The sequence below is a fragment of the Mycobacterium adipatum genome, from assembly GCF_001644575.1.
In the GTDB taxonomy this organism is placed as follows: domain Bacteria; phylum Actinomycetota; class Actinomycetes; order Mycobacteriales; family Mycobacteriaceae; genus Mycobacterium; species Mycobacterium adipatum.
Window position 1 is genome coordinate 2,678,177 of the sequence record NZ_CP015596.1, and the last position, 56,468, is coordinate 2,734,644.

The following is a 56,468-nucleotide window of genomic DNA, read 5'->3' on the forward strand; positions in this document are numbered from 1 at the left end:
CCGACGTGAGCGTCGATGCCCACCACGAGCCGATGGCGGCCTCCGGGCTGTCCTCCGACGAGCTGGCCGCGTTGACCGCGGGATGGGGCACCGACAACTGATGGCCGGACCCCCCAGTCCCACCGTGGCCGGCGCCCAGCCCGCGGACAGACCCACCATCACCGATGTGATGGCACTGAGCCCGCTGCAGCAGGGGCTGTATTCGCTGGCCGGTCTCACCGACCGGGAAGCCGGAGCCGACCCGTATTTCATCGCGATGGCCGCGGATATCGAGGGTGACCTGGACCCCGACCTGCTGAGATCCTGCGCCGAGACGATGCTGGAACGCCACCCGAACGTGCGGGTCAGCTTCTTCCAGGGCAATCTGAGCCGGCCGGTCGCCGTGGTCCCGTCGACGTTCGAGTTGCCCTGGCAGCACGTCGTGGCGAGCGCGGATGAGGCCGCGGCGCTGGAGGCCGAGGCGCGCAGCAGGCCATTCGACCTCGGCAAGGGCCCGGCGATCCGGTTCCTGCTGGTGCAGCTGCCGCAACTCAGCTGGCGGCTGGTGGTGGTCGCGCACCACATCGTCATCGACGGCTGGTCGCTGCCGGTGTTCGTCGGCGAGCTCATCGGGCTGTACCGGGCCGGTGGCGATCTCGCCGCGCTGCCGCCCGCGCCGCGACCCTACCGTGACTACATCGGCTGGCTGGCCGGCCGGGACCCGGAAATCAGCAGGGAGCGCTGGCGCGCCCACCTCGCCGACCTGGACGGCCCGACGCTGCTGACCCCGGCCCTGGGCGGCGAGGCCACGGCAGGCCTGCCCACCCGCACCGAGGTGGAGCTCGACGAGCGGGCCACCGACGCCCTGCTGGAGGCCGCCCGGGCGCGCGGCGTCACCGTCAGCACCCTGTTTCAGATGGCTTGGGCGGCAATACTGTCCGCCTTCACCGATCGCTCCGATGTGGTGTTCGGGGTGACCGTCTCCGGTCGTCCCGACGAGCTGTCCGGGGTTGAGGCCATGGTGGGGCTGTTCATCAACACCGTGCCGCTGCGGATCCGGCTCGACCCCACCGAGCGGGTTGGGTCGCTGTGTCGTGCGCTGCAGCGCGAGGCGGCCGAACTGCGTGACCACGGCTACCTGAGCCACACCGAGTTACGCGCGGCGGGCGGCATCGGCGAGTTGTACGACACGCTGCTGGTGTACGAGAACTTCCCGCCCGGCGGACTCGTCGGCAGCAGCGAGTTCGATCTCGGCTCCGCGGTGATCCGCCCCGCCGCGCTGGAGAGCCTGGCGCATTTCCCGGTCACCATCGCCGCGCACCCGACGCACGGACGTCTCACCGTGCTGGTCGAAACCCTGGACGGCGCGCTGGGATTGCTCGATCCACAAACCCTCGGGCAGCGGGTGCTGGCCGTCGTGGGGCGCCTGCTGGCATGCTGGGGACGCCCGATGCGGGAGGTGACGGTCACCCTCGACGCCGAGCTCACCAGCACCGAGATCGGTGAATCCGGCAGTGCGGTGGAGGGTTTCCACACCGCGGTATCCGCCGTGGCGGCCGAGCGTCCGGACGAGATCGCGCTGAGCTGGGACCCGGCCACCGCGTCCAGGTTCGGTGCGGCAGGCCAACTGAGCTACCGTGAGTTCGACGCCGCCGCCGACCGGGTGGCCGCCGAACTGCAGCGCAGGGGTGTCGGCGCGGAGACCCCGGTGCCGATCCTGTTGCCGCGCAGTCCCGACTACGTGGTCGCCATGCTGGGCGTGCTGAAGGCCGGCGGCATGATCGTGCCGCTGGATCCGGGGATGCCCGCCGAACGGGTGCGCGAGATCCTCGGTCAGACCGGCGCCGAACTCGTCATCGATGACGCTCTGCTGTCCGCCGCGGGCGCCGAAACCGGGCCGGGTTTCCGGCCGGCCCGGATCCGGCCGGAGCAGGGCGCCTACATCATCTTCACCTCGGGAACGACCGGAAAACCCAAGGGTGTCATAGGAACGCACAGCGCGTTGCTGGCTTACGGGCATGCTCACGTGCGTGACGTGCTGAGTCCGGCACAGTCCCGGCTGGGCCGCACGCTGAACATCGCGCACGCCTGGTCGTTCACCTTCGACGCGGCGTGGCAGCCGCTCGTCGCGCTGCTCGGTGGCCACCGTGTACACATCGTCGGTGACGACGTGCAACGCGACGCCGAGGCGCTGGTCGCCACCATCGGGCGCTTCGGTCTGGACATGATCGACACCACACCGTCGATGTTCACCCAACTGCGGGCGGCCGGACTGCTGTCGACGGTGCCGCTGGCGGTTTTGGCGCTCGGCGGGGAGAACATCGATCTCGCGGCCTGGCAGGGGATCCGCGCCGAATGTGAGCGCACCGGTGTGCGGGCCCACAACTGCTACGGACCGACCGAGACCACCGTCGAGGCCGTCGTGGCCGCGATTGCCGACAGTGCCCGGCCCTGCATCGGCCGGGCGACCGGGTCGATGACCGCGCAGGTGCTGGACAGCTGGCTGCGCGCGGTGCCGGTCGGGGTGGCCGGTGAGCTGTACCTGGCGGGCGCCCAGCTGACCCGCGGTTACCTGGGGCGCGCGGGGGAGACCGCGGCCCGCTTCGTCGCCGATCCCGCCACCCCCGGCGCACGGATGTACCGCACCGGTGACATCGTGCGCCGCCTGCCGGACGGGACCCTGCAGTTCCTCGGCCGCAGAGACGACCAGGTCAAGATCCGCGGGTTCCGGGTGGAGCCCGCGGAGGTGGCGGCCGCTCTGCACCGCCATCCCGGTGTCCGGCAGGCGCATGTCGCGGTGCGCCGGCACCGCAGCGGTCCGCGGCTGACGGCCTATGTGGTCACCGATACCAGCACGGTCGAACTGCGCAGGATGCTGACCGGTGTGCTGCCGAAATATCTTGTTCCACATCACATCATCGACGTCGAGGCGATTCCGCTGACCTCGCACGGCAAGGTCGACGATGCCGCCCTGGCCGCGTTCGACACCCACCGCGCGGGCGGCGCAGACCAGTCTGCCGCACCCAGCACCGAGACCGAGATCGTGCTGGCCGAGGTGCTCGGCGAACTGCTGGACACCACCGTGGTCGACGTCGACGCCGACTTCCTCGACCTCGGTCTGGACAGCATCGTGGCGCTGTCGGTGGTGCAGGCGGTGCGCAGGCGCGGGGTGTCCCTGCGGGCCCGGCTGATGCTGGAATGCGCCAGTATCCGCGAACTCGCCGCGGCGATCGACGCCGATGGCGATGCCGAACAGCCCGATGCCGACGACACCGGCCCGATACCGCTGCTGCCCGCCGGGCACTGGCTGCTGGCCCACGGTGATCCGCGAAGGTTGGCCTCCACCGAGGTGATCCGGCTGCCCGGGGGCGCCACCCGCGAACAGCTGGCGGCACTACTGCGCGCGGTGATCGACGGACATGCGGCGCTGCGTAGCCGATTGGACCGTGCGGCAATGACACTGGTCGACCATCCGGTGTGCGATCCGCTCACCGAGGCGCGGGAGTCGGGCGACCTGGCGGCGGCCGTCGCCCGGCACACCGACGCCGCGGTGCAGCGTCTGGACCCCGAACGGGGCGCGATGTTCGCCGCCGTCTGGCTGCACCATGACAGCGGCGCCGAGATCCTGGTGCTGACCGCCCACGTGCTGGCGATGGATCCGGCGTCCTGGCAGATCGTGCTGGGGGAGCTCGAAAGTGGTTGGCACGCCCTGGCCGCGGGACGGGCGCCTGTTGCGGTGCGCGAGCACACCTCACTGCGGCAGTGGGCGCGCCTGCTGAGCGAGCGGGCCCGCACGCTCGACACCTGCGGGTATTGGGAACGTCAACTCGCCGGTGCCGATCCCGATATCGGCACCCGCCGGGTGTGCCCGGACACCGACCGCGCCGCGGATGTGGCGGTGTCGATGTCCTTCGTAGGGCGCACCGTCACCGCGCAGCTGCTGGCCGCGCCGATCCCGGTGCCCGAGGTGTTGGCCGCGGCCACCGCCCGGGCGCTGACCAAGTGGCGCCAAAGGCGCGGGCAGACCACGCCCGCAACGCTTTTGGCGCTAGAAACGCACGGGCGTGCCGACGGCGTGGTCTCGGCCGGGCACACAGGGCGTCGGATCGACACCGGCGACACGGTGGGGCTGCTCAGCGCGATCTACCCGGTGCGTCTGGAATCGTCGGATCTCGCTGCGGTGACCACCACGCTGGCCGCGATGCCGGGGGACGGTATCGACTACGCGCTGCTGCGCTACCTGCGTACCGATACCGCCCAGCGCCTCGGCGCCTACCGCGGCCCGCAGATCCTGCTGAACTACCTGGGCCGGATGCGGCAGGCGCCGGCCGGTTCGGCGTTGACGCTGGAGCGCGACCTGCTGTCCCAGGTCTCCCGGGTACCGGAGCCGGATCTGGCGGTGCGCCATGAGATCACGCTCAATGCGGCGATTGTGGACAAGGACGGCGCACCGGTGCTTGGCACGCAGTGGCGCACACTGCCCGACATTCTGTCCGCCGACGACGTCGCGACATTCCAGGCGCTGTGGCAGGACGCCCTACGAGAGGTGATTTCATGACAAAGGGGTTGAGATGACCAAGACACTCGCCGTCATCGGCGCCGGTGTGAAGGCGATCGCGGTGGCCGCCAAGGCCGCCGAGTTGCGCGCGATGGGCGTGCCGGCCCCCGATGTGGTGGCCATCGAACGCACCGCGGTGGGCGCCAACTGGCAGCCCGCCGGAGGCTGGACCGACGGGCAGCACCGGCTGGGCACGGGGCCGGAGAAGGACATCGGCTTCCCCTACCAGTCGGCGTTGGTGCCGCGGCGCAATGCCGAACTCGATCAGCGGATGATGCGGCACAGCTGGCAGTCCTATCTGATCTCGACCGGGCAGTTCTCCGAGTGGATCGACCGTGGACGTCCCGCCCCGACCCATAAGCGCTGGAGCCAGTACCTGGGGTGGGTGGCCGACAACACCGGGATGACGGTCCGCCATGGGGATGTCGCCGAGATCGGCCTGCAGGACCACGGGGACGGGGTGCGCTGGGAACTGGGCACCCGCGAGGGTGCCGTGCACGCCGACGCCCTGATGGTGACCGGGCCCGGGCAGGCCGAGCGGTCCATCCTGCCGGGCAACCCGCGGGTGCTCTCGATCGCCCAGTTCTGGCACCGTGCGTCCCAGCACGAGCTGATCGCCGCGGACCGGGTGGCCGTCGTCGGCGGTGGCGAGACGGCCGGCACCATGCTGGATGAGCTTTTCCGGCACCGGGTTTCGACCATCACGGTGATCTCACCGCAGGTGACGTTGTTCACCCGCGGCGAGGGATTCTTCGAGAACGCGCTGTACTCCGATCCCATCCACTGGGCCGGTCTCACGCTGGCCGAGAAGCGGGACGCCATGAACCGCACGGATCGTGGGGTGTTCTCGGTGCGCGTACAGGAGGCGTTGCTCGCCGATGACCGGATCCGGCATCTGCGCGGCCGGGTGGCGCACGCGGTGGCCCGCGACGAGCGCATCCGGTTGACCCTGCAGACCGAACGGGGCGGGGAACGGCTGGAGACGGTACACGGTTTCGACCTGGTCATCGACGGATCCGGTGCCAACGCAATGTGGTTCGTGCCGCTGCTGCGCCAGGACGCGCTCGACATGCTGGAGCTGGGCATGGGCAAGGCCCTCGACGCCGACAGCATCCAGGAGTCGATCGGCCATGACCTGTCGGTCAACGATGTCGAGCCCAAGCTGTTCCTGCCGGGCCTGGCCGGCCTCACCCAGGGACCCGGGTTCCCCAACCTGAGCTGCCTGGGCCGCTTGTCCGACCGGGTGCTGGGGTCGGAGTTTTTCACCAAGACCGATGCCGCTGCGAGGAGAGTCGATGAGCAACAACCCGTTCGATGACGAGGACGGCACCTTCTACGTCCTGATGAACGACGAGGAGCAACACAGCCTGTGGCCGACCTTCGCCGAGTTCCCGGCCGGGTGGCGGGTCGTGTTCGGGGAGAGCAGCCGAGCGGACTGCCTGGCCTATGTGGAGGAGAACTGGTCGGACCTGCGGCCCAGAAGCCTGCGCGACGCCATGTCCTAACCCGCCTCTCGCCGAAACAGCATTCCAGACGGCGTGTACTCGAACATTGGCTTCCTGGATGCATTTTCGGGGATGCGGGTGTGCATCTGGCCGTCCCATCCGCGTTCCCGTAACGCGCGGCACACGCGGTTGACGATCTCGGCGTCGTGGGTCTTCCCTGATGACCTGGATGACGTTCCAGTTCATCTCGGCCAGCTGCGGCAACACCCAGTGGTCCTTGACGTACTGCGGACGGCTCGTCTGATGCTGTTCACCGTCGTACTCGATGGCCACCTTGTAGTCCTCCCAGCCCATATCGAGGGTGCGTAGGTGTCGTCCGCACCGGTCGACCACGGCGATCTGCGTCGTCGGCCACGGAAGGCCGGCGTCGATGAACATCAGACGCAGCCGTGTCTCCTGGGGTGAGGCCGCGCCGCCGTCGACCAGCGGCAGGATCGACCTGAGCCGAGCCACCCCGCGTGCCCCGGCATAGCGAGCCGTCAGCGCCATCACCTCGTCGGGATCGAACGGGGCCGCACGCATCAACGCGTCAAGGCGTGCCAGTGCCGGACCTCGGCGTTGATAGCGACCCAGATCGAAGGCCGCTCGTGCCGGGGTGGCTACCGGTAAGCCCATGACGATCGTCGTCTCGTCCACGGCCAGCCGTTCGTTGCGCACCACGATGCCGCACGGCGCCCGGGTGACGGTCGTGCGGATCAGCTCGATCGGGGTGGCCGCGTCGACCCACTCCGCGCCGTGCAGGGCCGACGCGGCGACACCGGTCACCACGCCGTCGCGGTGTGTCCACAGCCACGCCGCGACGGTGGTGTCCCGCAGCGTCAGGATGCGGTTCTTCGGCGCATGGATGTTCGCGAAGACGGGCCGGTGATGATGCTGGAGCTCGTGCCTGGTGACGGTGCCGTCCCGCAGCGCTTCACTGCCGATGATGATGTCGCTCATGGCGTGATCGTGGTCGGGGCCACCGACATCGTCGGTGAGACTGTGCGGGTGAAGGGGAGGTGCGAGTGAAGGTCGTCCGGAATGCTGTTCCGGCGAGGAGGGGGCGCGCGGCCGCGCTGCTGTGGCTGCTGGCCGCGGCCGGGTACCTGCTCGCCGAGGCATTCGCCGCGGCGGCGCTGCCCGGGTACAGCTACCGCACCGACTACATCAGCACCCTCGGTGACCCCAGCGTTTCCCCGCGGGCCCCGTTGATGAACGCGGCCTTCGCCGTCCAGGGCGTGTGCTTCGCGGCCGCCGCGCTACTCGTCGCCGCAGCACGAAAACAGTTGTGGTTCTTGGCCTTCGCCGTCGGCAACGGTATCGGCAACGTGCTGATCGCCGTCGTGCACAGTGGGCAGGGTAACCCCGCGCATATCGTCGGGGCGGTGCTGGCGATCGTCGGCGGGAACGCGGCCGCCCTGGCCGGATCGGGTGCGCCCCTGGCGGCGGCCTACCGGACGGCGTCGATCACACTGGGCGCGCTGGGCCTGGTCTGCCTGCTGGTCACGGCCACCGCGCCGAGTCAGGTGGGCGGCTGGGAACGCGGCAGCGTCTACCCGATCTTCGCCTGGCAGATCCTCACCGCGGTGATGCTGCTGCGCGCCGGGCCGAAACAGCGTTCCTGACGCCGACGTGCGAGTAAGGGCCTTCTGGAATGCTGTTTCGGCGCAAGAGGTGGGGTCAGGCCGGCAGCGCGTCGTCCATCTCGTAGACCCGGGCGTGCAACACCGTCCGGTTGCGCAGGGCCGCGCGCACCGCGTGGTGCACCCCTTCCTCCAGGTAGACGATGCCCTGCCAGCGCACCGCGTGCGGGAACAGATCCCCGTAGAACGTCGAATCCTCGGAGAGCAACCGATCCAGGGCGAGCACGGTGGTGGTGGTGACCAACTCGTCGAGCCGGATCTGGCGGGGCGGAATCTGCGCCCACTGCCGGTAGGTCAGATTGTGCTCGGGATACGGCTTGCCATCGCGGACACCTTTGAAGATCACCGGAGGGCTCCCATGCTGCGAGGTTAACCGCAAACGACGGCCGATGTCGGCGAAGTCCTTGCCGGTGGAACCATCCTCGCGGGGTCCCGGCGGCACGTGATCTGTGTCGCGGTGAATATGCGCTGCTGGTCCCCGTAAAATAGCGGCACAGCAGACGGCAAAGGGGAGGTGAACAATGGGCAGTGCGGATGACCGCCGCTTCGAAGTGCTGCGGGCCATCGTCGCCGACTTCGTCGCCACCAAGGAGCCCATCGGGTCCAAGACCCTCGTCGAACGCCACAACCTGGGCGTTTCGAGCGCCACGGTGCGCAACGACATGGCTGTCCTTGAGGCCGAGGGCTACATCGCCCAACCGCACACGAGCTCGGGGCGGATACCCACCGAGAAGGGTTACCGCGAGTTCGTCGACCGGCTCGACGACGTCAAGCCGATGTCCTCCAGCGAACGCCGGGCCATCCTGAGCTTCCTGGAATCCGGCGTCGACCTCGACGATGTGTTGCGCCGGGCGGTGCGGCTACTGGCCCAGCTGACCCGCCAGGTCGCCATCATCCAGTACCCGACACTGTCCTCGTCGACGGTGCGCCACCTGGAGGTCGTCGCGCTGAACCCGGCCAAACTGCTGCTGGTGGTCATCACCGACAGTGGGCGGGTCGACCAGCGGGTCGTCGAGCTCGGTGACGCCATCGACGACGGGCAGCTCGCGCAGCTGCGGGAACGGCTCGGTTCGGCGTTGGAAGGCAAACCGCTCTCGGCGGCCTCGGTGGCCGTGGCGGACCTGGCCAGCACGCTGGACGGCCACGGCGGTCTCGGTGACGCGGTGGGCCGGGCGGCCACCGTCCTGGTCGAAACCCTCGTCGAGCACACCGAGGAACGGCTGCTGCTCGGCGGCACCGCGAACCTCACCCGCAACACCGCCGACTTCGGTGGGTCGCTGCGCTCGGTGCTGGAGGCGCTCGAGGAACAGGTGGTGGTGCTACGGCTGCTCGCCGCCCAACAGCAGGCCGGTAAGGTCACGGTGCGTATCGGGCACGAGACCGAGGCCGAGCAGATGCTGGGAACGTCGGTGGTGAGCACCACCTACGGCAGCTCGGGCAAGGTGTACGGCGGAATGGGCGTGGTCGGTCCCACCCGGATGGACTATCCGGGAACCATCGCGAACGTCGCCGCAGTTGCTCTCTACATAGGTGAAGTCCTGGGCACCCGATGAGGGAATGCCGCCGACGGCGGCACGAGAGAGGTTTTTAGCGTGGCACGCGATTATTACGGTCTGCTCGGCGTGAGCAAGGGCGCCAGTGATTCGGAGCTCAAGCGCGCCTACCGGAAGCTGGCCCGTGAGCTGCATCCCGATGTCAACCCCGACGAAGCGGCCCAGGCACGCTTCACCGAGATCCAGCTCGCCTATGAGGTGCTCTCCGACCCGGAGAAGCGCCGCATCGTCGACCTCGGCGGCGACCCGATGGAGAACGCGGGCGCGGGCGGCGGCGGGTTCGCCGGCGGATTCGGCGGCTTGGGTGACGTTTTCGAGGCCTTCTTCGGGGGCGGCGCGGGCTCGCGCGGGCCGATCGGCCGGGTGCGCCCGGGCTCGGACTCGCTGCTGCGGATGCGGCTGGACCTGGCCGAGTGTGCCACCGGGGTGACCAAGCAGGTGGCCGTCGACACCGCGGTGCTATGCGATCTGTGCCAGGGCAAGGGCACCCACGGCAACTCGGTGCCCAAGACCTGCGATACCTGCAAGGGCCACGGCGAGGTGCAGTCGGTGCAGCGTTCGTTGCTCGGTCAGGTGATGACGTCGCGCCCGTGTCCGGTCTGCGGCGGGGTCGGCGAGGTCATCCCCGACCCGTGCCACCGCTGCGGCGGTGACGGCCGGGTGCAGGCCCGTCGCGAGATCAGCGTCAAGATTCCGGCCGGTGTCGGCGACGGTATGCGGGTGCGCCTGGCCGCGCAGGGGGAGGTCGGCCCCGGCGGCGGACCGGCCGGCGACCTGTATGTCGAAGTGCACGAGCAACCCCATGACATCTTCGTCCGCGACGGCGACGACCTGCACTGCACGGTGTCGGTGCCGATGTTCGACGCCGCGCTGGGCACCACCGTCACCGTGGACGCCATCATCGACGGCCCCACCGAGCTGGTCATCCCGCCGGGGACCCAGCCGGGTGCGGTGACCACGCTGCGCGGGCACGGTATGCCGCACCTGCGCTCCGGGGTGCGCGGCAATCTGCATGCCCATGTGGAGGTGCTGGTGCCGACCCGCCTGGACGGTACCGATTCGGAGTTGCTGCGCAAGCTCAAGGAGCACCGCCCGCGCGATGTCGCCGAAGTGAAGTCCGCGCACGGCGCCGGGTCGAACAACGGCGGGCTGTTCAGCCGGCTGCGTGAGACGTTCTCGGGGCGCTGATCCCGACCCTGACATGAGAAGCCTCTTCTATGTCGACGCACTGCCCGGTGTCGGCGGGATCGCCGTGGTCGACGGGGACGAAGGGTTCCACGCCTCCAACGTGCGTCGGATCCGGCCCGGTGAGGAACTCGACCTCAGCGACGGCGCCGGCACCGTCGCGCACAGCGTCGTCGAGGAGGCCGTCAAGGGCCGGCTGACCGCGCGGGTGCTGGATCTCACCGAGATCGCGAGGCCGACACCCGCGGTGACCGTTGTGCAGGCGCTGCCCAAGTCCGAACGGTCCGAGCTGGCAATCGAATTGGCCACCGAGGCCGGTGCCGACGGGTTTGTGGCCTGGCAGGCGCAGCGCTGCGTGGCCCGCTGGGAATCGGCGGCCAAGATCGACAAGGGGTTGCGGCGCTGGGGCGCGGTGGCCCGATCGGCGGCGCGGCAGTCCCGGCGTGCCCACGTCCCGCAGGTCGAGGGCCTGATGTCCACCGCGGACCTGCTCGGCCGCGCCCCGGACGCGTTGACCCTGGTGCTGCACGAGTCCGCCACGGTGCCGCTGGCCGATATCGGCCTGGCGGATGCCGCTTCGGTGCTGCTGGTGGTCGGGCCGGAGGGCGGGATCAGCGACGAGGAACTGGCCCAGCTCGCCGGTGCGGGCGCCCGCACCGTGCGGCTCGGGCCGACGGTGCTGCGCACTTCCACGGCCGCGGCGGTGGCGCTCGGCGCGATCGGGGTGTTGACCCGGCGCTGGGACCTGCCGAACTAACCATTGGGTCGCGTCGGTGACCAGCGGTAAACTCGACGACATCATTACCCGAGAGCACAGGAAGCAGGCACGAAACCGCACGTGACGCCCCGCGAGACGACCGCTGGCCCGATCTCTGGACCGGTACGAAGCAGCATCACTGTTCCGCCCGACATCATTGTGGGCCTGCTGGGTTCGGCCGATGAGAATCTGCGCGCCCTGGAAAAGCTGCTCACCGCCGACATCCACGTCCGCGGAAACGCCATCACCTTCAGTGGTGAGCCCGCCGATGTCGCCCTGGCCGAGCGGGTGGTGACCGAGCTGATCGCCGTGATCGCCCAGGGACAACCGCTGAGCCCCGACGCGGTGCGCCGCAGTGTGTCGATGCTGACCGGGGCCGTGGACGCGTCGCCGGCCGAGGTGCTCACCCTGGACATCCTGTCGCGGCGCGGTAAGACCATCCGGCCCAAGACGCTCAACCAGAAGCACTATGTCGACGCCATCGACGCGCACACCATCGTCTTCGGTATCGGCCCGGCGGGCACCGGCAAGACCTACCTCGCGATGGCCAAGGCGGTCGCGGCGCTGCAGGCCAAGGAAGTCAACCGGATCATCCTGACCCGACCCGCGGTGGAAGCCGGTGAGCGCCTTGGCTTCCTGCCCGGCACGCTGACCGAGAAGATCGACCCGTACCTGCGCCCGCTGTATGACGCGCTGCACGACATGATGGACCCGACCGCCATCCCGAACCTGTTGGCCGCCGGGGTGATCGAGGTGGCGCCGCTAGCGTTCATGCGCGGCCGCTCGCTCAACGACGCGTTCATCATCCTGGATGAGGCGCAGAACACCACGCCCGAGCAGATGAAGATGTTCCTGACCCGGCTGGGATTCAACTCCAAGATGGTGGTCACCGGCGACGTCACCCAGGTCGACCTGCCCGGCGGGGCGCGGTCGGGTCTGCGTGCGGCCAGCGACATCCTGGACGGCATCGACGATATCCACTTCGCCGAGCTCACCAGCGCCGACGTGGTGCGTCACCGGCTGGTGTCGGCGATAGTGGACGCCTACTCGCGGCACGAGGCGCAGCCGGAATTGATCAACCGCGCGCAGCGCCGGTCGTCGGGTGGACGTGCGCGCAGATGAGCGACGCTTGCGGAGCGAATGAACAGATGACATGCGGGACCCGAGCCTGCGAGGGAGCCGCATGAGCGACGCTTGCGGAGCGAATGAACAGATGACATGCGGGACCCGAGCCTGCGAGGGAGCCGCATGAGTATCGAGGTCTCGAACGAGTCGGGGATGGATGTCTCCGAACAGGAATTGGTCAGCGTCGCCAAGTTCGTCATCGCGCAGATGGATGTGAACCCGGCGGCCGAGCTGTCCATGGTGTTGCTGGACACCGCGGCGATGGCGGATCTGCACATGCGGTGGATGGACCTGCCCGGGCCGACCGATGTGATGAGCTTCCCGATGGACGAGCTGGAGCCCGGCGGACGACCGGATGCGGCCGAACCCGGTCCGTCCATGCTCGGCGATATCGTGCTGTGCCCGGAGTTCGCCGCCGCTCAGGCCGAGAAGGCGGGGCACTCGCTCGGGCAGGAACTGGCCTTGCTCACCGTGCACGGTGTGCTGCACCTGCTCGGCTACGACCACGCCGAACCCGATGAGGAGAAGGAGATGTTCGCCCTGCAACGTCGCCTGCTCGAGGAATGGGTTGCCGATCAAGTGGAGTCCTACCGCCAGGACCTGCAGAACGAGAAGGATCGCCGACTGCTCGACAAGTCGCGATACTTCGACCAGCAGTGACCGGCCTCGCCCCGCTGCTGGGTGCAGTGCTGCTCATCGGCCTCGGTGGGCTGTTCGCCGCGGTGGACGCCGCGATCAGCACCGCCTCGCTGGCCCGTGTGGAGGAGATGGTCCGCGAGGAGCGGCCCGGCGCGAGCCGACTGGCGGGTGTGCTGCTGGACCGTCCCCGCTACATCAACCTGGTGGTGCTGCTGCGTATCACGTGTGAGGTGAGCGCCACCGTCCTGCTGGTGTCCTATCTGGACGGCTACCTGGGCGTGGCCTGGGGTCTGTTCGCCGCGGCGGCCACCATGGTGGTGGTCAGCTTCGTGGTCATCGGTGTCGGTCCACGAACCGTGGGCCGGCAGAATGCCTACACGATTGCGCTGGCGTCGGCCCTTCCGCTGCACGCGATCTCGGTGCTGCTCACTCCGATCAGCCGGCTGCTGGTGCTGATCGGTAACGCGCTGACGCCGGGTCGCGGTTTCCGTAACGGGCCGTTCGCCTCGGAGATCGAGCTGCGCGAGGTGGTCGATCTGGCCCAGCAGCGCGGTGTGGTGGCCGATGACGAACGCCGCATGATCCAGTCGGTGTTCGAACTCGGTGACACCCCGGCGCGCGAGGTGATGGTGCCGCGCACCGAGATGGTGTGGATCGAGTCCGACAAGACGGCGGCACAGGCGCTCTCGCTGGCGGTGCGCAGCGGGCACTCCCGGCTGCCGGTGATCGGGGAGAACGTCGACGATGTCGTCGGGGTGGTCTATCTCAAGGATCTGGTGGCCCAGACCCGCACCGAATCTCCTGCCGTCGCCGCGCGCCACCAGGCAAACGGGCCCGTCGACACCCGGGTCGGCGAGGTGATGCGCCCCGCGGTGTTCGTGCCGGACTCCAAAACGCTGGACACCCTGCTGCGCGAGATGCAGCGCGACCGCAAGCACATGGCGTTGCTGGTCGACGAATACGGGGCGATCGCCGGTCTGGTCACCATCGAGGACGTGCTCGAGGAGATCGTCGGCGAGATCAACGACGAATACGACGCCGACGAGGTGGCGCCGTGGGAAGAGCTGGGTTCCCACCGGTTCCGGGTATCCACCCGGCTGCCCATCGAGGACCTGACCGAACTGTACGAGGATCTGGAGATCGACGAGGACCTCGAGGTCGATACCGTCGGCGGGCTACTGGCCCACGAGCTCGGTCGGGTGCCCTTGCCGGGCGCGCAGGTCAGTTGGAACGGATTGCGGATGCGGGCCGAGGGCGGTCCGGACCATCGCGGCCGGGTGCGGATCGGCACGGTGCTGATCGCCCCGGAAGCACCACCGGAGGAGGACACGTGAGCGATCTCGACGCCGAGGACGGCAAGCTGGTGGTGCTGGCTCGCGGTGCCATGGCCCGTGCGGAAGCCGCCCAGGGGGCGGCGGTGCGCGATCTGGACGGCCGCACCTATGCCGGGGCGCCCGTGCAGCTTTCGGCGCTGAGCCTGACCGCACTGCAGGCCGCCGTCGCCGCGGCGGTGTCCAGCGGTGCGTCCGGACTGGAGTCGGTGGTGCTGGTCGGTGGGTCGGCCGAGGACCCGGGGGTCGGCGCGGTGACCGAGCTGTCCCCGTCGGCCGCGGTCATCGTCACCGACCGGGCGGGCAACCCGGTATGAGCGGCGAATTCCGTTCCGGCTTCGTCTGTTTCGTCGGCCGCCCGAACACCGGTAAGTCGACGCTGACCAATGCGCTGGTCGGCGAGAAGGTGGCCATCACGTCGAATCGGCCGCAGACCACCCGGCACACCATCCGCGGCATCGTGCACCGCGACGATTTCCAGATCATCCTCGTCGACACCCCGGGCCTGCACCGGCCGCGCACCCTGCTCGGTGAGCGGCTCAACGAACTGGTCAAGGCGACCTATTCCGACGTCGATGTGATCGGGCTGTGCCTGCCGGCCGACGAGGCGATCGGGCCGGGTGACCGGTGGATCTACGACCAGATCCGCGCCGTGGCCCCCAGGACCACGCTGGTGGTCATCGTGACCAAGATCGACAAGGTGCCCAAGGAGAAGGTGGCCGCCCAGTTGTTGGCGGTCAGCGAATTGACCGGCGGCACCGCGGAGATCGTGCCGGTGTCGGCGACCAGGGGTGAGCAGCTCGACGTGCTGATCGACGTCCTGGTGGGCAAGCTTCCGCCGGGCCCGGCGTTCTACCCCGACGGGGAACTCACCGACGAGCCCGAGCAGGTCCTGATGGCCGAGTTCATCCGGGAGGCCGCGCTCGAAGGGGTCCGCGACGAGCTGCCGCACTCGCTGGCCGTCGTCATCGACGAGGTGACCCCCCGGGAGGGTCGCGACGACCTGATCGACGTACACGCCATCCTCTATGTCGAACGGGACAGCCAGAAGGGCATCATCATCGGCAAGGGCGGTGCCCGGTTGCGTGAGGTCGGTACCGCCGCCCGGCTGCAGATCGAGAAGCTGCTGGGCACCAAGGTCTACCTGGATCTGCGGGTCAAGATCGCCAAGAACTGGCAGCGTGACCCGAAACAGTTGGGGCGCTTGGGCTTCTGAGGGTTATGGCGTCCAGCCCGGCACCTGGCCGAAATCGCGGATATCCGACGGGACCGGCGGTGCGCCATCACCCTTGCCGTACACCGCGACCACCACGGTGCGGTCCAGCAGGCTTTCCGACCAGACACCGATGTGCACATTCGAGCAGTCGGCCATGATCGCGTAGTAGTCCGGCCGGTGATACCACTGGTTGATCAGCTCGATGCCGCTGATCGCCAGCGCCGGGTTGATCGCCACTGTCTCGGCGACGGCCCCGGCGTAGCCGGCGTTGCGTGCCCGGTCGGCGACGGTTGTGCCGTCGGACCCGATATCGCCGTTGAGGGCCCGGTTGTTGAGCACGTCGTTGGTGTGCCACTGGGCGGCGAGGCGCAACTTCGGGTTGATCTTGATCTCGGTGTCGCATCCGGCCTTGTGCTGCACGGTGTAGACGTTGGCGACCACGCCGTCGTTCAGGCGCCGGTTGTCAGCGTTCGCGGTGGGTGCGGCCAGCATCGCCCCGGCGGCGAAGGTGGCCACGCCGACTGCCGTCGCGCAACGGCGGGTGTTCGTCATAGGGGGTGACCTTACGTCAGCGCGGCACGGTCCCACCACGGTTCCGGTTGCTTGACCGTCCAGCCGTTCACCGCCTCCAGGGCGGCGGCCAGGGAGATCAGCAGCGGTTCGCTGTCGGCTGGCCCCATCAGCTGCACGCCGATGGGCAGCCCGTCGGAGGTGAATCCGGCCGGGACATTGATCGACGGCCAGCCCAGGAGGTTCCACGGCCAGGTCACCGGGCAGGCACGGATCATCGCCCGGTCGGTGGCCAGCGGGCCGCGGCGGTCGTACTCGTCGACCAGCGGTGGCGGCTGCGCGGTGGTGGGGGCGAGCACCACATCGGCGATATTGAAGATCCAACCGACCCGGCGCTGGGCCTGCGCTTCGGCCGCCCGCGCCTTGCGCAGGGTGTGCTGGGACAGCAGCCAGCCGGTTCGGATGTTGCTCACGGTGCGTTTGTCCAATGTCACGCCCGATCCCAGGCGTTGCTGCCACTCCATGAGGCCCGACGTGGAGCGGGCCAGGAAATTCCACGACATCCGCAGCCCGTAGTCCGGGTCGGCCTTGATGACGGTGTGCCCGAGCTGGCCCAGCTGATCGGCGACGGCCCGCAGCGCGTCGGCGATCTCCGGGTGCAGCTCGGAGCGGAAGAAATTGAACGGAAAGGCGGTGGACATCGCGATGCGCAGCGGGCCGGGAGCGCGCGCCACATGATCGGAGACCTGCACCGGCGCGGGCTTGTGCAGGTCGCCGGGGGCGTTACCGGAGGCGGCATCGAGCACGATGGCGGCGTCGGCGACGGTGCGGGCCAGCACCCCGTTGACGGTGATGCCGTTGAAGGCCTCGGGCAGCGGCCAGGTGGAGATGCGTCCGCGCTGCGGTTTGATCCCGACCAGATTGGTCCAGGCGGCCGGTATTCGAACGCTGCCGGCGCCGTCGGAGCCGATGGCGGCGGTCACCAGGCCGGCCGCCACTGCGGCGGCGCTGCCCCCGGAGGAGCCGCCCGGGCTGTGCTCGCGCGACCACGGATTACGCGTATGGCCGAATCCGGGTCCGCTGGTGAACGGCCACTGACCCAGCTCGCAGGTGTTGGTCTTCCCGACGATCACCGCGCCGGCCGCCCGTAGGCGGCGCACCACCTCTGCGTCCGCACTGGCCACGGGGAGTTCGCCATCGGTGCCGAATCGGGTGGGTACCCCGGCCACGTCCACGTCGTCCTTGACCGCGATGGGGATCCCGAGCAGTGGAAGATGTTGTCCGGCAGCACGTTTGCGATCGGCCTCGGCGGCCTCGGCCAGCGCCGTAGTGGTCAGCACCACCCGGAAGGCGTTCAGGGTGGGCTGGCTGGCCTCGATGGCATCCAGGGACTGGCGTACCAAGTTCTCGGATGTCGTCGAGCCGCTGGCGAGTCGGTACTGCAACTGGGTGAGGGTGGGGAATCTGGGGGTGCGAACCATGCTGGTGGGCGTTCTCGGGGTGGGAACCATACTGATCTCGAGGATATCCGGCGTTGCGGTGCGGTCGTTGTCACCGCGCGGTGACAGACTGTCCCGATGCGGTTGTACCGGGATCGAGCGGTGGTGCTGCGCCAGCACAAGCTCGGCGAGGCCGACCGGATCGTGACCCTGCTCACCCGTGAGCACGGCGTGGTCCGCGCGGTGGCCAAGGGGGTGCGCCGCACCCGCAGCAAGTTCGGGGCGCGACTGGAACCTTTCGCGCACATCGATGTTCAGTTGCATCCCGGGCGCAACCTCGACATCGTCACCCAGGTGCAGTCCATCGACGCGTTCGCCGTCGACATCGTCAGTGACTACGGCCGCTACACCTGCGCCTGCGCGATGCTGGAGACCGCGGAGCGGCTCGCCGGAGAGGAGCATGCCCCGGTGCCGGCGCTGCACGGACTGACGGTGGCGGCGCTGCGGGCGGTCGCCGAAGGCAGCCGCCCTCGTGAGCTCGTGCTGGACGCCTACCTGTTGCGCGCGATGGGGATCGCCGGCTGGGCGCCGGCGCTCACCGCATGTGCCCGGTGTGCGGCGCCCGGCCCGCACCGGGCCTTCCACGTCGCCGCCGGTGGCAGCGTGTGCGTGCACTGCCGGCCGTCGGGTGCGGCGACCCCCGCGCAGGCCGTCATGGACCTGATGACGGCCCTGCACGACGGTGACTGGGAGTTCGCGCAAGCCTCCACCGCATCGCATCGCAGCCAGGCCAGCGGGCTGGTCGCCGCGCATCTGCAGTGGCATCTGGAACGCAAACTGCGGACATTGCCGCTGGTGGAGCGTGGCGATGCGCGCTGGCGGGAAGAGCAGAAGGCATATTTCCGGGTTGATAGCGCGGCCGTTGAACGCGGCGCGGGGACGTTCGGGCAGGATATGCCCCATGGCTACCAAACGGGGCAAGACCACCTACCCGCAGCTGCCCCCGGCGCCTGAGGACTACCCGGTCTTTCCGGACGTCTCGACGTGGCCGGTGGTGTTCCCGGAGCTGCCGCCGCGTACCAACGGCAAGTTCTCCCGGCCGCCGCAGCATCCGTCCAAGGCGGTCGCCCCGCAGATCCCGGCCGACCAGGTCCCCAATCACGTGGCCGTGGTGATGGACGGCAACGGCCGGTGGGCCACCCAGCGGGGGCTGGGCCGCACCGAGGGGCACAAGATGGGCGAGGCGGTGCTCATCGACATCACCTGCGGCGCCATCGAACTGGGCATCAAGCATCTGAGCGTGTACGCGTTTTCCACCGAGAACTGGAAGCGCAGCACCGAAGAGGTGCGCTTCCTGATGGGCTTCAACCGTGAGGTGGTGCGCCGCCGCCGGGAGAACCTGGACGCCATGGGTGTCAACATGCGGTGGGTCGGTTCGCGGCCGCGCATGTGGAGCAGCGTCATCAAGGAGTTCGACATCGCCGAGCAGATGACCGTCGGCAACGACGTCATCACGGTCAACTACTGCGTCAACTACGGGGGGCGCACCGAGATCGTGGAGGCGGCAAGGCAACTGGCCGAGGAGGCGGCCGCGGGCAAGATCAACCCCGGTCGCATCAGCGAGGCGTCCTTCGCCAAGCACCTGCACCGTCCCGACATCCCCGACGTCGACCTGTTCATCCGGACCTCGGGGGAGCAGCGCGCCAGCAACTTCCTGATCTGGCAGGCGGCCTACGCCGAGTACGTCTTCCAGGACAAACTCTGGCCCGACTATGACCGCCGCGACCTGTGGGCGGCGTGCGAGGAGTACGTCAACCGCAACCGCCGCTTCGGGCGGGCCTAGCGTGGATCTCGCGGAACGCCTCGTCGCCGTCGCCGAGGCCCTGTTGCCGGCCACCCGTGAGGACGACGGTGCGCTCACCGTGCACCATGACGGCACCTTCGCCTCGCTGCGCGTGGTGAGCGTCGGTGACGGGCTGGACATGGTCTCGCTCAACCAGATTTTGGCCTGGGATCTGCCGCTCGACGACGAGCTGCGCACGAAGGTGGCCGGGCACACCCGGGGCACGCTGCTGGGGACGGTGTCGCTGGCGGAGAAGCAGGGCAGCGCGGATGTGCTGCTGCGCTACAACTTCCCGGGATCCGGGCTCTCCGACGAAGCTCTGGGCACGCTGATCATGATGGTGTTGTCCACCGGTGCCGACGTGCGGCGCACGCTGACGTGAACGCGGTGATCCGGATCGTCGCGGCGGTCGTCCTCGACGACCGTCATCGCGTGCTGGTGGTCCGCAAACGGGGCACCACGGCGTTCATGCAGCCCGGCGGCAAGATCGAACCGGGGGAGACGCCGATGCAGGCGTTGCACCGCGAGGTCCGAGAAGAGCTCGGCGCCGATATCGTGGCGGACTCGGTCCGCCCGCTCGGGCACCACGATGCCGCGGCGGCCAATGAACCCGGGTACCGGGTCGCGGCGGACCTCTTCCTGGTCAGCCTGGATCGGCCGCCCACACCGGGGGCTGAGATCGAAGAGATGGCCTGGGTGGACCCGTTCGCCCCGGGTGAGATCGAGCTCGCCCCGCTGACCCTGGGCGCGGTGCTGGAGTTCGTCCGGGTCAGCTGACCTTCGCACAGCCGGCGCACACGCCGAAGATCTCGATGGTGTGGCTGACGTCGGTGAATCCGTGCTCGGCCGCCACCTGATCGGCCCACACCTCGGCGGCACCGCCCTCCACCTCGACGGTGGCCCCGCAGATCCGGCACACCAGGTGATGGTGGTGGTGCTGCGAGCACAGCCGGTATACCGATTCACCGGTGTCGGTGCGCAGGGTGTCGACCTGGCCGGCGACCGCCATCGACTGCAGTGTGCGGTACACGGTGGTCAGTCCGATGCCCTCGCCACGCTTGCGCAGTTCGTCGTGCAGTTCCTGGGCGGAGCGGAAGTCGGCGATATCGTCCAGCAGCGCGGCGATCGCCGCGCGTTGCTTGGTGGAGCGCACGGGCGCGCTCATGCGCGATCCTCGGACGCATGGGTGACGGCGGCGACCACGATCTCGGCCAGATGCTGGTCGACGAGGCGGTACATCACCTCGCGGCCGCTGCGCTCCCCGGCCACCACGCCCGCGGACTTGAGGATCCGCAGGTGCTGGCTGACCAGGGGCTGGGGCACGTCCAGTGCGTCGACCAGTTCGTGCACGCAGCGCTGCGATTCGCGCAGTTGCAGGACGATGGCGATGCGCAGGGGCGCCGCCAGCGCGCGCAGCAGATCACCGGTGATGTCCAGGATCTCCCGCGACGGGAGCTCGCAGAACGGCTCGCCGGCGTGCTCGTGCACCTCGGCGGCGCCGTCAGTAGTGGAAACGATTTTCATTATGGACACAGATTACATGCAGGTCTGCGCATGTCAATGGCCCGCCGGGGACTCCGCGGCGCCGGCGTCGCGGTCTCATCGCTAGGCTGTCGACCCGTGGCTCCGTCTTCCTCGATCATTGAGACCGTTGCAAACCTGGCGAAACGCCGTGGCCTCGTCTACCAATCGGGCGAGATCTACGGCGGTACGAAGTCCGCCTGGGATTACGGGCCACTCGGGGTGGAGCTCAAGGAGAACATCAAGAAGCAGTGGTGGCGCTCGGTGGTCACCGGCCGCGACGACGTCGTCGGGCTGGACAGCGCGATCATCCTGCCCCGGCAGGTGTGGGTGGCCTCCGGGCACGTCGCGGTGTTCAACGATCCGCTGGTGGAATGCCTGAACTGTCACAAGCGGCACCGCCAGGACCACCTGCAGGAGGCGTACGCGGCGAAGAAGAATCTCGATGACCCGGATTCGGTGTCGATGACCGAGATCGTCTGCCCCGACTGCGGCACCAAGGGCCAGTGGACCGAACCGCGTGACTTCAACATGATGCTCAAGACCTACCTCGGGCCGATCGAGTCCGAGGAGGGGCTGCACTACCTGCGACCCGAGACCGCACAGGGCATCTTCGTCAACTTCGCCAACGTGGTGACCACGTCCCGCAAGAAGCCGCCGTTCGGTATCGGCCAGATCGGCAAGAGCTTCCGCAACGAGATCACCCCGGGCAACTTCATCTTCCGCACCCGCGAGTTCGAGCAGATGGAGATGGAGTTCTTCGTCGAGCCGTCCACCGCGCCCGAGTGGCACAAGTACTGGATCGACACCCGGCTGCAGTGGTACATCGACCTCGGAATCGACCCGGAGAATCTGCGCCTCTACGAGCATCCGCTGGAGAAGCTGTCGCACTACAGCGCGGGCACCACCGATATCGAATACAAATTCGGCTTCGCCGGCAGCCCGTGGGGTGAGCTGGAGGGTATCGCCAACCGCACCGACCACGACCTGTCCAGCCACGCAAAGGCTTCCGGGGCGGATCTGACCTACTATGACCAGGCTTCGGACACCCGCTACACGCCGTACGTCATCGAGCCGGCGGCCGGCCTGACCCGGTCGCTGATGGCCTTCCTGGTGGACGCCTATACCGAGGACGAGGCCCCCAACGCCAAGGGCGGAGTGGACAAGCGCACCGTGCTCAAGCTCGACCCGCGGCTGTCGCCGGTCAAGGCCGCGGTGCTGCCGCTCTCGCGGCACGCCGACTTGTCGCCCAAGGCAAAGGATCTCGCCGCCGAGCTGCGCCAGAGCTGGAACGTGGAGTTCGACGATGCCGGCGCGATCGGGCGGCGCTACCGTCGCCAGGACGAGATCGGCACACCGTTCTGTGTCACGCTGGACTTCGATTCGCTCGACGACCACGCGGTCACCATTCGCGAGCGCGACAGCATGAGCCAGGAGCGGGTGGCGATCTCGGAGGTCTCGAACTATCTCGCCGTGCGCCTGAAGGGCTGCTAACCCCCGTTCCCGCGAGCGTGCGTGTCTGTTGGTGGACACGCCGCTGCCGGACCCGAGTTCGCGCACGCTCGCCGCGGTCGCGTCATTAACAATCGCCGAACTATCCACAGATTCGTTGGCGGGAGTCGACCGGGCCGCGCTGCCCCACCGACGATCGGCAGTATGTCTGACGACGTCGCCGCCTTGCTCGCACGCCAGGGTGGAGTAGCCGCTACCGCCCAACTCCTGAACGTCTTGAGTCGCAGCCGGCTCGATACCCTGATCAGGGCGGGTGAGCTCATCAAGGTGTGGCCCGGTGTCTACGCCGGTGACGAGCCGGACCGTCTCACCCGTCTTCGCGGATTGGACCTTCGTGCGGGTGGGACCGTCGCCATCTGCCTCGGAACTGCGGCTGCGGCATATGGTTTCGACACCGAAGGCGTGATCGACCTGCACGTGCTCAATCCCGACGGCTGCCAGCTCCGGGCATCTGACGGGTTGATCATCCACCGCCGCGATGGTGCACCACTAGCGATGGTCGACGGTCGCCCGGCCTCGACCGCCGCGTGGACGGCGGTCGAGGTGGCCCGGCTTCTGCGTCGTCCGCGTGCTCTGGCAACTTTGGATGCGGCACTGCGGACGGGGAGTTGTGAGCGCCGGCAGCTCCTTGCGGCGGTGACCGAACAACACGGTCGACGTGGCATTGTCCATGTGCGGGAACTGGTTCCGTATGCAATGGCTGGCGCGGAATCGCCGATGGAGAGCGAAGCGCGGCTGGTGATGCTCGATGGGCAGCTGCCGGCCCCCGAACTCCAGTACGAGATCGTCGACTACTCCGGACGGAGGTGGCGACTCGATTTTGCATGGCCGCTGTGCAAATTGGCCGTCGAGTACGACGGGTTCGACTGGCACAGCGACCCTGTCAGCTTCGCTCGGGACCGGCAGAAGCGCGCCGCCCTGCAGGAGATGGGGTGGACCGTGTTGTCGATCGTGTCCGACGATGTCCGGCGCCGGCCGGCTGATTTCCTGCGCCGCGTGCGTTGTGAGCTCTCGCGCTCCCCGGCCGCGTGAGCGTGCGCGATGTCGGAACCGGACGCGGCGTGTCGGCCAGCAGACACGCACGCTCGCGGGTGAGGCGGCTCTCGTGACATATTCCTTGACGGGAATACGTCATGGCGCTTATGGTGACCAGCATGCAGGCGGCGGTGTTCGTGGCACTGGGGGAGCCGAGTCGCCTGCGGATCGTCGATCTGCTCAGGGCCGGGCCGCTTCCGGTCGGCGCGATCGCCGAGGCGCTCGGAATACGGCAGCCGCAGGTGTCCAAACATCTTCGGGTGCTTGGTGATTCCGGGATCGTGAGCAGTCAGGCCCAGGCCCGGCAGCGGATCTACCAGCTCGAAGCCGCACCCTTCGAGGACATCGGCCAATGGGTCGCGTCCTTCGAGAGGCTGTGGGATGACCGGCTGGATTCCCTTGGTGACTTCCTCAATTCGATCACACACGAGAAGAAAGACGACGGCCCATGATTCTGCAGCTGTTCAAGAAGAAGAAGGAGTTCACCCTCCAGCGCACCTACCGTGCGCCGATCGCCACGGTGTGGGAGGCCTGGACCCAGGCCGACCTGCTGCGGCAATGGTGGGGCCCGAAGAACACCTTCGTCCCGGAGTGCCGCATCGAACCGCATGTCGGCGGCGAGGTCTACGTCGTCATGGAGGCCGGGGAGGGAATGGGTAAGTATGCCGGCACCCGCTGGCCGATGGCGGGCACCTTCACCCGCGTCGATCCGGTCAGCCGGCTGACCTACGACGCGCGCTCGTGGACCGACGGGCAGGAGGCGACGACGACGATCGAGCACACCAACGACATCACGCTGCAGGAGCGCGACGGTCAGACGACGCTCACCCTCGACGTCACCATCAGCAGCATCGGCGACAAGGCCAAGATGGCGGCCTTCGGTATGAAGTTCGGCTACAAGGCGCAGCTGGACAAGCTCGCCGAGCGGCTTGCGGGGCAGAGCGGCTGACTTGCGCGCGGCTAGAACCGGCCGCCGCCACCGCTCATGCCGCCGCCGCTGAACCCGCCGCCGCCGGAACCGCCGAAGGTGGTGGAACTCCAACCGCCACTGCCGATTCCGCCTCCGATACCGCCACGCAGCGCCCCGGACAGGATGTTGCCGATGATGATTCCGCCGAGCACCGCGCCGGCATTGGAGCCGCCACCACCACCGAAACCCCCGTGGTTGCTGTAGCGCTGCTGAGCCGCCGCGACATCGCTGTTGGCGATCGTCTGGGCCTGACCGGCCAGCATGGTGGCGCCGTTGGCGTGCGCGATGGCCGCCGGCAGATCGGTGCCCTGCTTATCCTGTGCCGCCTGCAACTGACGGACGGCCTCGGCGAGCCGGGTGCGGGCCTCGGGACCGATGCTGCCGCGGCGGGTATCGATGAAATCCGACACGCCGCGCACCCGTGCCTGTGCGGTGAACAGCGCCTGTTCGAATGCGCGGCGCATCCGCTCGGCGGCTTCGCGCTCCTCGGCCACCGTGGCCAGTAACCGGTCCAGGTCGGCGTCGGCCTGGGTCAGTGCGGTGAAGGCCCCCAACGGGTCGGTGCCGCTGGTGGCCTGCGCGTCGGTGACCGCGCGCGTCGCGGCATCGCGTGCGGTGGTCAGCGCCGCGGCCTCGACGGTCCCGCCCTGGGCCAGTTGGGCGTTCGCGGCCTTGATGCCGTTCTGGATATCGGTGATCGCATCGGGCAGCGTGGCGATGGCGCGGTTGATGTCGGTGGCGGCACTGTCGACCGCATCGAGCATCGTGCGGGCCTGCCCCAACGCGGACTCGGCGGCGTGGATGGCGTCCACCAGGCCGCTCTGGCGTCCGGCCGGGCGCGCCACCAGGGTGCGGCCGTCGGTGATGTTCTGGTCGGCGAAGGCCAGTCGTTGCTTGGCGGTCTCCACATTGTCGGCGACCGAGTCCAGCGCAGCGGGAGCGTACCGCTGGTGCAGCCCGGTCAGCGTCTGTTCGGCCGGCGCGATGCGGGCGCTGAGATCGACCATCTGCTGGGTCAGCGCATCGAGGCGGCTGGGTGCATTGATCACCAGATCCCGCAGTCCGGCGAACGCCTCGCGCTGGGCGTCGAGTTCGCGATCGGCCTTCGCCGCCGCCACGATCACCCGGGTCAGCAGATCGCGGCGCTGCTGCGCGGTCTCGGGCACCGCGTCATCGAGAATCTGGCGCGCGTTGAACGCCTGCGCCAGCGTCGTCTTTGCAGCCGTGACCGCGGCACGAAACGGTGCGGTGTCCTTGTCGCCGAACTCCTCGACGGCCAGTGCCAATTCGTTCTCGCTGGTGCGCACGGCGTTGTCGACCTCCACCACGATGGAGCGCGACAGCTCGTCGAGGGTGTCCAACGGAACGGCCGCCAGCGCGGTCGGGTCGGCCGGGTCGACCCGCTGCGCCGCGGCGAAATCGGCCTCCCGGCGCTTGCGCTTGCGCCGCCGCGACCACAGCAGCAGACCGGTCACCGCCGCCGCGATGACCGCCAGCATCACCAGCACCCCGAACCAGTTCAGTTCGGTATCCGAGGATCCCGGCGATGCCGACCCCGACGGGCCGTCCAGGCCCTGGGCCGCCGCGATGGCCGCCTCCGCCCACTGCTGATCGCGCAGCAGCGGCTCAACCTCATTGCGGCGCAGGGCATCCACATCGATCCCGCCGGCCGCCGCGGTGGGGGCCAGCAACGCGTAGGCGCGGTCGGTGGTGGCGACCGCCAGCAGCGCGTCATGGTCACCGAAATCGCTGGTCCGCATGGTGGCGCGAGCCCATTCCGCGGCGGGCGACCCCGAGAAGGAGTCCACGAACACGACCCAGAGTCGCACCTTGCGATCGGCGTAGAGCTTGTCGATCGCCTGAGTCACCTCGGCCATGTCCGAGCCGCTGAGCGCATTTGCCTCGTCGACCACGTAACTGGCCAGCCGCAGCGGCGGCGCGGCCGCACCGGTGGGAGCGAACAGGAGGCCGGCGGTCAGCACCGCGAGGGCCACGCTGAGCAGACGGGCGATACGCATGCCGTCAATCTAGTGAACGCCGGCGCCGCGCGACTCGGCATGTTCAAACGGCGTCGTGTCCGAACGTGCGGCACCGCTGCTGGCAGACTGTGCGTCGGTGGCGACGCAACGGGACACATACGACTCCTACGACGACTTCGACCGGCAGCGGCTGGTACCGGAGTCGCCCAAGGGTGCCGGCCTGAGCGGGATCGAGCCGACCGGAACCGATACCGAGCACCGCACCGCCTTCGCCAGGGACCGCGCCCGGGTGCTGCATTCCGCGGCGCTACGCCGACTCGCCGACAAGACCCAGGTGGTCGGTCCCCGACACGGCGACACCCCGCGCACCCGGCTGACGCACTCTCTGGAGGTGGCCCAGATCGGCCGCGGGATGGCCGTCGGGTTGGGCTGCGACCCCGACCTGGTCGATCTGGCCGGGCTGGCCCACGACATCGGTCACCCGCCCTACGGGCACAACGGCGAACGTGCGCTCAACGAGATCGCCGATGCCTTCGGCGGGTTCGAGGGCAATGCGCAGAACTTGCGTATCCTCACCCGGTTGGAGCCCAAAGTCCTTGACCCCGAGGGGCGTTCGGCGGGCCTGAACCTCACCAGGGCGGCGTTGGACGCGGTCACCAAGTACCCGTGGACGCGTGCGGAGAACCCCAGGAAGTTCGGTATCTACGACGACGACATCGTCGCGGCCGGGTGGCTGCGCGACGGAGCGCCCGCCGGGCGGCCCTGCCTGGAGGCCCAGGTGATGGACTGGGCCGACGATGTTGCCTACTCCGTGCACGACGTCGAGGACGGTGTCATCTCCGGGCGTATCGACCTGCGGGTGCTCGCCGACGACGACGCCGCCACCGCACTGGCCGAACTGGGCGCCAAGGCCTTCCCGGCGATCGGCCATGACGAGCTGCTCGACGCGGCGGCCAGGCTGTCCCGGATGCCGATCGTCGAGGCGGTCGGCAAGTACGACGGGACGTTGACGGCGTCGGTGGCTCTGAAGAAACTGACCAGCGAGTTCGTCGGCCGTTTCGCGAACGCGGCCATTTCCCAGACCCGCGCCGCCGCCGGGCCCGGCCCGCTGCGCAGATTCGACACCGACCTGCAGGTACCGGCGCTGGTACGCGCCGAGGTGGCCGTGCTCAAGATGCTGGCCCTGCAGTTCATCATGAGCGACCATCGCCACCTGCAGGTGCAGGCCGATCAGCGCACCCTCATCCGTGAGGTCGCGTTGGCGTTGTGGGCGCAGGCGCCCAACGGTCTGGATCCGCAGTTCGCCCTGGAATTCGCCGAGGCCGCCGACGACGGAGCCCGGCTGCGCGTGGTGATCGACCAGATCGCGTCCTACACCGAGTCCCGGCTGGAGCGAGTGCACGAAGTGCGCTCACCCAGACCCTTGTGACGGGCCTCTAGACTGACCGGATGGCCGGTATCGACACGACGCGGGGTGGCCGGGGCCGCATCCCCGATCGCGATATCGCCGCCATCCGCGAGCGCGTCCGCATCGAAGATGTGGTGGGCGACTACGTCCAGCTGCGCAAGGCCGGGGTGGACTCGCTGAAGGGTCTCTGCCCGTTCCACGACGAGAAGTCCCCGTCCTTCCATGTCCGGCCCAACCATGGCCACTTCCACTGCTTCGGCTGCGGGGAGGGCGGCGATGTCTACGCCTTCCTGCAGAAGATCGAGCACGTCACCTTCGTCGAGGCCGTCGAACTGCTCGCCGACAAGGTCGGCTACACGGTCACCTACACCGGCGGGGCCAACACCAACGTGCAGCGCGACCGCGGCAGCCGTAGCCGGCTGATCGCCGCCAATGCCGCCGCGCAGGAGTTCTACGCCGAGGCGCTGCGCTCCGAGGAGGCCGCCCCGGCCCGCCAATACCTGATCGACCGCAATTTCGACGGCGAGACCGCCGCCCGGTACGGCTGTGGATATGCGCCCTCGGGCTGGGACACCCTGACAAAGCACCTGCTGCGCAAGGGTTTCGAGTTCAAGGAACTGGAAGCCGCGGGTCTGAGCCGGGAAGGCAAGCGCGGCCCGATGGACCGGTTCCACCGCAGGCTGCTGTGGCCCATCCGGGTGTCCTCGGGGGAGACCATCGGGTTCGGCGCCCGCCGCCTCTTCGATGACGACCACATGGAAGCCAAGTACGTCAACACCCCGGAAACGGTGCTGTACAAGAAGTCTCACGTGTTGTTCGGGCTGGACCTGGCCAAGCGTGACATCGCCAAGGGGCACCAGGCCGTCGTGGTCGAGGGCTACACCGATGTCATGGCGATGCACCAGGCCGGGGTGACCACCGCGGTGGCCGCCTGCGGGACCGCGTTCGGCGACGAGCACCTGTCGATGCTGCGCCGACTCATGATGGACGACAACTTCTTTCGCGGTGAGCTCATCTACGTCTTCGACGGTGATGCCGCGGGCCGGGCGGCGGCGGTCAAGGCGCTGGAGGGGGAACAGAACCTCGCCGGGCAGTCGTTCGTCGCGGTGGCCTCTGACGGGATGGATCCCTGCGACCTCCGGCTGCGATCGGGGGACGGCGCGCTGCGCGACCTGGTGGCCCGGCGCGCCCCGCTGTTCGAGTTCGCCATCCGCACGGCGCTGACCGATCACGACCTGGACAGCGCGGAGGGCCGGGTGTCGGCGCTGCGGCGTTGTGTGCCGATGGTGGCGCGGATCAAGGATCCGACGCTGCGCGACGAGTACGCCCGCCAGTTGGCCGGCTGGGTCGGCTGGCAGGACGTCGGCCAGGTGCTTGCGCGGGTGCGTGAGGAGGCCGGGCGCAAGGGGGGCCGCACCAACGGCCGTGGCGCGCCCGCCTCGAACCGGCGCTCCGGGGCCGAGGCGCCGTCCCGTCCGCAGGTCTCGATGGCGCGTCCCGATCCGCGAGACCCGATCCTGCGCCCGCAGCGCGAGGCGCTGAAGTCGGCGCTGCAGTATCCCGGACTGGCCGGGCCGGTGTTCGACAGCCTCTCGGTCGAGAGCTTCACCCATCCCGGCTATGCGGCGGTGCGCAACGCCATCGCCGCCGCCGGCGGGATGTCGGCGGGTCTGTCGGGTGCGCAGTGGATCGACACCGTGCGGGATGCCACCGGATCGCCGGAGGCGGCCAATCTGGTCAACGAACTCGGGGTCGACGCCATCCGCATCGAGGACGACGAGAAGCTGGCCCGCTACATCGGCGGGGTGCTGGCCCGACTGCAGGAAGTGTCGGTGGGTCGGCAGATCGCCGAGGTCAAATCGAAGTTGCAGCGGATGTCGCCGGTGGACAACAGCGACGAGTATCACGCCCTGTTCGGTGACCTGGTGGCGATGGAGACTTATCGGCGCAGCCTGCTGGAACAGGCCAGCGGCGACGACTTGTCTGCATGATCGTGACGTTCGCGTTACAGTGAGTGCGCAGTTAACTGACTTCGAAAGGCACGCCCGTGGCATCGCTGAGCAATCAGAAGCGCAGGTTCGTCGTGGCCGGTGCGTTTGCGGCCGCCCTCGCGGCGCCCGTGCTGGCTCTGTCGGCGGCCCCGACGGTATCGGTTCAGGCCGGCCCCGCCTGCCTGGCCTGGTTCGGTAACAAGGAAGACGGCAACTGCCTGTCCACCTCCAACGGCAACGGCATCGCCGTGGGCACCCCGGGTGCCGGGCTGTGCAACGGCGGTTTCTGCACCTCGCCGATCTTCCCGGGTAACACCTGGAACACCAGCATTCCGTTCGGCTGAGCTAGAACGTCTTCCCGTTCTGGGCGTCCACATCGGCCTGCTCGGGGTGCAGCACCGAGGTCTCGGCGTCGATCGCCGTCAATCGCACCATCGCCGGATCGGGTGATACCCGGTCGGCCACTTTGCGGCGCCCGGCGTCGAGCACGGCCTTGGTCGCCGGGTTCTCGGTGACCGCCTTATAGGTGGCAGAGATCTGCTCGTATCGGCGCCGGCCCGCTTTCGCGCCCAACACGTAGCCGACCCCCAGCACGAACACGAACCGGAACACAGGGCTCCCCTCACGGTGACAGCAGAATGCTTCCATCCTGCCTCACGCACCCGCGAACGTGGCGACGGGGCATCTGACGTGGCGATTCGGGAGCAGCAGGGTCCATGCGCTAGAGTCTGTTCCGCATCATTCCCCTGTAGCTCAATTGGCAGAGCTTCCGACTGTTAATCGGACGGTTGATGGTTCGAGTCCATCCGGGGGAGCATCACGGGCCGGCGCGAAAGCGCCGGCCTGAGTGCTTTCTAGGCGATCCTGCCCGCGGCGGCGGTCGCCGCCGCACCGACCAGACCGTTGTAGGGATAGGTGGCGTGGGCCAGCGAGCCCAGCAGCGAGGCCGGCGAACCATCGCAGATGTTGTCGGCCGGTGCGCACAGATCCAGCGACTTGCCCGCGAAGGCCGGTGCGATGTTGGCGGGCGGCGCGCCGTATTGGGCCAGCAGCGTCGCGCTCGGCTTACCGAACAGCACCAAGCCGGCGACCCGGTTCTGCACGTCGGCGGGCAGGTCCGCCGTGGCGTAGGCGGCGACGGCTGCGCCCTGCGAGTAGCCGCCGACGATGATCTTGGTGTTCGGGCAGTTCGCGGCTGTGGCCCGCACCCGGGCGGCGGCGTCACCGACACCGTCGAACATGGTGGCCGGGAAGACCGCCTTGTTCTCGAAGTCGCCGGTGGCCGGGTAGTTCACCGGGTAGACGCCGATGGACTTACCGGCGGACTGCGCGCGCAGGGCATCGACGAAGGCCTGGCCGGTGGTGCCGAGGCCGGGCGGCTCATCGCTGCCGCGGGCGAACACCACCTCGGCATCGGGGCACGGTTCGGCCTGCGCGGCCGGGGCGAGCCCGATTGCGGGCGCCGACGCGACCAACGCGCCGACCATGATCAACCGGCGCAAATGGTGAAACCCCATGGGTCGGATGCTACTCGCGGCGTTCGCTGCGCACATCCGGACGGGAACGCCGGCCCGGGGGAGCCGGATGCGCTCCGTAAGCTCACAGCCATGCGGCTCACGCGGAATGTCACGGCCCTGGCGGCGCTCACATTCGTGCTCGCCTCGTGCGGGTGGAGCCCACCCAACTCGGCGCCACAGTCCACCTCGGACTGCCCCGCCGAGGACACCCCGAGCGCCGAAACCATCACGACCGCCGTGCAGAAGGTCGGTGAGCGGTGGTCGGTGACCGACAGCGGCAACACCGGTGACTGTCGACTGCACTGGGTGGTGATCGGCACCGGGGACACCGCGCCCGACGCGGCTGTGCAGGTGTTGTTCTTCGACGGTGACAAGCCGCTGGGTCCGCCGACCCCGCGGCCCCGGCCGTACACCACGGTCGTCCCGTTGGGGCAGAAGATCGCCACGGTGCAGTACCAGTGGCTGCAGGGCCAGGACAAGCCGTGCTGCCCGACCGGGATCGCTCAGGTGCGCTTCGAGATCGGCGCGGACGGCGCGCTCACGGCGCTGGATCCGATTCCGACGCCGACCCCGTAGGTCCCACCTTGAGCTCGTAGAGCGCGATGAGGGCGTCCTCGACGTGCCGCAGTGGCTCGGCGGATTTGGTGGCCTGGCACACGACGATTGCGCCTTCGACGGCCGATACGGTCACGCTGGCCAGCTGCGTGGCGTCTTCGCGACCGACATCGGCAGCCTCGAGGTGGGTGGCCAGTCGTTGCTGCCAGTCGATGAAGACCGCACCGGCATTGTCGGCGGCACGGTCGGCCGCGGAGCGGCCGAGCGCGGCGGCCACGATCGGGCACCCGGACAGAAAGTCACTGCCGGTCAGGGTTTCTCGCCACACGGCGACGAAAGCCCGCACCGCGGCGACCGGGCCGAGTGCGGCGGCCAGCTGGTCGATGGCATCGCCGGTGTAGCGGCCGGCGGCCAGGGTCGCGTCGGCGATGAGTTCGCTCTTGCCGCCCGGGAAGTTCAGATAGAGCGACCGACGCGCGGTGCCGCTGACGTCCAGCAGCAGTGACAGGCCGGTGCCGGCGACGCCGTTGCGGCGGATCAGATCGATGGCGCTGCTGACGAGTCGATCGCGGGCCTGCATGCGTGTTTTTCCTACCTGGGGATGATTGCGGTGTATCGATCAGTCTACTAACGTCTGCGCCGGCACGTAGACCGTTTGGTCTAACCGGGGGTCTGAGGGGGCTCGATGCAGCACAGCGATGGTCGGCGGTTCGGGGATTTCAGCAGGTGGTGTGCACGCCATGCCTGGCTGGTCATCGGGTTCTGGGTGGTGCTCGTCGGTGCGCTCAACCTCGCGATCCCGCAACTGGAGCAGACCGTGGCAGAGCGTTCGGCGCCGTTCATGCCCGCCGATATCCCGGCTGCGCAGACGCTCCGGCAGATGTCGCAGGCGTTCGGGGTCCCGGAGTCCTCGGCCATCGGCAGCGTGCTGATCGTTAACGAGCAGGGCATCGGCCCCGCTGAGGAAAAACTCTACGGCGAGCTCGTCGAGGCGTTGCGTGCCGACACCGGCAACGTTGCCTACGCGCTGGACGTGTTCGGCAACGAGCGGATGCGTGATATCGCGCTGAGCCCGGACGGCAAAGCCATCAACGTGCTGGTGGCCGGCGTCGGTGACGTCGGTTCCACCGAGGCGCACAAGAACACCATCGCGATACGCGACACCATTCACTCGCTGTCGACCCCGCCGGGCGTGCAGCTCTACTACACCGGGCCGTCGCCGACGCTGGCAGATCTGTTCAGCTCGATGGACTTCTCGCTGCTGATCATCACCGCGGTCTCGGTGGTGCTCATCATGGTGGTGCTGTTGGTGGTCTACCGATCGGCGGTCACCGCGCTGATCCCGCTGCTCACCATCGGGATCGCGATGGGTGCCGCCCGCCCGGTCATCTCGCTGCTCGGCGCGTCCGGCACGCTGACGGTCTCGAACTTCACCATCGCCCTGATGACCGCGATGCTGCTCGGCGCGGCCACCGACTACGCGATCTTCATCCTCGCCGGCTATCACGAGGGACGCCGAAAGCGGCTGTCCGTCAACGATTCACTCGCCTACGCCGGCGGGCGGGTCTCGAGTATCCTGATCGCCTCGATGCTCACCATCGCTGCCGCCGCGACCGCGATGGGCTTCACCGAACTCGGCATGTTCAAGGCGGCGGGCCCGCCCATCGCGATCGCCATCGTAATCGCGCTGGCGGTGTCGATGACACTGCCCTACGCCCTGCTGGCGGTGCTGGGCGCGCGCGGACTGGCCGAACCGCGCCGGCTCGACGAACGACGTTGGCGGCGCATCGGATCGACCGTGCTGCGGCGTTCGGGCGCGCTGGCGGCGGCGTCGCTGGTGTTGCTGATCGCCGCGGCCACCGTGCTGCTCACCTTCCGGGTCAACTTCGACGAGAACGCCATGCAACTCGACGCCACCGAGAGTTCGGCCGGCTATCAGAAGGCCCATCAGCATTGGGGCGTCAACGAAGTCGCGCCCGAATACCTCATCGTCAGCGCCGATCACGACATGCGGAACACCAATGATCTTGCCGCACTGGACCAGATCGCCGAACGGATCACCAAGCTTCCCGAAGTCGCCTACGTGCGGGCACTGACCCGCCCGGACGGAAAGCAGCTCGAGCAAACGACCGTCGGCTACCAGGCCGGTGTGGTCGCCGATCGGCTCGGATCGGCCCGCGACCGCATCGACGCCGCGCACCCCGATCTACAGCGGCTGGCCTCGGGTACCTCCGCGCTGCGCGACGGTGCTGCCACCGCGGACGCCCAACTTCCCCAATTGATCACCGGGATCAAACAAGTCGCCGCCCTCGCGCATGAAGTGCTGGGCAGCTACGAGTCCGCGAACGCCGCGCTGGCCACCGCGACCGGGGCACCCGCCGACCTTGACGCGGTGCTGGCCGACCTGAACGGCTCGGTCGATCTGCTCGACGTGGCGCTGCAGGTGCTCACCCAGAACACCCAGGTGCTCGACGCGGGCCGCACCATGAGTGCCGCGCTCGGGCCGGCGTTGGACGTCGAGGCGCGGCCGTCCTGCCTGGCCGACCCGATCTGCGCGCGGGCCCGCACCGGAATCGCCGAGCTGGACGAGATCTCGGGTGGGGCGGTCAGCAGGGCACTGCGACAGGTCCAGTTGGCCACCGCGATGCCACGCGAGGCCATCGACCGGCTGCGCGCGGCCGAACCCGCGATCCGGAACACCGTGGCACGCCTGCAGAAGCTGGCTGCCACCGCACCGGGGGACTCACCGGCACAGAGCAGGGCCCGGCTCGACGAACTGGTGCGCGGCGCGGACCAGCTGTCCGACGGTGTCTCCGAGCTGTCGGCCGGTCTGGAACAGGTCAAGGGCGGTGTCGACCAGGTGGTCGGTCTCACCGGAGCGCTCAGCGACGGACTCTCGGAGGCCACCGATTATCTGTCCACGCTGAGCGCGCACACCTCCGCCGGGCCCGGTGCGGGCTTCTACCTGCCACCCCAGGGCCTGTCCGACGCCAATTTTCGGACCGCGGAGCAACTGCTGTTCGCGCCCGACGGGAAGACCGCCCGTCTGCTGGTGATCTGGCAGGTGAACCCGTACAGCGCCGAGGCGCTGGACGCGACCCGGCAACTGCCGGTGGCCGCGCACGAGGCCGCCACCGAGACCTCGCTGTCCGGCGCGCATTTCGCCAGCACCGGCCTGGCCTCGCTGTCGGCCGATATGCGCGATCAGGTGTGGCGCGACTTCGCCGTCTATGGTGCGGTCGCCATCACCGGTGTCCTGCTGGTGCTGATCGTGCTGTTGCGCAGCATCGCCGCCCCGGTGTTCATGGTCGCGGTGGTCACGCTGTCGTTCGCCGCGGCGGCCGGGGTCAGCGTGCTGGTGTGGCAGCACCTGATCGGCATCGACGTCGACTGGTCGGTGTTCCCGGTGTCGTTCATGGCGCTGATCGCCGTGGGTGCCGACTACAGCATGCTGTTCGCGGCCCGCATCAGAGACGAATCCGCCGACGGGATGCGGCGCGGCATCCTGCGCAGCTTTGCCAGCACCGGGAGCGTGATCACCACGGCGGGCGTGGTTTTCGCGCTGACCATGTTCGCTCTGATGAGCGGGCGGGTGATCAACCTGCTGCAGATCGGTTTCACTGTCGGCGTCGGACTGCTCATCGACATCACGCTGGTACGCACCATCCTGGTGCCGGCGGCCATGTCGCTGATCGGCGACCGCATCTGGTGGCCGAGCAAGCCCCGGCGCGGCTGAACCTACGTCGGCTCGATGGTGCCGGCGCTGACGGCGTCCTTCTCCTGATGCTCGTCGGCGTCCGGGATGTGCTCGGGATGCAGCATCTCCGCGTAGCGCAGTTGCTCGGGGATCCCGAAGCCGTCGACCAGCAGTTGCGCATGCGGGCGCAGTTTGCGGCAGCGATCGTTGATCCCGCGGGTGACGGCCTTGGCGCGTTCGGTCGAGATGAACCGATGCTCGATGAACCAGGCCTTGTCCGCTTCGATCACGCTGAGCGCGTACAGGTCGCACACCATCGCGAGGATCTCGCGGGCGTCCTCATCCTCGCAGGCGTCGATGCCGGCGACGAACGCCTCCAGGATCACCCGGTCGATGTGGGCCTGGGCGGTGTGCAGCACATGGTCCTGCACCGCGTTGAACGCCTCGAACGGTGACATCTCCTTGGCCTTGCTCTGCAGCCGGCGCGCCACCGAGGCCAGCATGTACTCCTCGCGGTCCTCGAACATCTTGACCTGAGTGCCGCGGTTGAACAGCGAACCTTCTTCCTCGTTGTCCTCGCGGGTGTCGACGATGGTCTGCATGATCGTCTGCGCGGCAGTGCGTTTCAGTACCCGCTCGCCGGCGAAGTTGGCCGCGAAGCGCACCCACTGGGCCGGGCTCATCCCCTTGATGTCATCGGCGTACGCCGTCAGCAGCTCCTTGGCCACCAACTGGGTCAGCACATGGTTGTCACCCTCGAAGGTGGTGAACACATCGGTGTCGGCCTTCAGTGCGATGAGCCTGTTCTCGGCCAGATAGCCTGCGCCGCCGCACGCTTCGCGCGCCTCCTGGATGGCCCGGGTGGCATGCCAGGTGTTGGCGGCCTTCAGCCCGGCCGCGCGCGACTCCAGCTCGCGCTGTTCTTCGGCGTCCGGATTGTCGGAGGTCTGCAGCTCGTGGCATTTGGCCACCAGTTCGTTCTGGGCGAACTGCAGCGCGTAGGACTTGGCGATCAGCGGGAACAGCCGGCGCTGGTGCACCAGGTAGTCCATGATGAGCACCTCGTCCTCGGATCCCGGTGCCTCGAACTGCCTGCGCTCCAGGGCATACCGGGTCGCGATGTCCAGGGCCACCCGCGCGGCGGCGCCGGCGCTGCCGCCGACGGTGACCCGGCCGCGGATCAGGGTGCCGAGCATGGTGAAGAAGCGACGGCCCTCGTTCTCGATCGGCGAGCTGTAGCTGCCGTCCTCGGCGACGTCGGCGTACTTGTTGAGCAGGTTCTCCCGGGGGACGCGCACCTTGTCGAACTGGATGCGCCCGTTGTCGACACCGGGCAGACCGCCCTTGTAATGGCAGTCCGAGGTGGTGACACCGGGCAGGTCGTTGCCCGCATCGTCGCGGATCGGTACGACGAAGCAGTGCACGCCGTGACCCTCGCCCTTGGTGATGAGCTGAGCGAACACCGCGGCCACCCGTGCCGTTTCCGCGGCACCGCCGATGTAGTCCTTGCGCGAGGACGGGGTGGGGGAGTCGATGACGAACTCGCAGGTCTGCGGGTCGTAGGTGGCGGTGGTTTCCAGCGACTGGACGTCACTGCCGTGACCGGTCTCGGTCATCGCGAAGCAGCCCAACAACTCCAGGTTGATGATCTTCTCGACGTAAGCACGGTGATGCCGTTCGGTACCCAGGTTCTCGATCGCGCCGCCGAACAGGCCCCACTGCACGCCTGCCTTGACCATCAGTGACAGATCGCTCATGGCGAGCATCTCGATCTGGGTGACCGCGGCGCCGACATCACCGTTGCCGCCGTGCTCCTTCTTGAAGCCGTCCTCGGCCGCGCCGCGGGCCGCCATGATCTTGAGCTGCTCGGCCACCTTGGTGCGGGCGATCACCGTGTTGGGTGTGTAGTGCGGCCGGAAGACCTCACCGGCCAGTTCGGCACGTACCTCGTTCTTGACATCGCGCCAGCGGCCGTCGAGCGCGTTGCGGAGATGATCAGCGGTAGTGGTCATAGTTGACGGTAACGTGCCCCCGCAGCGGGAAAGGTAAACCTGAGTGCATCGGCGCGGAATCGGCGGAGTTGAATTTGCGACATGACCGAGCGCTCTGAGCCCGAGACACCTACTGGCCTGCCGCACGTGGTCGATCACCAGCACGCCGATGTGACCGGCGGGTGGCTACGCGCGGCCACCTTCGGTGCGATGGACGGCTTGGTGAGCAATACCGCCCTGATCGCCGGTGTCGCGGCCGGCGCGGGCGCGCACACCGTGGTGTTGGCCGGTGTGGCCGGCCTGCTGGCCGGGGCGTTCTCCATGGCGCTCGGCGAGTTCACCTCGGTGACGACGGCCAATGAGCAGATCGACTCCGAGGTGAAGGTGGAGCGGCGGTCCTTCCGCAACCAGCCCGACGCCGAGCGTGACGAGTTGGTGGCGATGCTCGTCGAGATGGGCATGACCCCGGAGACCGCCGCCACCGCGACGGCGGAGATCCACCGCGACGAGACCCGGGCGCTGAACTTCCACCTCGTCCAGGAACTGGGTGTGGACCCGCGCGAAAAGCCCTCACCGTGGGTGGCGGCGTGGTCGTCGTTCCTGATGTTCACCATCGGTGCGATCGTGCCGCTGATCCCGTACCTGCTGGGTTTCGACTCGCTGTGGGCCGGTCTGGCCTGCGGCGGGCTGGGCCTGCTCATCACCGGAGCGCTGGCGGCCAAATTCACCCGCAAGCACCCGTGGTGGTCGGCATTGCGACTGCTGGCCCTGGGTGGCACCGCGATCGCCGTCACCTACCTTGTCGGAACCGTTGTGGGAGTGGCGGTTACCTGACGGGCCTCAGCTGCCCACGGTGACGGCGGTGGCCTCATCGGTCAGCTCGTCGACCCGGGACTCGGGGGCGTCGATCCCGGCCAGCTGTCCACGGGCGGCGAACAGCAGTGCCGCGCCGGCCAGCACCGCGGCGGCTCCCACCCAGTAGGGCAGGTGCACGTTGACCTGCTCACCGAGCACCCCGGCCAGCCACGGCGCCACCGCGGCGCCACCGAAGCGCAGGAAGCTGTAGGCCGCCGATGCGACGCCCCGCTCCACCGGTGCGGCTTTCATGACCGTCTCGGTGATCAGGGTGTTGTTGATGCCGATGAACAACCCGGCCACCACCACACAGGTCGCCAGTACCGCCTTGGTGTCGGTGCCGATCGCCATCACCGCCAGCGTCGCCGTCAGAGCGAGCAGGTTGATGACCAACGTCGGAACCGTGCCGAAACGATGTTGCAGTCGCGGGGCGACCACCACCGAGGTGAACGCCAAGGCGACACCCCAGCCGAAGAAGATCAGCCCGATCTGGTGGGCGTTCATGTCCAACGGGAACGGGGTGAAGGCCAGCAGCGTGAAGAAGCCGAAGTTGTACAGCAGCGCGGTCACCGAGACGGCCAGCAGGCCGCGGTGGCGCAGCGCGCGGAACGGATCGATGAGGCTGGTCGCCCGTGCCGGCCGCGGGGTGGCGGGCAGCAGGAAGACGGTGACCACGAGCGCGACGGCCATCAGCGCCGAGACCCCGAAGAACGGGCCGCGCCAGGAGATCGAGCCCAGCACGCCGCCGACCAGGGGGCCGACCGCGATGCCCAGCCCGAGCGCGGCCTCATACAGGATGATCGCCTGGGCCACCGAACCTTTCGCGGAGTTCACGATGGTGGCCAGCGCCGTCGCGATGAACAGGGCGTTGCCCAGGCCCCACAGCGCGCGCCAGCCGACGATCTCCATGACGGTTTCCGACATACCGGCCAGTCCGGCGCCGGCGATGATGATGGCCAGGCCGATCAACAGCGTGTTCTTCGGGCCGATCCGGCTGGACACCACCCCGGTGATCAACATGGCCACCCCCATGACCGCCATGTAGCTGGTGAACAGCAGCGACACCTGCGAGGGGGATGCGTTCAGGTTGTCGGCGATCGGTTTGAGGATGGGGTCGACCAGGCCGATGCCCATGAAGGCCACGACGGAGGCAAAGGCAACGGCCCAAACGGCTTTGGGTTGACGCCACATGGCGGGTGAACTCCTAACTACGGTTGGCGATCGTGGCGGGCCATGTCGAGCAGCCCGCGCAGCACGGCGATCGCGTCGGTGAGCGCGGTGCGCTCGGCGTCATCGAGGTGTGCCAGATACGGGTTGATCGCGGCGCTGCGATCGGCGCGCACCCGGCTGAGGATCCGGCGGCCCGCGTCGGTGATGGCGATGAGGACGGCGCGGGCATCACCGGGATCCTCGGCGCGCGTCACCAGTCCGGCGTCCTCGAGCCGGCGTACCTGGGTGGTCATCGTCGGTTGCGAGCAGTGATCGAGGGCGGCCAGATCGGAGATGCGGGTCGGACCCTGATCTTCGATCGTCGAGAGCAGGCGGGCTTGCGCGACCGGTAGCGGAAGCTCGATGCGCTGATTGGCCAGCCGGTTGATCCGGGCCACGACGGCCAGCAGGTCGGCGCCGAGGGCCGCGGTGTTGTCCGGATGATCCACTCGAAAAAGGTTACATAGAGACACTATGTAGATGCAAACCCGGTGGGGTGGGAGTCGTCACAGTGCGGGCCACCGGGGCACTCTGGCGAACTGGCAGAATCGGGTGATGCCTCCTGGTTCGCCAACGCTGCGCCGGGCCGGGTCATTGCAGCCGAACGAACTTGCTCAGGCCGCCGTGATGGCGGCCCTGTGCGCGGCCATCGCGATCATCGCCGTCGTCGTCCCGTTCGCGGCCGGCCTGTCACTGCTGGGGACCGTCCCGATGGGGCTGCTCGCCTACCGGTACCGGTTGCGGGTGGTACTCGCCGCGACCATTGCCGCCGCCCTCATCGCGTTCCTGATCGGCGGCTTCGGCGGACTGATGACCGTGATCAACTGCGCCTATATCGGCGGGCTGACCGGCATCGTGAAACGTCGCGGCCGCGGACTGCCGGTGGTGGTGCTGGTATCGCTGATCGCCGGCGCGGTCTTCGGTGTCGCCGCGGTGCTGGCGCTGCTGATCGCGTCCCGGCTGCGCGAGCTGGTGTTCACCGCCATGACCGCCAACGTCGACGGCTCCGTCGCGATCTGGAGCTATATCCCCGAGCTGCGGCCGGCCGCCGAGAAGTTCCGGGAACTGTTCGGTCTTGCCTTGGAGCACTGGCCGGTCCTCATCTTCTTCTACGGGCTGTTCGCCATCATGGCGGTCAGCCTGGTCGGCTGGTGGGCGTTGTCACGGGTGCTGACCCGGCTGTTCGGGGTGCCCGATGTGCACAAGCTGGAGACCGTCATCACCGACGGCCCGGTCATCCCGGTCCCGTTGCGGCTGCGCGATGTGGTGTTCCGCTATCCCGGTACCACCCGCGATGCGCTCGGCCCGCTGTCGATGGACGTGCAGCCGGGTGAGCATCTCGCCGTCACGGGCGCGAACGGCTCCGGGAAGACGACGTTGATGCTGGTGCTCGCCGGGCGTGAACCCACAGAAGGCACCGTGGAACGCCCCGGCGGCGTCGGCCTTGGCGCGCCCGGTGGTACCGCGGTGATCTTGCAGCACCCCGAGAGTCAGGTGCTGGGCACCCGGGTCGCCGACGATGTGGTGTGGGGGCTGCCCGCCGGCACCCATGTCGACGTGCCCGAGCTGCTCGCCGAGGTCGGCTTGGACGGTCTGGGCGAGCGCGACACCGGCAGTCTGTCCGGCGGTGAGCTCCAGCGGCTGGCGGTGGCCGCCGCGCTGGCCCGCAAGCCGTCGCTGCTGATCGCCGACGAGGTCACCAGCATGGTCGATCAGCAGGGCCGCGAGGGACTGATGGCGGTGCTGGGCGGGCTGACCCGCAAGCGCGACATGTCGCTCGTGCACATCACGCATTACAACGAGGAGGCCGAGGCCGCCGACCGGGTGGTCAATCTGGCCGGCGGGTCGGAGATGGTGCAGGCCGCCGAGGTCCCCACCCCCAGCGGTGAGGTGCGCTCGGAGGTACCGGTGCTGGAGCTGAGCAATGTCAGCCACCGCTATGCCGACGGAACGCCCTGGGCCAAAACCGCTTTGCGCGATATCGATCTGGTCGTGAACGAGGGCGACGGGGTACTGATCCATGGGCTCAACGGATCCGGCAAGTCGACGTTGGCCTGGATTCTGGCCGGTCTGACCATGCCCACCACCGGGACGTGTCTGCTCGACGGCAAACCGGTCAGCGATCAGGTCGGTGCGGTCGCGTTGTCGTTCCAGGCCGCCCGGCTGCAGCTGATGCGCAGCCACGTGCACCGCGAGATCGCCTCGGCGGCCGGGTTTTCCGCCCGTGACCGGGCCCGGGTGGTGGCCGCCCTGGCCACCGTGGGACTGGAACCCGCGCTGGCGGATCGTCGTATCGACCAACTCTCGGGCGGACAGATGCGTCGCGTCGTGCTGGCCGGGCTGCTGGCCCGCTCGCCGCGCGCCGTGGTGCTCGACGAGCCGCTGGCCGGCCTGGACGCGGCCAGCGCCCGCGGCCTGCTGCGCCTGCTGGAGGAGCTGCGCCGCGGTGGGCTGACGATCGTGGTGATCTCCCACGATTTCGCCGGACTGGAAGAACTGTGCCCGCGCACCCTGCATCTGCACGATGGCGCACTGGTGCCGCTCGCATCGGGGGCCACCTCATGAGTAACGCCCAGCGTCGCCCCGTCGTGCTGCTGCGGCCGGTGCCCGGCGACACCGTCATCCACCGGCTGTGGGCCGGAACGAAACTCATCACCGTGCTGGCGCTGGCGGTGCTGCTGATGTTCTACCCGGGATGGCTGCCGATCGCGTTGGTCACCCTGCTGGTCACGGCCGCCGTGGTGCTGGCGAAGATCCCGCGCGGCGCGCTGCCGTCGATCCCGGGATGGCTCTGGCTGATCGTGCTGCTGGGCGGCGTGACCGCCGCGTTCGCCGGCGGCACACCGATCGTCGACCTCGCCGGGATCGAACTCGAACTCGGCGGGCTGCTGAAGTTCCTCCGGATCACCGCGGTGTCGATCGTGCTGCTGGGCCTGGGCGCACTGGTGTCCTGGACCACCAATGTCGCCGAGATCGCGCCCGCGGTCTCGACGTTGGGTCGGCCGCTGCGGATCCTCAAACTGCCGGTCGATGACTGGGCGGTGACGCTGGCGCTCGCCCTGCGCGCCTTCCCGATGCTGATGGACGAGTTCAGCGTGCTGTATGCGGCGCGCCGGCTGCGCCCGCGGCTGCGGGCCCAGACCCGTCGGGAACGCCGTAAACAGTGGATCGCGGAGGTGATCGACCTGCTCGCCGCGGCGGTCACGGTGGCGCTGCGGCGCGCCGACGAGATGGGCGACGCCATCACCGCACGCGGCGGGGCCGGCCAGATCGCTGCCGCCCCGGCGCGCCCTGGTGTCGCCGATTACGTGGTGCTCGCCGTGGTGACCGTGGTCTGCGGTGCCGCCGGGTACCTGGAGGCGGCGTCGTTCCTCGGCACCACCTGACGCACCCCGGGACGCCCGGCCCGATGATTGTCGGGACTCGACAAACGATGCTCGCTCGATTGGCCGTTATCGCAGAGCCGTTGGGCTGCCCGCTCCCGATGATGGTGGGACTACCAGCCAACGAGCGGAGGTCATCACATGGTCGGCGTCGATCGCATCGGCGAGGGGCCGCGCAGTGTCATCGTGGTCGGAGCCGGCATCGTCGGGTTGTGCACGGCGTGGTTCCTGCAGGAGCGCGGGGTCGAGGTCACCGTGGTGGACCGCGACGGGGTGGCCGCCGGTGCGTCCTGGGGTAACGCCGGATGGGTCTCGCCGGCGCTGACCATTCCGCTCAACCAACCCGCCGTCCTGCGGTACGGGCTGCGGTCGCTGTTCAATCCGTCTGCCCCGCTGCATATCCCGCTGCGCGCCGACGTCGGGCTGGCACGCTTTCTGGCCACCTTCGCGCGGCACTGCAGCCACGCATCCGCGCGCCGCGCGGTCCACGCCAACCAGCCGCTGAACGCCGACTGTGTGGAGGCTTTCGACGTCCTGGTCGCCAACGGGGTGGACGCCCCGGTCACCGACTCCGACATCGTCGCGCTGTTCGGGTCCGATGCGCACGCCGACGAACTGCGCGCCGAAATCGAGATCCTCGAACGCGGCGGACTGCCGGTGCAGACCCGTCGACTCCGCGGCACGGCACTGCGCGACGCGGTGCCGCTGGCCGCGCCGGAGGCCACCGTGGCACTGGCCGTGCAACAGCAGCGCTTCGTCGACCCGGGCCGCTTCGTCACCGCACTGGGACAGGCCGTGATCGAGCGCGGTGCCACCATGCGCACCGAGCGCGTTGTGGACGTGAGCACCAACGGCCGCGTCGTCGTGCGCACGGTCCGCGGTGAGGACCTCACCGCGGACGCCGTCGTCCTGGCCACCGGGGCCTGGCTGCCCGACCTCGCCCGGCGCTGGGTGCGGATGCCGATACGCGCCGGCCGGGGATACTCGTTCACCGTCCCGGTCGATCGCCCGATGCCGGGACCGATCTACCTGCCGACCGTGCGGGTGGCCTGCACGCCCTACCAGGGTGCGATGCGGGTGGCGGGCACCATGGAATTCCGTGGCCCCGACGACCCCGTCGTCCCGGCACGGGTGAACTCGATCATCGACTCGGCAGCCCAATTCCTGCACGGCGTGCGCTGGGAGGCGCGCAGCGATGTCTGGGTCGGCCCGCGCCCGGTGAGCGCGGACGGCGTGGCGGTGGTCGGGCAGGTCGACCGCGGACTGTATGTCGCCGGTGGGCACGGCATGTGGGGGCTGGCGCACGGACCGGTCACCGGCCGGTTACTGACCGAACAGATCACCACCGGCAAGCAACCCGAGGCTTTGCGCGCCCTGGATCCGTTGCGCTGAGAACTTCTCTCTCGTCGTCAGGGGCGGTGCGGGGACCCACCCGCCCCTGACGACAATCTCCTGCCATTACGGTGGGTGCCGTGACAAGTCGAAACGTCGACCCCGACTTCCTCGCGCTGCCCCGCCGGGCATTGGCCGACGCCGCCCTCTCGGCGGCCCGCGCGGCCGGAGCCAGCTACGCCGATCTGCGGATCCACCGTCTCACCACCGAAGTCGTGCACCTGCGCGACGGCGAGCTGGAGAATTCCACGCTGGACCGTGAGATCGGCCTGGCGGTGCGCGTCATCGTCGACGGCACCTGGGGGTTCGCCTCGCATGCCGAGCTCGACCCCGCCGTCGCCGCGGAGACCGCGCGCCGGGCGGTGCGGGTCGCGACCACCTTGGCCCCGCTGAACGCCGAGCGCATCGAGTTGGCCGCCGAACCGGTGTACGACGATGTGAGCTGGGTGTCGGATTACCGCATCGACCCGTTCACGGTGCCCGGCCCGGACAAGATCGCCGTGCTGGCCGACTATTCGGAGCGGCTGCTGGCTGCCGACGGGGTGGACCATGTGTCGGCCGGCCTGCAGGCGGTCAAGGAACAGACCTACTACGCCGACACTTTCGGCACCTCCACCACCCAGCAGCGGGTACGGGTGCAGCCGTCGCTGGAGGCCGTCAGCGTGGACCCGGCGGCCGGATCCTTCGAGACCATGCGCACGTTGGCCCCGCCGACGGCGCGCGGCTGGGAGGCCGTCGCCGATGACAGCGTCTGGAACTGGAGCGCCGAGCTCGCCGAGCTGCCGGCGCTGCTGGCCGAGAAGGTGAAGGCACCCAGCGTCACCGCCGGACCCACCGATCTCGTGATCGACCCGTCCAATCTGTGGCTCACCATCCACGAATCCATCGGGCACGCCACCGAATACGACCGGGCCATCGGGTACGAGGCGGCCTACGCCGGCACCTCGTTCGCCACCCCGGACAAGCTGAACAGCATGCGGTACGGATCGCCGGTGATGAACGTGACCGCCGACCGCACCGTGCAATACGGCTTGGCCACCACCGGTTTCGACGACGAAGGGGTGCGCGCGCAGAGCTGGGACCTGGTGCGCGACGGGCTGTTCGTGGGCTACCAGTTGGACCGGGTGTTCGCGCCGCGGCTGGGGGAGTCGCGTTCCAACGGTTGCTCGTATGCCGATTCCGCACACCACGTGCCGATCCAGCGGATGGCGAACGTCTCGCTGCAACCGGGCACCGACGACCTGTCCACCGAGGATCTGATCTCCCGGGTGTCCGACGGGATCTACATCGTCGGGGACAAATCTTGGTCGATTGACATGCAGCGGTACAACTTCCAGTTCACCGGGCAACGGTTCTTCCGGATCCGGGATGGCAGGCTGGACGGTCAGCTGCGCGATGTCGCCTACCAGGCCACCACCACCGACTTCTGGGGGTCGATGGAGGCCGTCGGGGGGCCATCCACCTGGCGGCTCGGCGGCGCCTTCAACTGCGGTAAGGCCCAACCGGGCCAGGTCGCGCCGGTCAGCCATGGATGCCCGTCGGCACTGTTCCGGGGAGTGAATGTGCTCAACACGCAAGCCGAATCGGGGCGCTCATGATCGCCGCGCAGCAGGTCGTCGACCAGGTGCTGGCCGAGGCGGCCCGCCTCGGCGGCGCGGACGAGACCACCGTCATCGTCACCGACCGTGCCGATGCGTCGCTGCGCTGGGCCGGGAACTCGATGACCACCAACGGTGAATCCCGGGGCCGCAGCACCACGGTCATCTCGGTGGTGCGCCGCGGCGAGCAGGCACACGTCGGCTCGGTGAGCTCCACCGAGGTCGACCGGGACGCGCTCGCGGCGCTGGTTGCGGCGTCCCAGCAGGCCGCCGCGTCGGCTCCCGCGGCCAGTGACAATGCGCCCGCGCTGCCCGGCGGGCCGACCCCGGTGGACTGGGACACACCGATCCCGAGCACCGGGGCGGATGTATTCGCCGATGTGGCAACCAGTCTGGTGCGCGGCTTCCGCGGTGAGGATCAGCTCTACGGGTATGCCCGCCACGTCCTGGAGACCACCCTCGTGGCCACCTCGACCGGCCTGCGACGCCGCTTCACCCAACCCACCGGTTCGGTGGAGATCAACGCCAAGCGCCACGGCGCCAGCGCGTGGGCCGGCGTCGGCACACCGGATTTCGTCAACGTGCCCACCGACGCGCTGCTCGAGGAGCTGTCGACCCGGCTGGGCTGGGCGGCGCGCACGGTCGAGCTGCCGGCCGGGCGGTACGAGACCCTGATGCCGCCCTCGACCGTCGCCGACATGCTCATCTACCTGGGGTGGAGCATGGACGGTCGCGGCGCGCAGGAGGGCCGCACCGCGCTGTCGGCGCCCGGCGGGACCCGGGTGGGGGAGAAGCTCACCGATCTTCCCCTGACGCTGTATTCGGATCCGGCTGCGCCCGGGCAGGAATGCACCCCGTTCGTGGTGGCGTCGCGGTCCTCGGAGCAGGCCTCCATCTTCGACAACGGGATGGACATCGGCCGGGTGGACTGGCTGCGCGACGGGGTGATCAACGCATTGGCCTACCCGCGCGCCGCGGCCGCGGAATTCGGTGCGCCGGTGACGGTTCCGGCCGACAACCTGCTGATGACCGGCGGCACGAAATCGTTGGCGGAGATGATCGCGGGCACCGAACGCGGGCTGCTGCTCACCACCCTGTGGTACATCCGCACGGTGGATCCGGCGGTGCTGCTGCTGACCGGGCTGACCCGCGACGGGGTGTACCTGATCGAGGACGGCCAGGTGAGCGCCGCGGTCAACAACTTCCGGTTCAACGAGAGCCCGCTGGATCTGCTGCGCCGCGCCACCGAGGCCGGCGTCAGCGAACCCACCCTGCCGCGAGAATGGGGCGACTGGGCGACCCGGGCGAGCATGCCGTCCTTGCGGATTCCCGACTTTCACATGTCCTCGGTCAGTCAGGCGCAATAATCGCAGGCGTGATGGACCTGCTGACCGGCTTGGTGGCGCTCTCCCCGGACGGGCTCACCTCGGAGAACGCGCTGATGCGCACGGTGTGCGCGCGGGCGGTGAGCCTGGAGCCGCTGCCCTTCGAGCCCGCGGCTTCCGCTGCCGATCCCGTGCTGGCCGAGGTCGCCGAGCAGTTCAGTGTCGACGTCGCCGGGGTGACCGCCGAGCAGCGGGCCGCGTTGGTGTCGGCGTACGGGGCCGAGGTGCTCGGGGTGGCGGCGCTGATGTACGTCGCCGATTTCGTGCCCCGGGTGCGGGCCGGACTGGCCGCGCTGGGGATGACGTTCCCGGACCCGGTGGGTTGGGACCGCACCACGCACCCGGCGGACGCGCTGCTGAACCGCTTCACCTCCACGGTCGGCGCGATGCGCGGGCTGGATCCGCTGACCACCGAGATCATCCGGCTGCGCGGGGCCACCCAGCACAATTGCCGGCTGTGCTCATCGCTGCGGGAGAGCACCGCGCTGCAGGCCGGCGGTTCCGAGGCGCTGTACGACGAGATCGGCGCCTACCAGGTATCCGATCGACTGACCGATGCGCACCGGGCCGCGCTGCGCTACGTCGACGCGTTGATCTGGACGCCGTCTTCGGTTGATGAAGCGGCGGCCGTTGTGCTCGAACATTTCTCGGCCGAGCAGGCGGTGGAGATCACGCTGGATGTGATGCGCAACGGCACCAACAAGATCGCGGTGGCGCTCGGGGGGGATGCGCCGCGGGTGACCGAAGGGGTGGAGCTTTACCTGCTGGGTGCCGACGGGCAGCCCGTCTTCAGCTCGTAGCGGCCTTCTTCTTGAGCACCAGCGCCGGCAGGATCAGGGTGGCGATCGCGGTGACCAGCCACACCACCACCGTCGCCGCGACCCAGGAACCGATACCGCGGATGCTGATCCCGCTGGAGAACAGCGAGGCCAGAAACAGCGCGGCGAAGGTGGAGACCAGGCCGATGCCGCCGAGGAAGGCCGAGGCGTAGCGGCTGGCCATCTTGAGGAAGAACGGCGACAGGATGCCCTGCGCGACGGTGAAAATGACCACCGCGGTGATGAATCCGAGCGGACGCAGCGTCACACCGGATACCAGCCAGGACGCGGCCAGCAACCCGATGGCCGAGGAGGCCAGGAACACCGCGATGCGCAGCAGGAATCTGATCACCCGGTGAGCGTAACCGCGGTGCGGGCCGGGTGTGGGTGCTGTGCGAACATAGGTGCCGCGCGTTGCGCCGGGGCGGTAGCTCAGTTGGTTAGAGCCGGGGACTCATAATCCCTTGGTCGCGGGTTCGAGCCCCGCCCGCCCCACTTCAGATGATCACTCGCGCCCAGGCGTCGTGCACGGCGGACAGCGCATCCTCCGACGAGACCGTGAGGCGGGTTTGGCCGGCGAGCTGGTTCCGCCAGTCGGCCTCTGCCGGAGCTTTCGTGAATTCGCGCAGAGCCGGCGGTTTGTTCGTGGGACCAAGCCGCCGATACAGCTTCTCGGCCTCGGTATCGATTGCGCCGATCTGGTCGAGCGCCCACAGATCCCATAGATCCCGGGAGGCGCGGCGGTCGAACCACGTCGCGGTCTTGGATGCCGCGAAGGCGGGCAGGGTCGGCACCAACAGCTCGGCGGCGGGAGCATCGGCATACCGCTGAACGAGTGACCGCCGCTCTGTCGGCCACACGGTCCGATCCCGGGAGGACAGCAGTTGGATTCTCACCGTCAACCCTTCCGCGGTTCGCAGGATTGCAGCCCGTGTGTCGGGAACGCTGCCGAGTGCCGGGTCGAGGGTGAGTCGCCCGTGAGTGCGGGCAAGTGCACGGGGCAGGGCGGTGTCCAGATCGGCGGCGACGGACCTGCGGACGTCGACGGCGATGAGGTCGATGTCCTCGCTCAGGCGTCCATTCGGGAGGTGGGTGCGGGCGAGTGCGGTTCCACCGATGAAATGGATTCGGTCGCCGAAGTCGCGGCTCAGGAAGGCGAGGAGGTGCGAGATGAGGTGATCCCGTTCGACTTGCTCGGCTGCGACGCCGAATTGCTCAGCAACAGCCACCTTTTCGTCGCTGTTCATCGTCGGGTCCAGGTCTCCGCCCGGCGCAGGGATGCGATGCGCCGCTGTTCGGCCGCCAAGACCTGTAGGCGGTCCTTATCGCTGCGTTCATACAGCGCCGCGACCGCACTCGGGACATCGACCTCGGCACCGCCGAGTTTCGGGCGGTGCGCGAGGTCCAGGATCGTCTGTTCGGGTGTGGTCACCAGTGTCGAGCCGAGTTCGGTGTCGTGGCGTTCGGCATCCAATTCGTGTGTGTTGCGTTTGACGAATTGGACCACCGCAGCGCGGTCGGACAGCGGGATGGGGCGGTGTTGCGCAGGCACTGCGACGGTCGCGGTGGCCAGCGCGCGCGGAATCGCTCCGTAGAGCCGGGCGGCACTGACGCCCATGACGATGATGCTGTCCGGGTCGTAGATCGCCGAGGCGATTCCGGCTGCGGCCGTCTCCAGGCCCGGCATCCATCGGCGGCCGACCATGTCCCGCGGCACGACGACGTAGTAGCCATCGGCCAATCGGTGCAGGAGACCGCGTTCGTGAAGACGGGCCACCTCGGCCGCCGGATGCGCGTAGGTGTGTTTCGCCTGTGCTGGGCGGAAGGTCCCGAGCGGATGCGCAGCAAGGCTGGCGGGAACTGCTGTTAGGTGTGCGCGCCCCATAGTCGCTCCTTCAGTATGCATATCATAGGCTATTAGCCTATGAAATGCATACTCGCGGTGGTCCGCCGTCCCGCGTCGAATCCGGCCGACCCTTGAACGCGAGCCCCCTGACGGTGGTGGCACGCCGATTCAATCTCCGATCCGGACCAGCAAACCCTGTCTTGCGGGAGGCGTTACGCAAGTCTTACGCACGTCCGCCCCGGTGGGTCTGACCTGCGAGGTTGGTTCTAGCCCGTGATCTGAATGCTCCTTATTTATCGAATAGTGTTGTGATACAAGGGATCAATCGTTTCAAACGAATCGGCGCGATAATCTTGAGGTGCTCTAGTTTGTCCAGTTTTCGGCGGGAGTCAAGTTCCCATACTCCCTTGGTCGCGCGTTCGAGCCCCGCCCGCCCCACTTCAGAATGTTCCCCGGCAGCGTCGTACGCAGGTCGCCGACGGTCATGAACGCCGCGGTGGGCGGTCCCTGGCCCTCATCCCCGCGATGGATGACGTCGGGGTGGATAGCCAGGAGCCGATGCCGTTTCCGCCGATTTTGCGACAACCCCGTTCTGGGCGGGGGCCGTGTTATATGTTGCGATTCAGCATCCGCCCTCACCTGGTAGGTGATCATGCTACGAACCGTCCGTGCGGCCGCCGCCCTCGTTTCCGCCGCCGCCCTGGTATCGGGTGTGGGGGCGTACACCGACCCGGTACAGACCGCCGCGCGCGAGGTGCGGCTCACAGCCAACGTCTACGGAATCCAGCCGCTGCTGCTGAGCCGCCGCGATGCGGTCACCCCTGTGCTTGCGGGACGCCCCTGCGGGCAGGGGCAGTGCACCATCATCGAGCACCCTGCCAACCTGAGCGCGGGCTCCATTCCCACCGGGATCGCCAACCTGAATCGGACCTTGCTCGAAGATCAGAGCACGGGCATCACCGTCTTCGGTCTCAGCCAGGGCGGGCAGGTCATCACCGGATGGCTGGACACTCACGGGGCCACCGCCGCACGCCAGGGCGACGTCACCTTCGTGACGGTCGGAAACCCGGAATCTCCAGGCGGGTTCCGCGACTTCTTCGGGTTCACCGACCCGTCCACCCCTGAGGACAGCGGGTATGCGGTCATCACCATCGTCCAGCAATACGACGGCTGGGGGAACTGGCCCACCAGGCTCGGGCTGCTTTCCGCCCTCAACGCAACGATGGGCATGTTCACCATCCATAACGAGTACGACGAGGTGGACGACGCCCCCTACACCGAGGAGGGGATTCTCGAAGCGCTCGCCGCCGACCCCAACGGAGAGGTGAACCGCATCTGGAAGTCCGGCGGCACCTACTACGTGGTGAACCACACCGACCTGATTCCGCTCGCCGTCCCACTGACGTGGATCGGTCTCAACGGCGTCGCGCGGTGGGTCGACGACATCCTGCGTCCGATCATCGACGCGGACTACCGCCTTCCCGCCCACGGCAGCGGAATCACCCTTCCCGCTCCCGCTGCCGAACCGGAAGCGCGCACCCAACGGGTCTCCCTATCCGCCGACGACACCGCTGAGACGGTCGTCGAGCCCCGGCAGGCTGCGCTCTCATCGGGTGAGGTGGATACCGCGTCTCCAACGGGCAGTGCCGAAACCGTCAAGGCGGGCACCCCGTCTCCAGCGGACATCGCCGGCACATCCTTGGACACCGCTACCGAGAAGCACGACGCCAAGAAAGCCGAGCGCGCCGCGGCGAGGGCGGAGAAGCAAGCGGAACGCGCGGCCAAGAAGGCCGAGCGTGCTGCCGCGCGGGCGCAGAAGCAGGCCGAACGCGAGGCCAAGAAGGCCGAGCGTGCTGCCGCGGGAGCGGAGAACCAGGTCGAACGCGAGGCCAAGAGGGCCGACGCTCCGGCAGCGGATACGCCTGACACCGCCGAGTAGCCTGCAGGTGTGTAGCGATCCCGATCTGCTTGACAGTGCCGCACCTGACGCTGGCACCTTTTGTACGCTGCCCGGATTCGACCTTCGGGCTCCCCAGCAGCTCTGATGACATCACCAGCCCCGAACCCGGATCCCAGGAGGTCAAAAGTCCATGACACGAACACGATTCGCCGGGGTGGCTCCATGAGGACCCTCGACGAGATCCGCGCCGCCCTCGAAAAGTCCTTCCACACCACCGAAACCCTCTGCGCGGGCCTCGCCGACGCCAACTGGCGTGCGCAGTCGCTGTGCCCGGATTGGGATGTCCGAGGCGTCGTCAGCCACGTCACCAGCGTCGAGGCCGTTCTGATTGATTGGTTGCCCGAGGATGCCGCCGCGCTGCCACCGCTGGCGAAGATGACTGAGTTCGAAAGCGAGAACGCCGGTCTGGACAACTCGGCGTTCCTCGACCGGGTCCGCGCCATCTACGACCGCCGCCGGCGCAATCTGGCGACCCTGAAGGACGAGGATTTGCAACGGCCGTCCTGGACCCCGGTGGGCCCGAAAACCTACGGGCGATTCATGGAGATCCGAGTCTTCGACTTCTGGGTCCACGAACGCGATATCGCCACCCCACTGGCCATCGAGACCGACGACACCGGCATCGACGCCGAGATCGCACTCGGTGAGGTGGAGGGTTCGCTGGGCTACATCGTCGGCAAGAAGATCGGACTACCCGACGGGAAGAGCATCAGCTTTCACCTCACCGGACCGATCACTCGCGACCTCCACATCGCCGTCGAGGGCAAGGCCACCAGGGTCGAGCACCTGCAGCATCCCGATGTCGAGGTCACCGCCGACTCAACCACATTCATCCAGCTCGCCTGCGGGCGCATCGACCCTCAGCAAGCGATCGACTCCGGTGCGATCAGCTGGAGCGGTGACGCCGAGCTCGGCGAGCGGGCCGCCCGCAACCTCAGGTTCACGATGTGACGAACACACCCGCATCCGTCGACTTCCACTTCGACATCATGTGCCCCTACGCGTATCAGACCTCGCTGTGGATCCGCGAGGTGCGCGCGCAGACCGGGCTCACCGTGAACTGGCGCTTCTTCAGCCTCGAGGAGATCAACCGTCAGGAAGGCAAAAAGCACCCGTGGGAACGGGACTGGTCCTACGGCTGGTCGATGATGCGCATCGGTGCCCTGCTGCGCCGCCACTCCATGGACGACCTGGACGCCTGGTACGGACGCGCCGGGAAGGCGCTGCACATCGACGGACACAAGCCACATGAGAAGACCGTCGCCGAGCACCTCCTCGGCGAACTCGGCTTCGACCCCGGCCTCGTCGACGCGGCGATCGCCGACCCCACCACCCACGACGAGGTGCTCGCCGAACACCGGCGGGTGGTCGATGCCGACGGGTACGGCGTGCCGACGATGTTCTTCCCCGACGGGCAGTGCCTGTTCGGGCCGGTGCTCATCGATCCGCCCACCGGGCAGGCCGCCGTCCGGCTCTGGGAGGCTGTTCTCGCATGGACGGAGTTCCCGCACCTCTACGAGCTTCAGCGGCCCAAGACCCGCGCCGATGAGCAGCTGATCGCCGAGACCTTCCGCCCCTACCTGGAGGCGCGCGACTGGGTGTCGATCAACCGCGGCGAAGTCGTCGGCTTCGGCAGGCCGCAGGCCCCGGATCAGCCTGCCCAGACGTCCTCGACATAGTGGTCGGAGGCGACCAAGCCCTCCAACCATGCCCGGGCCGCGTCCTCGTCGGCGCCGGTACGCGCCCGGTAGATATCGCGGAACGCCGCCCGCACCGCCGGCGCCATCCGGCCGCCGTCACCGCAGATGAACACGTGGGTGTCCTTGGCGGGGTCACCGATCAGCTCCCACACCTCGTCGGCGTCCGCGGCGATGCGGTCCTGCACATAGCGCACACCGTTCTGCGGCGCACGGGAGAACGCCGGTCGCATGGCCACGATGCCCTGGCGTTCGGCATCCTCGAACTGATCGCGGAAGATGTAGTCCACCTCCGGGTCGCGCACCCCGAAGAAGCACAATGCCCGAGAGAACGGCGAGCCGGATTGCTTGGCTGCCAACCGATCTCCGAGGAACCCGCAGAACGGCGCCACCCCGGTGCCGGCGCTGATCAGGATGACGTTCTTCTCCGGTTCGGCCCCGGCGCGGAACGCCTGGCGTGCCTGGTCCACCCGGGCCCGGATGCGGGCGCCGGGGGCGATATCGGCAAGGTGGTTCGACGCGACGCCCTTGAACAATCCGCGACCCGAGCGCGCCGGGGTGTCCAGCACGCTGACGATCAGCGCCACCTCCTTGGGGGACAGCCGCGATGACGAGGCGATCGAATAGTGCCTCGGCGTCATGGGTTCGAGCAGCTCGAGCAGATCGGCGCCGGTCAGCGCGCAGGCCGGGAATTCTTGCAGGCACTCCAGCGGGCTGAGCAGGCACGGCTCGTCGGAGGCGGCGAGTTCCTCGAGGCGCTGCTTTTCCGGTAGGCACGGATTGGCGGCGGCCAGCCGGCGCAGCTGGCTCTGGGTGGCGGGCTTGCGGAGCTCGACGAAATGGGTGAGTAGCTCGCGGACGCTGACCTCGCGATCCAGCGCGATGAGCCGCCGCGAGGTGCGGCGCGGGTTGATCGACAGTCTCAGCTGCGGGTCGATTCCCAGCAGCTCGAGCACCGCGTCGACCACGTCGGGGGGATTGTCGGCGAGCACGGTGAGGTGATCACCGGTGGAGTACTCCACATCGTCCGGAAGCGTCACCCGGACATAGCGTTTGGCCTGCCCGAGGGAATTGTCGGCGCTCACCAGCTCGTCGTTGAGCACGACCGTCATCGGCTCCACCGCAAACCTGGTATCGATGGCCGCGGTGACCGGTCCGGTGATGAGCTTCAGATCGTAGAGCGGCTCGTTGTTGTCGGTCAGCGGCGCAGCATCGGGGTCGCCGAACTGTTCGGACAATGCCGACCACAGCGCCGTCTCGAACTCCTCCAGCGTCCTGGTGAGATCCCCCGAGGTGTCAGCCGCCGCGCGGGGGACCAGCGCCTTACCGCCGAGTTCGGCCAGCCGCTCGTCGAATCGGATCGGCACGGCCTGATAGGTGTCCGCCCAGTTGTGATCCCCGACGCCGAGGACGGCAAAACGCGACGTGTCACCCACCGCCGCGTCATCACTGAACAGCCAGTCCACGAAACCGCGGGCATCATCGGTCGGTTGCCCGTTGTACGACGACGCAACGATCAGAACGGCATCGACGTCCGGCAACCCGCCGGCGGCGTCATCCAGCGGTCCGACCGTTGTGACACAACCGATATCGGCCGCCTCCTCGGCGAGCTGCTTGGCCAGTGCCCGGCAGGTGCCGAGGTTGGATCCGTGCAGCACGGCCAGCGTGGTGCCCGCCTTGACGGGCAGCGTGGCGCCGGTGGCGGCCGGCGCCGACGAAGCCGCCACCGCGTGCCGGCGATCCTCGGGTGTGCGGCGCACGAGGTCGAGATGGAACCCGACGGGCCTGCGGCTGAGACCTTCCCACTGCAGCACGTAGTGCTCGGAGTCCACCAGGCGGTAGCGGTGCACGAGGCGGGCGATCAACATTGCGGCTTCGTGCAGCGCGAACTGGCGGCCGATACACGATCGCTCACCGGTACCGAACGGCTTGAACAATGCGGTGGGGCGTTCGGCGGCCACGTCGGGTGCGAACCGGTCCGGGTCGAACAGCTCGACATTGTCGCCCCACTGCGGTTGGCGGTGTAATGCTCCGGTGAGTATGGTCACCGCCTCGCCGGCCTTGATCGGATACTTACCGCCGATCACGGTGTCCGCCAGCGCCATTCGGTCGAAGTTCAGCACCGGCGGGGTCAGTCGGAGTGTCTCGCTGATCACCTGGCGCAGGTAAGAGAGCTTGCCGATATCGTCGTAGGTCGGTACATAGTCGTCATCGGGGCCGAAGACCGCATCCACTTCGCTCTGCACGCGCCGGAGTACCGCCGGGTGGTGCACCAGGTTGTACACCGTGTTGGGCATGAGCTCCGAAGTCGTGAGCTGCCCGGCAATCAGGAATGTCATGATCTGGTTGCGGATGTTCGATGTTTCGAGCAGCGGCTCACCGTTGCCGTCGTGGCCGAGCATGACGTAAAGCAGGTCGTCACCGCCGCCCGCGGCGCGGTGCCCCGCGATCAGCTCGTCGAAGTAGTGGTGCAGGGTGGCCCGGTCGGCCGCCAATGCGGTTGTCTCGCCGTTGGTTATCGATTCGACGATCGCGGCGGTGAAGCAGGCCGGTATGGGCGCCAACCCGTCGTGGTCGAACGATTCGAACCGCGCGCCGAACCCGGCAAGAGCGACGGTGTCCATCGCTAACTTCTGCAGGTCGTGGGAGACGTTCACCGGTGCCCGGCTCACGGCGGCGTCCCAGCGCTCGACGAGCTGATTGTTGATGTCGAGCATCGCGTCGTGGTAGTTCCGCAGCCCGGCATAGCTGAAGCCCGGCAGCAGCACGTCGTGCGCCTTCTGCCAGTTCGGCTCGCCGTAATAGGCGGTGAACAGGCCGTCACCGGCCAGCGGCCGCACCCGGGCCAACGTCGGGGTCAGGTTCTTCGCGAACCGGGTTTCGTCGC

52 protein-coding genes, 2 tRNA genes and 1 pseudogene (2 of these 55 running past the window's edge) are annotated in these 56,468 nt (G+C 68.5%); 38 read left to right on the forward strand and 17 right to left on the reverse strand.

Translation table 11 applies throughout. The annotated features are described in order from the left end of the window. The 4 genes in view from A7U43_RS12685 to A7U43_RS12700 are tightly spaced (at most 13 nt apart) and all read left to right on the forward strand, a layout consistent with a single transcriptional unit that may run on beyond the window. Nucleotides 1-101 carry the final stretch of a non-ribosomal peptide synthetase gene (locus A7U43_RS12685; protein WP_067995520.1) on the forward strand. Its footprint begins 5,317 nt before the window's first position, so the window shows 101 of its 5,418 coding nt (coding positions 5,318-5,418); the start codon falls outside the window, past its left edge; the stop codon is at nt 99-101. Continuing rightward, complete coding sequence (locus A7U43_RS12690; protein ID WP_067995521.1) at nt 101-4,537, forward strand: non-ribosomal peptide synthetase; 4,437 nt, start codon at nt 101-103, stop codon at nt 4,535-4,537. Before A7U43_RS12685 ends, A7U43_RS12690 begins: the two co-directional genes overlap by 1 nt. A gap of 13 nt (nt 4,538-4,550) precedes the next feature. Then, nucleotides 4,551-5,855: an NADPH-dependent L-lysine N(6)-monooxygenase MbtG gene (gene mbtG, locus A7U43_RS12695; RefSeq protein WP_067995526.1), complete on the forward strand. Its 1,305-nt coding sequence runs from the start codon at nt 4,551-4,553 to the stop codon at nt 5,853-5,855. Continuing rightward, on the forward strand, nt 5,833-6,042 hold the full coding sequence (locus tag A7U43_RS12700) for an MbtH family protein (RefSeq protein ID WP_067995554.1): 210 nt from the start codon (nt 5,833-5,835) through the stop codon (nt 6,040-6,042). The genes mbtG and A7U43_RS12700 overlap by 23 nt, the downstream gene beginning before the upstream one ends. On the opposite strand, the pseudogene A7U43_RS29125 reads toward A7U43_RS12700, so the two are convergent. Next, nucleotides 6,039-6,981: pseudogene (locus tag A7U43_RS29125) on the reverse strand (hypothetical protein). The gene A7U43_RS12700 and the pseudogene A7U43_RS29125 overlap by 4 nt on opposite strands. Nucleotides 6,982-7,046: 65 nt before the next feature. On the opposite strand from A7U43_RS29125, the gene A7U43_RS12715 reads away from it, so the two are divergent. Next, a complete protein-coding gene (locus A7U43_RS12715; protein WP_067995559.1) occupies nt 7,047-7,646 on the forward strand; it encodes a DUF998 domain-containing protein in 600 nt (199 codons plus the stop codon). Nucleotides 7,647-7,701: 55 nt separating this feature from the next. Here A7U43_RS12715 and A7U43_RS12720 read toward each other — a convergent pair whose 3' ends face one another. Then, nucleotides 7,702-8,010 carry a type II toxin-antitoxin system VapB family antitoxin gene (locus A7U43_RS12720; RefSeq protein WP_067995562.1) on the reverse strand — a complete coding sequence of 103 codons (309 nt, stop codon included), beginning with the start codon at nt 8,008-8,010 and terminating at the stop codon, nt 7,702-7,704. Between the two features lie 175 nt (nt 8,011-8,185). On the opposite strand from A7U43_RS12720, the gene hrcA reads away from it, so the two are divergent. The 8 genes from hrcA (at nt 8,186) to era (ending at nt 15,470) form a co-directional block, all read left to right on the forward strand. After that, on the forward strand, nt 8,186-9,217 hold the full coding sequence (gene hrcA, locus A7U43_RS12725) for a heat-inducible transcriptional repressor HrcA (protein ID WP_067995565.1): 1,032 nt from the start codon (nt 8,186-8,188) through the stop codon (nt 9,215-9,217). Nucleotides 9,218-9,256: 39 nt separating this feature from the next. Beyond that, complete coding sequence (gene dnaJ / locus A7U43_RS12730; RefSeq protein ID WP_067995568.1) at nt 9,257-10,405, forward strand: molecular chaperone DnaJ; 1,149 nt, start codon at nt 9,257-9,259, stop codon at nt 10,403-10,405. Between the two features lie 13 nt (nt 10,406-10,418). Beyond that, nucleotides 10,419-11,159: a 16S rRNA (uracil(1498)-N(3))-methyltransferase gene (locus A7U43_RS12735; RefSeq protein ID WP_067995578.1), complete on the forward strand. Its 741-nt coding sequence runs from the start codon at nt 10,419-10,421 to the stop codon at nt 11,157-11,159. 81 nt (nt 11,160-11,240) lie between these two features. Further along, the gene (locus tag A7U43_RS12740) at nt 11,241-12,281 is read left to right on the forward strand and encodes a PhoH family protein (RefSeq protein WP_067995580.1); all 1,041 of its coding nucleotides are present in this window, start codon (nt 11,241-11,243) and stop codon (nt 12,279-12,281) included. A gap of 126 nt (nt 12,282-12,407) precedes the next feature. Then, nucleotides 12,408-12,944, forward strand: coding sequence for an rRNA maturation RNase YbeY (gene ybeY / locus A7U43_RS12745; RefSeq protein WP_067995581.1), 537 nt, complete (start codon nt 12,408-12,410; stop codon nt 12,942-12,944). After that, nucleotides 12,941-14,257: a hemolysin family protein gene (locus tag A7U43_RS12750; RefSeq protein ID WP_067995582.1), complete on the forward strand. Its 1,317-nt coding sequence runs from the start codon at nt 12,941-12,943 to the stop codon at nt 14,255-14,257. The genes ybeY and A7U43_RS12750 overlap by 4 nt, the downstream gene beginning before the upstream one ends. A gap of 50 nt (nt 14,258-14,307) precedes the next feature. Then, on the forward strand, nt 14,308-14,571 hold the full coding sequence (locus A7U43_RS12755) for a cytidine deaminase (RefSeq protein ID WP_231963634.1): 264 nt from the start codon (nt 14,308-14,310) through the stop codon (nt 14,569-14,571). Further along, nucleotides 14,568-15,470 carry a GTPase Era gene (gene era, locus A7U43_RS12760; RefSeq protein ID WP_067995587.1) on the forward strand — a complete coding sequence of 301 codons (903 nt, stop codon included), beginning with the start codon at nt 14,568-14,570 and terminating at the stop codon, nt 15,468-15,470. The genes A7U43_RS12755 and era overlap by 4 nt, the downstream gene beginning before the upstream one ends. Before the next feature lie 3 nt (nt 15,471-15,473). On the opposite strand, the gene A7U43_RS12765 is transcribed toward era, so the two are convergent. Beyond that, entirely contained in the window at nt 15,474-15,962 is a 489-nt protein-coding gene (locus tag A7U43_RS12765; RefSeq protein WP_156526112.1) for a CAP domain-containing protein, read from the reverse strand. A 71-nt stretch (nt 15,963-16,033) separates the two neighbouring features. Then, a complete protein-coding gene (locus A7U43_RS12770; protein ID WP_067995590.1) occupies nt 16,034-17,491 on the reverse strand; it encodes an amidase in 1,458 nt (485 codons plus the stop codon). A gap of 66 nt (nt 17,492-17,557) precedes the next feature. Between A7U43_RS12770 and recO the strand changes: the two genes are divergently transcribed. Genes recO through A7U43_RS12790 form a run of 4 tightly spaced genes read left to right on the forward strand, consistent with a single transcriptional unit; the run spans nt 17,558 to nt 20,039 of the window. Further along, a complete protein-coding gene (gene recO / locus A7U43_RS12775) occupies nt 17,558-18,433 on the forward strand; it encodes a DNA repair protein RecO (protein WP_067995595.1) in 876 nt (291 codons plus the stop codon). After that, nucleotides 18,381-19,262 carry a decaprenyl diphosphate synthase gene (locus tag A7U43_RS12780; protein WP_067995596.1) on the forward strand — a complete coding sequence of 294 codons (882 nt, stop codon included), beginning with the start codon at nt 18,381-18,383 and terminating at the stop codon, nt 19,260-19,262. The genes recO and A7U43_RS12780 overlap by 53 nt, the downstream gene beginning before the upstream one ends. Before the next feature lies 1 nt (nt 19,263). Further along, complete coding sequence (locus A7U43_RS12785) at nt 19,264-19,644, forward strand: hypothetical protein (protein ID WP_067995598.1); 381 nt, start codon at nt 19,264-19,266, stop codon at nt 19,642-19,644. Beyond that, a complete protein-coding gene (locus A7U43_RS12790) occupies nt 19,641-20,039 on the forward strand; it encodes an NUDIX hydrolase (RefSeq protein WP_067995600.1) in 399 nt (132 codons plus the stop codon). The genes A7U43_RS12785 and A7U43_RS12790 overlap by 4 nt, the downstream gene beginning before the upstream one ends. Here the strand turns inward: A7U43_RS12790 and A7U43_RS12795 are convergent. After that, on the reverse strand, nt 20,032-20,427 hold the full coding sequence (locus tag A7U43_RS12795; RefSeq protein WP_067995603.1) for a Fur family transcriptional regulator: 396 nt from the start codon (nt 20,425-20,427) through the stop codon (nt 20,032-20,034). The two genes, A7U43_RS12790 and A7U43_RS12795, sit on opposite strands and share 8 nt — an antisense overlap. Next, nucleotides 20,424-20,786 (reverse strand): ArsR/SmtB family transcription factor, encoded by a 363-nt coding sequence (locus A7U43_RS12800; protein WP_067995606.1) that lies wholly within the window; start codon nt 20,784-20,786, stop codon nt 20,424-20,426. Before A7U43_RS12800 ends, A7U43_RS12795 begins: the two co-directional genes overlap by 4 nt. A gap of 36 nt (nt 20,787-20,822) precedes the next feature. Between A7U43_RS12800 and A7U43_RS12805 the strand changes: the two genes are divergently transcribed. The 4 genes from A7U43_RS12805 to A7U43_RS12820 all read left to right on the forward strand — a co-directional run bounded on the left by A7U43_RS12805 (nt 20,823) and on the right by A7U43_RS12820 (nt 24,279). Next, complete coding sequence (locus A7U43_RS12805; protein WP_197500055.1) at nt 20,823-22,277, forward strand: glycine--tRNA ligase; 1,455 nt, start codon at nt 20,823-20,825, stop codon at nt 22,275-22,277. A 162-nt stretch (nt 22,278-22,439) separates the two neighbouring features. Further along, on the forward strand, nt 22,440-23,327 hold the full coding sequence (locus A7U43_RS12810) for a type IV toxin-antitoxin system AbiEi family antitoxin domain-containing protein (RefSeq protein WP_067995614.1): 888 nt from the start codon (nt 22,440-22,442) through the stop codon (nt 23,325-23,327). Between the two features lie 122 nt (nt 23,328-23,449). Beyond that, nucleotides 23,450-23,782 (forward strand): ArsR/SmtB family transcription factor, encoded by a 333-nt coding sequence (locus tag A7U43_RS12815; RefSeq protein WP_082902409.1) that lies wholly within the window; start codon nt 23,450-23,452, stop codon nt 23,780-23,782. Then, complete coding sequence (locus A7U43_RS12820) at nt 23,779-24,279, forward strand: SRPBCC family protein (protein ID WP_067995616.1); 501 nt, start codon at nt 23,779-23,781, stop codon at nt 24,277-24,279. The genes A7U43_RS12815 and A7U43_RS12820 overlap by 4 nt, the downstream gene beginning before the upstream one ends. 11 nt (nt 24,280-24,290) lie before the next feature. On the opposite strand, the gene A7U43_RS12825 is transcribed toward A7U43_RS12820, so the two are convergent. Continuing rightward, nucleotides 24,291-26,318: a TPM domain-containing protein gene (locus A7U43_RS12825; RefSeq protein ID WP_067995617.1), complete on the reverse strand. Its 2,028-nt coding sequence runs from the start codon at nt 26,316-26,318 to the stop codon at nt 24,291-24,293. A gap of 97 nt (nt 26,319-26,415) precedes the next feature. Between A7U43_RS12825 and A7U43_RS12830 the strand changes: the two genes are divergently transcribed. From A7U43_RS12830 to A7U43_RS12840, 3 genes are read left to right on the forward strand one after another with little or no spacing between them, the layout of a single operon-like run. Next, a complete protein-coding gene (locus A7U43_RS12830; protein ID WP_068002582.1) occupies nt 26,416-27,708 on the forward strand; it encodes a deoxyguanosinetriphosphate triphosphohydrolase in 1,293 nt (430 codons plus the stop codon). A 20-nt stretch (nt 27,709-27,728) separates the two neighbouring features. After that, nucleotides 27,729-29,678, forward strand: a complete 1,950-nt coding sequence (gene dnaG, locus A7U43_RS12835; RefSeq protein WP_067995620.1) for a DNA primase — start codon at nt 27,729-27,731, stop codon at nt 29,676-29,678. 56 nt (nt 29,679-29,734) lie between these two features. Further along, nucleotides 29,735-30,022, forward strand: a complete 288-nt coding sequence (locus A7U43_RS12840) for a DUF7155 family protein (RefSeq protein ID WP_156525902.1) — start codon at nt 29,735-29,737, stop codon at nt 30,020-30,022. 1 nt (nt 30,023) lies between these two features. Here A7U43_RS12840 and A7U43_RS12845 read toward each other — a convergent pair whose 3' ends face one another. Beyond that, nucleotides 30,024-30,290, reverse strand: coding sequence for a hypothetical protein (locus A7U43_RS12845; RefSeq protein WP_067995623.1), 267 nt, complete (start codon nt 30,288-30,290; stop codon nt 30,024-30,026). 130 nt (nt 30,291-30,420) lie between these two features. On the opposite strand from A7U43_RS12845, the gene A7U43_RS12850 reads away from it, so the two are divergent. Further along, a tRNA-Asn gene (locus A7U43_RS12850) sits at nt 30,421-30,493 on the forward strand. Between the two features lie 39 nt (nt 30,494-30,532). On the opposite strand, the gene A7U43_RS12855 is transcribed toward A7U43_RS12850, so the two are convergent. Further along, nucleotides 30,533-31,195 carry a cutinase family protein gene (locus tag A7U43_RS12855; RefSeq protein WP_067995626.1) on the reverse strand — a complete coding sequence of 221 codons (663 nt, stop codon included), beginning with the start codon at nt 31,193-31,195 and terminating at the stop codon, nt 30,533-30,535. 90 nt (nt 31,196-31,285) lie between these two features. On the opposite strand from A7U43_RS12855, the gene A7U43_RS12860 reads away from it, so the two are divergent. Beyond that, nucleotides 31,286-31,771, forward strand: a complete 486-nt coding sequence (locus A7U43_RS12860; RefSeq protein WP_067995630.1) for an LppP/LprE family lipoprotein — start codon at nt 31,286-31,288, stop codon at nt 31,769-31,771. Here the strand turns inward: A7U43_RS12860 and A7U43_RS12865 are convergent. After that, complete coding sequence (locus A7U43_RS12865; protein WP_067995632.1) at nt 31,734-32,330, reverse strand: TetR/AcrR family transcriptional regulator; 597 nt, start codon at nt 32,328-32,330, stop codon at nt 31,734-31,736. The genes A7U43_RS12860 and A7U43_RS12865 overlap by 38 nt on opposite strands. Nucleotides 32,331-32,435: 105 nt before the next feature. On the opposite strand from A7U43_RS12865, the gene A7U43_RS12870 reads away from it, so the two are divergent. After that, a complete protein-coding gene (locus A7U43_RS12870; protein ID WP_067995635.1) occupies nt 32,436-35,486 on the forward strand; it encodes an MMPL family transporter in 3,051 nt (1,016 codons plus the stop codon). Nucleotides 35,487-35,488: 2 nt separating this feature from the next. On the opposite strand, the gene A7U43_RS12875 is transcribed toward A7U43_RS12870, so the two are convergent. Beyond that, nucleotides 35,489-37,459, reverse strand: a complete 1,971-nt coding sequence (locus tag A7U43_RS12875) for an acyl-CoA dehydrogenase family protein (protein ID WP_067995638.1) — start codon at nt 37,457-37,459, stop codon at nt 35,489-35,491. An 81-nt stretch (nt 37,460-37,540) separates the two neighbouring features. On the opposite strand from A7U43_RS12875, the gene A7U43_RS12880 reads away from it, so the two are divergent. Next, complete coding sequence (locus A7U43_RS12880; RefSeq protein ID WP_067995641.1) at nt 37,541-38,272, forward strand: VIT1/CCC1 transporter family protein; 732 nt, start codon at nt 37,541-37,543, stop codon at nt 38,270-38,272. A gap of 6 nt (nt 38,273-38,278) precedes the next feature. Here A7U43_RS12880 and A7U43_RS12885 read toward each other — a convergent pair whose 3' ends face one another. Continuing rightward, a complete protein-coding gene (locus A7U43_RS12885) occupies nt 38,279-39,484 on the reverse strand; it encodes an MFS transporter (RefSeq protein WP_067995643.1) in 1,206 nt (401 codons plus the stop codon). A gap of 17 nt (nt 39,485-39,501) precedes the next feature. Beyond that, the gene (locus A7U43_RS12890) at nt 39,502-39,951 is read right to left on the reverse strand and encodes a MarR family winged helix-turn-helix transcriptional regulator (protein ID WP_067995644.1); all 450 of its coding nucleotides are present in this window, start codon (nt 39,949-39,951) and stop codon (nt 39,502-39,504) included. Nucleotides 39,952-40,057: 106 nt separating this feature from the next. On the opposite strand from A7U43_RS12890, the gene A7U43_RS12895 reads away from it, so the two are divergent. From A7U43_RS12895 to A7U43_RS12920, 6 genes are all read left to right on the forward strand, one after another. Continuing rightward, a complete protein-coding gene (locus tag A7U43_RS12895; RefSeq protein WP_067995646.1) occupies nt 40,058-42,067 on the forward strand; it encodes an ATP-binding cassette domain-containing protein in 2,010 nt (669 codons plus the stop codon). Then, nucleotides 42,064-42,888, forward strand: a complete 825-nt coding sequence (locus A7U43_RS12900; RefSeq protein WP_067995654.1) for a CbiQ family ECF transporter T component — start codon at nt 42,064-42,066, stop codon at nt 42,886-42,888. Before A7U43_RS12895 ends, A7U43_RS12900 begins: the two co-directional genes overlap by 4 nt. A gap of 138 nt (nt 42,889-43,026) precedes the next feature. Then, nucleotides 43,027-44,277, forward strand: a complete 1,251-nt coding sequence (locus A7U43_RS12905) for an NAD(P)/FAD-dependent oxidoreductase (protein WP_067995659.1) — start codon at nt 43,027-43,029, stop codon at nt 44,275-44,277. A gap of 80 nt (nt 44,278-44,357) precedes the next feature. Further along, a complete protein-coding gene (locus A7U43_RS12910) occupies nt 44,358-45,875 on the forward strand; it encodes a TldD/PmbA family protein (protein WP_068002588.1) in 1,518 nt (505 codons plus the stop codon). Beyond that, nucleotides 45,872-47,242 (forward strand): metallopeptidase TldD-related protein, encoded by a 1,371-nt coding sequence (locus tag A7U43_RS12915; protein ID WP_067995660.1) that lies wholly within the window; start codon nt 45,872-45,874, stop codon nt 47,240-47,242. Before A7U43_RS12910 ends, A7U43_RS12915 begins: the two co-directional genes overlap by 4 nt. An 11-nt stretch (nt 47,243-47,253) precedes the next feature. Beyond that, nucleotides 47,254-48,060 (forward strand): carboxymuconolactone decarboxylase family protein, encoded by an 807-nt coding sequence (locus tag A7U43_RS12920; protein ID WP_067995661.1) that lies wholly within the window; start codon nt 47,254-47,256, stop codon nt 48,058-48,060. Here A7U43_RS12920 and A7U43_RS12925 read toward each other — a convergent pair. Beyond that, nucleotides 48,050-48,430 (reverse strand): phage holin family protein, encoded by a 381-nt coding sequence (locus tag A7U43_RS12925; protein ID WP_067995663.1) that lies wholly within the window; start codon nt 48,428-48,430, stop codon nt 48,050-48,052. The genes A7U43_RS12920 and A7U43_RS12925 overlap by 11 nt on opposite strands. 69 nt (nt 48,431-48,499) lie before the next feature. Between A7U43_RS12925 and A7U43_RS12930 the strand changes: the two genes are divergently transcribed. After that, a tRNA-Ile gene (locus A7U43_RS12930) sits at nt 48,500-48,573 on the forward strand. 2 nt (nt 48,574-48,575) lie between these two features. Here the strand turns inward: A7U43_RS12930 and A7U43_RS12935 are convergent. Then, nucleotides 48,576-49,325, reverse strand: coding sequence for a nucleotidyl transferase AbiEii/AbiGii toxin family protein (locus A7U43_RS12935; protein WP_067995664.1), 750 nt, complete (start codon nt 49,323-49,325; stop codon nt 48,576-48,578). Beyond that, nucleotides 49,322-49,963, reverse strand: coding sequence for a type IV toxin-antitoxin system AbiEi family antitoxin domain-containing protein (locus tag A7U43_RS12940; protein WP_067995669.1), 642 nt, complete (start codon nt 49,961-49,963; stop codon nt 49,322-49,324). Before A7U43_RS12940 ends, A7U43_RS12935 begins: the two co-directional genes overlap by 4 nt. 613 nt (nt 49,964-50,576) lie before the next feature. Here A7U43_RS12940 and A7U43_RS12945 point away from each other — a divergent pair. From A7U43_RS12945 to A7U43_RS12955, 3 genes are all read left to right on the forward strand, one after another. Further along, on the forward strand, nt 50,577-51,863 hold the full coding sequence (locus A7U43_RS12945) for a PE-PPE domain-containing protein (protein ID WP_156525903.1): 1,287 nt from the start codon (nt 50,577-50,579) through the stop codon (nt 51,861-51,863). 183 nt (nt 51,864-52,046) lie between these two features. Next, nucleotides 52,047-52,835, forward strand: a complete 789-nt coding sequence (locus A7U43_RS12950; RefSeq protein WP_067995680.1) for a maleylpyruvate isomerase family mycothiol-dependent enzyme — start codon at nt 52,047-52,049, stop codon at nt 52,833-52,835. Further along, nucleotides 52,832-53,563, forward strand: a complete 732-nt coding sequence (locus tag A7U43_RS12955) for a mycothiol-dependent nitroreductase Rv2466c family protein (protein ID WP_067995682.1) — start codon at nt 52,832-52,834, stop codon at nt 53,561-53,563. The genes A7U43_RS12950 and A7U43_RS12955 overlap by 4 nt, the downstream gene beginning before the upstream one ends. Here the strand turns inward: A7U43_RS12955 and A7U43_RS12960 are convergent. Beyond that, nucleotides 53,536-56,468: the 3' portion of a bifunctional cytochrome P450/NADPH--P450 reductase gene (locus tag A7U43_RS12960; protein WP_067995684.1), read on the reverse strand. The gene runs 211 nt beyond the window's last position; only the last 2,933 of its 3,144 coding nucleotides appear in the window; the start codon falls outside the window, past its right edge — the gene reads right to left on this strand; it ends in the stop codon at nt 53,536-53,538. The genes A7U43_RS12955 and A7U43_RS12960 overlap by 28 nt on opposite strands.

What these genes read in the sequence shown, in the direction of transcription:
- A7U43_RS12690 (WP_067995521.1), top strand. Translation starts at nt 101, where the DNA reads ATGGCCGGACCCCCCAGTCCCACCGTGGCCGGCGCCCAGCCCGCGGAC.
- mbtG (WP_067995526.1), top strand. Translation starts at nt 4,551, where the DNA reads ATGACCAAGACACTCGCCGTCATCGGCGCCGGTGTGAAGGCGATCGCG.
- A7U43_RS12700 (WP_067995554.1), top strand. Translation starts at nt 5,833, where the DNA reads ATGAGCAACAACCCGTTCGATGACGAGGACGGCACCTTCTACGTCCTG.
- hrcA (WP_067995565.1), top strand. Translation starts at nt 8,186, where the DNA reads ATGGGCAGTGCGGATGACCGCCGCTTCGAAGTGCTGCGGGCCATCGTC.
- A7U43_RS12735 (WP_067995578.1), top strand. Translation starts at nt 10,419, where the DNA reads ATGAGAAGCCTCTTCTATGTCGACGCACTGCCCGGTGTCGGCGGGATC.
- ybeY (WP_067995581.1), top strand. Translation starts at nt 12,408, where the DNA reads ATGAGTATCGAGGTCTCGAACGAGTCGGGGATGGATGTCTCCGAACAG.
- A7U43_RS12755 (WP_231963634.1), top strand. Translation starts at nt 14,308, where the DNA reads ATGGCCCGTGCGGAAGCCGCCCAGGGGGCGGCGGTGCGCGATCTGGAC.
- era (WP_067995587.1), top strand. Translation starts at nt 14,568, where the DNA reads ATGAGCGGCGAATTCCGTTCCGGCTTCGTCTGTTTCGTCGGCCGCCCG.
- A7U43_RS12765 (WP_156526112.1), bottom strand. Translation starts at nt 15,962, where the DNA reads ATGCTGGCCGCACCCACCGCGAACGCTGACAACCGGCGCCTGAACGAC.
- A7U43_RS12770 (WP_067995590.1), bottom strand. Translation starts at nt 17,491, where the DNA reads ATGGTTCCCACCCCGAGAACGCCCACCAGCATGGTTCGCACCCCCAGA.
- recO (WP_067995595.1), top strand. Translation starts at nt 17,558, where the DNA reads ATGCGGTTGTACCGGGATCGAGCGGTGGTGCTGCGCCAGCACAAGCTC.
- A7U43_RS12780 (WP_067995596.1), top strand. Translation starts at nt 18,381, where the DNA reads ATGGCTACCAAACGGGGCAAGACCACCTACCCGCAGCTGCCCCCGGCG.
- A7U43_RS12795 (WP_067995603.1), bottom strand. Translation starts at nt 20,427, where the DNA reads ATGAGCGCGCCCGTGCGCTCCACCAAGCAACGCGCGGCGATCGCCGCG.
- A7U43_RS12800 (WP_067995606.1), bottom strand. Translation starts at nt 20,786, where the DNA reads ATGAAAATCGTTTCCACTACTGACGGCGCCGCCGAGGTGCACGAGCAC.
- A7U43_RS12805 (WP_197500055.1), top strand. Translation starts at nt 20,823, where the DNA reads ATGGCCCGCCGGGGACTCCGCGGCGCCGGCGTCGCGGTCTCATCGCTA.
- A7U43_RS12810 (WP_067995614.1), top strand. Translation starts at nt 22,440, where the DNA reads ATGTCTGACGACGTCGCCGCCTTGCTCGCACGCCAGGGTGGAGTAGCC.
- A7U43_RS12815 (WP_082902409.1), top strand. Translation starts at nt 23,450, where the DNA reads ATGCAGGCGGCGGTGTTCGTGGCACTGGGGGAGCCGAGTCGCCTGCGG.
- A7U43_RS12820 (WP_067995616.1), top strand. Translation starts at nt 23,779, where the DNA reads ATGATTCTGCAGCTGTTCAAGAAGAAGAAGGAGTTCACCCTCCAGCGC.
- A7U43_RS12825 (WP_067995617.1), bottom strand. Translation starts at nt 26,318, where the DNA reads ATGCGTATCGCCCGTCTGCTCAGCGTGGCCCTCGCGGTGCTGACCGCC.
- dnaG (WP_067995620.1), top strand. Translation starts at nt 27,729, where the DNA reads ATGGCCGGTATCGACACGACGCGGGGTGGCCGGGGCCGCATCCCCGAT.
- A7U43_RS12855 (WP_067995626.1), bottom strand. Translation starts at nt 31,195, where the DNA reads ATGGGGTTTCACCATTTGCGCCGGTTGATCATGGTCGGCGCGTTGGTC.
- A7U43_RS12860 (WP_067995630.1), top strand. Translation starts at nt 31,286, where the DNA reads ATGCGGCTCACGCGGAATGTCACGGCCCTGGCGGCGCTCACATTCGTG.
- A7U43_RS12865 (WP_067995632.1), bottom strand. Translation starts at nt 32,330, where the DNA reads ATGCAGGCCCGCGATCGACTCGTCAGCAGCGCCATCGATCTGATCCGC.
- A7U43_RS12870 (WP_067995635.1), top strand. Translation starts at nt 32,436, where the DNA reads ATGCAGCACAGCGATGGTCGGCGGTTCGGGGATTTCAGCAGGTGGTGT.
- A7U43_RS12875 (WP_067995638.1), bottom strand. Translation starts at nt 37,459, where the DNA reads ATGACCACTACCGCTGATCATCTCCGCAACGCGCTCGACGGCCGCTGG.
- A7U43_RS12880 (WP_067995641.1), top strand. Translation starts at nt 37,541, where the DNA reads ATGACCGAGCGCTCTGAGCCCGAGACACCTACTGGCCTGCCGCACGTG.
- A7U43_RS12885 (WP_067995643.1), bottom strand. Translation starts at nt 39,484, where the DNA reads ATGTGGCGTCAACCCAAAGCCGTTTGGGCCGTTGCCTTTGCCTCCGTC.
- A7U43_RS12895 (WP_067995646.1), top strand. Translation starts at nt 40,058, where the DNA reads ATGCCTCCTGGTTCGCCAACGCTGCGCCGGGCCGGGTCATTGCAGCCG.
- A7U43_RS12900 (WP_067995654.1), top strand. Translation starts at nt 42,064, where the DNA reads ATGAGTAACGCCCAGCGTCGCCCCGTCGTGCTGCTGCGGCCGGTGCCC.
- A7U43_RS12905 (WP_067995659.1), top strand. Translation starts at nt 43,027, where the DNA reads ATGGTCGGCGTCGATCGCATCGGCGAGGGGCCGCGCAGTGTCATCGTG.
- A7U43_RS12915 (WP_067995660.1), top strand. Translation starts at nt 45,872, where the DNA reads ATGATCGCCGCGCAGCAGGTCGTCGACCAGGTGCTGGCCGAGGCGGCC.
- A7U43_RS12920 (WP_067995661.1), top strand. Translation starts at nt 47,254, where the DNA reads ATGGACCTGCTGACCGGCTTGGTGGCGCTCTCCCCGGACGGGCTCACC.
- A7U43_RS12935 (WP_067995664.1), bottom strand. Translation starts at nt 49,325, where the DNA reads ATGAACAGCGACGAAAAGGTGGCTGTTGCTGAGCAATTCGGCGTCGCA.
- A7U43_RS12940 (WP_067995669.1), bottom strand. Translation starts at nt 49,963, where the DNA reads ATGGGGCGCGCACACCTAACAGCAGTTCCCGCCAGCCTTGCTGCGCAT.
- A7U43_RS12945 (WP_156525903.1), top strand. Translation starts at nt 50,577, where the DNA reads ATGCTACGAACCGTCCGTGCGGCCGCCGCCCTCGTTTCCGCCGCCGCC.
- A7U43_RS12950 (WP_067995680.1), top strand. Translation starts at nt 52,047, where the DNA reads ATGAGGACCCTCGACGAGATCCGCGCCGCCCTCGAAAAGTCCTTCCAC.